Origin of the sequence: Klebsiella sp. CN_Kp100 (assembly GCF_040065315.1) — a bacterium.
In the GTDB taxonomy this organism is placed as follows: Bacteria; Pseudomonadota; Gammaproteobacteria; order Enterobacterales; family Enterobacteriaceae; genus Klebsiella; species Klebsiella oxytoca.
In genome coordinates, this window is record NZ_JBEAIJ010000035.1 from 57,672 (window position 1) to 115,342 (window position 57,671).

Consider the following 57,671-nt stretch of genomic DNA (forward strand, 5'->3'; position numbering starts at 1 on the left):
ATCATGAACTCGAAAGATCTGCGCGCTATCGCTCACGTCGAGCGGCTGACCCAGATGGGCGTTCATTCGCTGAAAATCGAAGGCCGCACGAAATCACATTACTATTGTGCCCGTACCGCTCAGGTCTACCGCAAGGCCATTGACGACGCCGCCGCAGGCAAACCGTTCGATACTTCCCTGCTGGATACCCTGGAAAACCTCGCGCATCGCGGCTATACCGAAGGTTTTCTGCGTCGCCATACGCACGATGACTACCAGAACTATGAGCACGGCTACTCTGTTTCCGAACGCCAGCAGTTCGTCGGCGAATTTACCGGCGAGCGCAACGGCCAGCTGGCGGCGGTGGCGGTGAAAAATAAATTCTCCGTCGGCGATAGCCTTGAGCTGATGACCCCGCAGGGCAACGTCAACTTTACTCTCGAACATATGGAAAACGGCAAAGGCGAGCGAGTGTCGGTAGCGCCGGGCGACGGGCACACAGTATGGTTGCCTGTCCCGGAAGATATGGTGCTGCAATATGCTCTGCTGATGCGCAACTTTACTGGTCAGACAACCCGAAACCCGCACAGTAACTAGTTAATTTGGGTTATTTTTTCACGATGTAAAGATATTAGAAACGGATCACATACCGTTTCGTTCAAAGCAGATATCATCCATTTCGCTGAAAAACATAACCCATAAATGCTAGCTGTACCAGGAACCACCTCCTTAGCCTGCGTAATCTCCCTTACGCGGGCTTATTTTTTATCTCTCCCCCCCCGCCTTCGCTTTCTTCATGCGGTACACTTTATGCATTACTGAGCAATAAAGGTCCCCTGATAATGTCCACGTTTCCAGCCAGCTTACTGATTCTGAATGGCAAAGGCGCCAATGAACCGCAGCTACGCGAGGCGGTTAAACTGTTACGCGACGAAGGAATCGATATTCACGTCCGCGTCACCTGGGAAAAAGGCGATGCCGTTCGCTTTGTCGATGAAGCTCTGCAGCTGAACGTCGAAACGGTGATTGCCGGCGGCGGTGATGGCACCATCAATGAGGTGGCGACGGCTCTGGTCGAGCGCGACGGTAAAATGGCGCTGGGGATTTTGCCGCTGGGCACGGCGAACGACTTCGCCACCAGCGTCGGCATCCCGCAGGATCTGGCCAGCGCGCTGAAGCTGGCCATCGTTGGCCGCGAAGTGGCGATAGATATTGCGCGAGTTAACGATAAGACCGGTTTTATTAATATGGCCACCGGCGGTTTCGGCACCCGCATTACGACCGAAACCCCGGAGAAACTCAAGGCCGCGCTCGGCGGCGTCTCGTATTTGATCCACGGTCTGATGCGCATGGATACGCTCAAGCCGGACCGCTGCGAAATCCGCGGCGAGAACTTTCACTGGCATGGCGATGCGCTGGTCATCGGCATCGGCAACGGGCGTCAGGCCGGCGGCGGCCAGCAGCTGTGCCCGGAAGCATTAATCAACGACGGCCTGCTGCATCTGCGCATTTTCACCGGCGAAGAGCTGATCCCCGCGCTGTTCAGCACCCTGGCAAATCCGCAAACCTCGCCGAATATCATCGACGGCGTCTCATCGTGGTTTGAGATAACCGCCCCTCATGAGATGACGTTTAACCTCGACGGCGAACCGCTGACCGGTAAAACCTTCCGCATGGAGCTTTTACCGGCCGCACTACGCTGCCGGCTTCCTCCCGACTGTCCGCTGCTACGTTGATCAGGTTTCGCAAAGCAAAGACGGCGCCCGGCTGGTATACAGCAGCCGGGTTCGTTGATTGAGCCGCTGAATATTAAGGTAAAACGGCACCTGCGGCTGCAGGAAAAACTTGGGCAGGATGTTGTTAATATGCTTCTCCTGCTCGGTTTCGCCGATGCTGGCAGAGACGGTTTCCGATCGCAGGAAGTAGTGCTGGCCGTCGCGGGTAAAGCTAAACCAGATGTTCTGGTTGATGGTAAACGATTCACCCTGCGGCGGCGTAATCTCTCCCCGGACAATCACCAGCCCACGGGTGCTATCAAATACATAGCGTAAAGAAATATCGCCCTGATAACCTGAGTTTAATAGCCGCATCTCACCGCTACACTGGAAATGATTGCGCTGCCAGTATTGCCAGGATTTTATCGTCATACCGCTTAATACTCCGATAAATACGATAGCGATTAACCATTTAATTTCACGCCGGCGCATTGACTACCTCCTTAATGTAATATTTGGTGAGGCATTGATTATCACGCCATTGACTAAATGGCTGACGACAGCGAATCACCGACACCCGCGCTTGCCCGGGATAAAGCGTCAAATAAATCCATGGATATTCTTCGCATTCAAATTTACTGCGCTTGATAAAATTGACATGACGAACATGGTCAACTACGTCATTATTGGCAAAGAAGTGACATTGTTGCGAAAATTTAGCAATTATGGGCGAATAACTTTGCAAATAAGATTCGAATTCTGTTTGCCACGCAACAAATCCACAAACCAGACAACTCAGCAGCGCCGCAAGCCCCCACAAAAGAGAGCGTCGCGGCCTTAACCGCTTTTTTTCGGGCAAACTCGCAGCTGCGACCTCCTTATGAACAGACTCGTCAACGGGCGCTTGTGGCTCCTCCGCCGTCGGTGCCTTCTCTACATCGCGCGGCTGAGATTCCGTAACCGTTAATGTTGCATCCAGCCTGACGCCTACCCTCGGCACCGTAATAATAATATCCTCGTCTACCCCCAGCTCCTTAAATGCCCGACGTAACAGGGAAATATTCTGGTAAAAACCGTTGCTGGTTACCTGGGCGCCATGCTTTATCCACACTTCCTCAAAAAAGGTTTCGCGGGCAACAGTATTGCCATCATGCTGAATAAGCAGTAATAAACAGCGGCTGGCCGGCATATTTAAGGAAACCGTTTTCGTCTCGTCAGCAATAAGTATTAGAGCGCTACGCTGAGGAAAAAAGGCAATTCTTCCATTAATCGTATATATTTTTTCCATCCTGTTCTCTGAGAATAGTAATCACGTGGATGAGCGGCAGGGGGTACCCTACTATAAATAGGGTAATCCGCCATGACGTTGATGACATCTTAAGATTATTCGCAGGCGAGTTTACTCTATTACTCAGCAGATCTGGAGGCGTAATACGCAGTTTTTCCTTGTTATTAGCAAGGTTTAAATGAATTTACAGAACGGAATATTTTGTACTTCGAATTGAAACTGGCTATTTATTTCAAAAAAAATAATAAATACAAGTTATAATTTGCAAAAGATGCATTCACACAACAGATACTTTCATTTTAGATCTAAATACCACATTTACATTAATAGACGATATTTATAACTATAACTACATATCGTTTCAAAGTTTTATCTATAAAATGGGCGCATTTCCCGCGTGACAAATGCGCCATAAAGCTTAGTATGCCGCCACCTCGCGCGCCATTTCGCGCGTATATTGCCGACTGGCGTTGACCAGCATCTTCGTATAGGCCGTCCGCGCCTCGCCGCTGACCAGCGCATCGACCGTCAGGGTTTCAAGGATCTTCCCGTACTGCATCACCGCCACGGTCTGGCATAAATGGGCAATAACCCCGAGATCGTGAGTAACCATCAGGTAAGTGAGCTTAGCCTCCTGCTGCAATTCTGCCAGCAGATTGAGGATCTCCGCCTGCACCGACACATCCAGCGCCGACGTCGGCTCATCCAGCAGCAGTACCTGAGGCTCAAGAATCAGCGCTCTGGCTATCGCCACGCGCTGCCGCTGCCCGCCGGAGAGCTGATGCGGATAGCGCTCGCGAAAGGCGCGGTTGAGGCCAACTTTGTCCAGCAGCGCATTGATCCGCCGGTCGCGGTCGTTGATACGATGGATCTGCAGCGGCTCTTCGAGGATATCGCCAATGGTGTGACGAGGATGCAGCGATCCATAGGGGTCCTGAAATACCATCTGCACCTGACGGCAGCGCCTGCGGCTGATTTCATGCCCTAAGCGCTGACCATCGATGGCCAGCTCCCCCTGCCAGTGGGTAAACAGCCCCGCCAGGCACTTGAGCACCGTCGTTTTACCGGAGCCGGACTCGCCTACCAGACCGTAGATCTCGCCGGGCTTAACGTGGAAACTGACGTCATACAGCACCTGGTTACGCTTCTCCCCCTCGCCAAACGCGAGGTTGAGATGTTGAACTTCAATCATCATCCGCTCCTTATTCCGTTAACCAGCTGGCCTGACGCTGCAGCACCGGCAGTATCGGGCGACGATGCTGCATATCCGGCAGCGAGTTAATCAATCCCTGAGTATAGGGATGACGGGCGTTATCGAGATCTTTAGCAGCGATGGACTCCACTACCCGTCCGGCGTACATCACCAGTACGCGGTCGCAGAAGCTGCGCACCAGGTTGATATCGTGGCTGATAAAAATCAGCCCCAGCCCGCGCGACTGAACCAGGTCATCCAGCAGGCCCAGCACCTGCAGGCGCACCGACACATCCAGCGCGGAGGTCGGCTCATCGGCAATGATCAGCTCCGGGTCGGTAATCAGCATCATGGCGATCATGATGCGCTGCCCCTGTCCGCCGGATATTTCATGCGGATAAAGCTGATAAACGCGCTCCGGCTGGCGAATACGCACCACCTCCAGCATCTCCAGCGCCCTGGCTTTCGCCTCATCTTTGCGCCCGGGATGATGAGTAAGCCAGGCCTCGGCGATTTGCTTACCCACGCAGACCACCGGATTAAGCGAATATTTCGGGTCCTGCATAATCATAGAGATACGTTTGCCGCGTACGCCGCGCATTTGCGCTTCGCTAAGATGCTGCAGATCGAGGTCGGCAAACTGCATCCGGCTGGCGCTGACGCGGGCCTTTTTCGGATGCAGCTGCAGCAGCGCGCGCCCAACGGTGGACTTACCCGAACCGGACTCGCCGACAATCGCCAGCTTTTCGCGCCCCAGCTGGAAGGAGACGCCGCGCACGGCATGGGTCACCGCGCTGCCGTTAACAAAGTCGACGCACAGATCGCGCACGTCGAGCAGCGGAGCATTATTCACTGCGGGGATCGAGGATGTCACGTAGGCCATCTCCTAAGAAGTTGAACGCTAAGCTGTTGATCAGAATCGCCAGCCCCGGAATTGTTACGACCCACCAGCACTCCATCATATAAGTGCGCCCGCTGGAGATCATCGCTCCCCACTCCGGCTCCGGCGGCTGCGCGCCGAGCCCGAGAAAGCCGAGACCGGCCGCGGTCAGAATGATCCCGGCCATATTCATGGTGATACGGATAATGACCGAGGGCAGACACAGCGGCACGATATGGCGCCAGAGGACGCGGGACGATGAAGCGCCCTGCAGACGCACGGCGGAGATAAAATCGGCCTGGCGCAGAGAGAGCGTTTCGGCGCGCGCCAGACGGGCTATCGGCGGCCAGGCGGTAAGCGTGATGGCGATAACCACATGCTCCAGCCCCGGCCCTAAGGCGGCGACAAACGCCAGCGCCAGAACCAGACTCGGGAAGGAGATGAAAATATCGGTGACGCGCATCAGCACCATATCGACTTTACCGCCGAAATAGCCGGCGCTGACGCCCAGCAGCAGCCCGAGCGGACCGACGGTCACCGAGACCAGCAGCACGATATAGAGCGTGATGCGCGAGCCGTACACCAGGCGACTAAAGATATCCCGGCCAAACTCATCGGTGCCGAACCAGTGCTGCGCATTCGGCGCGACCAGCGCGCTGTTCAGGTCCTGCACCAGCGGGTTATAAGGCGCAATCAGCGGCGCGAAAATCGCCACCACCAGCAGCAGAAAGATAATTCCTCCGCCGATGGCCGTTAGCGGGTTGCGCGCCATTTTGCCGATAAACCCGACGGCCCGCGCCGCCGCGCGTTGCAGCCGCTGACGGCCTTCGCCCGCACCGCCCGAAAGCGGCGAATCCAAAGAAACGGTCATGATTTTGTCCTCGGGTCAAAGAATTGATACAGCATGTCGGAGAGCAGGTTGAGCATCACGAAGATCACCCCCACCAGCAGCACGCAGCCCATCACCGCATTCATATCGCCCAGCAGCAGGCTACCGGTAAGATAGGAGCCGAAACCCGGCCATGAGAAGACGGTTTCAATCAGCACCGCGCCTTCCAGCAGCGCGCCGTAGGCCAGCGCCACCACCGTCAGCAGCTGCACGAGGATGTTACGAAACGCATGGTTCCAGATAACCTGACGCTCGGTTAGCCCTTTCACCCTCGCGGTAATAATGAACTCCTGCGACAGCTGGGCCAGCATAAAGCTGCGGGTCATACGGCTGATATAAGCCAGCGAGTGAAAACCCAGCAGCGAGGCGGGAAGAATCAGATGATTAATGGCGTTCCAGAACACCTGTCCGTTTCCTGCCAGCAGCGCATCAACGGTCATCAGGCCGGTACGGCGCGGCACAATGCCGTCCAGACCGAGGTCTACCCGCCCGGCGCCGCCCACCCAGCCGAGCCAGGCATAGAACACCAGCAGCCCCATCATTCCGACCCAGAAAATCGGCGTCGAGTAGCCCGCCAGGCTGATAATGCGTACCACATAATCGGAGAAGCTATTGCGCCGCGCCGCCGCCAGCACGCCCAGCGGAATTCCGAGACCCGCGCCGACGAGAATCGCCATCGTCGCCAGCTCCATGGTGGCCGGGAAGACGCGGATAATATCGTCCACCACCGGTTTCCCGGTCAGCAGCGCATTGCCCAGATCGCCGTGCAGCAGGTTGACGAAATAGATGCCAAACTGGGTGGTCAGCGATTTATCAAACCCCAGCTGCTGGTAAACCTGCTGATAGGTACTCTGATCAGCATCCGGACCGACGATCGCCAGCACCGGGTCGATAGGCATGACGCGGCCAATGGTAAAGGTCAGCAGCAGCAGGCCGAACAGCGTAATCACCACCTGCAACAGCCGTTTGGATAAGCGCCGGCCGCGTGAGCCGGGCGCAAGGATTGCGGTACTCATCCTTTCTCTCCTTCGCGGACTTTATAGACGTCACGCAGAAAAGTGGTGGCGGAGGGGTGCGGCTGATACTCTCGTACCTCGTTGCGCACCACCACGGAATCGACCATCTGCGAAAGCGGAATTAAAGCCGGAACCAGCTGGTCGTAGCGCGCCTGGATGGCCTGGTAGTCAGCCACCTGTTTTTGCGGATCGCGTTCCAGCAGGGCCTGGTCAATCATCGTATTGAGCTGCGGGTCGTAAAAACCGGTACGCCAGCCCTGAAAGTTGGTCAGACGCGCCTCATCGCTGTTATCCGGGTTATAGACCAGCGCGCGCAGGCTGGAGTGCGGATGCGGCTCCATTCCGCTGCCGCCGCGTCCCACCAGCAGGTCAAATTTACGCTCGCGCATCGCGCCGTAGATCTGGTTACCGGTGCCGGTGATGATTTTGGCGTTAATACCCGCCTGCATCAGCGTCGACTGCACGGCGATAGCGATGTTAAGAAATGGCTGATCGGAGAGGACCCGCAGCGTGGTATCAAAGCCGTTGGGATAACCCGCTTCCGCCAGCAGCTTTTTCGCCCGCGCCACGTCCAGCTTATAGCCAGGGTCAGGCAGCGTAGACGGCATGCCCGCCTTAATCGGTCGCTGATGCAGCACGCCGTAGCCCGGCATCAGCGCTTTATTGATACCCTGGTAATCAATCAGATAGCGCACCGCTTCGCGCACTTTCGGTTGGGCGAAGTGCGCCTCTTTCATGCTCATCGCCACGTAGTACATGGTGCCGCGCTGCACCGCATCGACGGTCAGCTGCGGGTCGCTGCGCAGGGCGTTAATATCGGAAACCGCCATATTGTTGGCAATATCGAGGTCGCCTTTTTCGATCATCAGACGCAGAGTTTGCGACTCCTGGAAATGGCGCAGCACCACGCGGCTCATTTTCGCCTCGCCGCGCCAGTAGTCAGGATTGCGCTTCATGCGCAGCACATCTTTTGCCTGCCAGGTTTCCAGCGTAAACGGCCCGGAACCGGCTTCATGGGTGGTCAGCCAGCGGTTACCCCAGTCGTTATCCTGCTGGTGGCTTTGCACCGTTTTACTGTCCAGCACCCCGAGGTTGCCCAGCGCCGCCAGCGAGTAAATCACCAGCTGCGGATCGTTATCTTTGGGTAACTCGATTTGCACCGTGAAGCGGTCCGGCGCGCTGACCTGGCTGTCGATATTTTTCTTACTGAAGCCATAGGATTTCCATACCGAGGCCTGAGCCAGGTTGAGGTGCAGGATGCGCCGCATTGACCACACCACGTCAGCGGCGGTCAGCGGGTTGCCGGAATGAAACTTAACGTCGTCGCGCAGATGAAAGGTCAGGGTTTTGCCGTCGGGGCTGATATCCCAGGATTTCGCCAGCGCGGGCTTAACGTTGGTGAGCTGTTCAGGGTCAAGCTCCACCAGCGAGTCGTAGAGGTTGACCACGATTCCCACCACTTCGTTACCGGTCATCGCCGCCGGGTCAAGGGTGAGCAGGTTATTCATATTCATGCCGATGATAAGCTGATCGGGCGGCGTTTTCGCCACCGCCGCCCCGCTTCCCATCGACACGGCGAGCGTGAATAAGCACGCTGCCAGTAGGGAGGTTTTTTTCATATCTCTGTTTGCCTGTACTGTAGGGTACATGTTGCCGGATGGCGGCATTTTCGCCTTATCCGGCCTACCGGGCCGCAGACCCGATAAGCGCAGCGCCATCGGGCATTTATTTTTTTGAATCAGTCGTGGCTAACGGTATTGGCTTCGATATACGCAAAATTAATGTCTTCGCCGAGGCCCGGACGTTGTGACAAATGCACAAATCCCTGGTCATCCATCGGGTCAACAATGCTATTGAGATAAGCCGCCGGTTCATCGTAGTCGAGGAACGGATGCAGCAGGCCGCGCTCGTACCAGCGGCAATTGCGGATCGCGCCGACCACCGCCAGGCTTGCCGCGCCGTTGCCGTGGACTTCGCAATCCATGCCGAAAGATTCCGCCAGCGCCGCGACCTTCATGGTCGGGGTAATACCGCCCACACCGTTAGCGCCGGCGCGCAGAATGTCGCAGGCTCCGGCTTTCACCCATTCGGCGCGCATGTGGTGCTTGCCGCCGAAGCTCTCCGGCCCGACGATGGGGATCGACAGGTTTTCCGCCAGCCATGCGTAGGAGGACATCGAATCCTCCTCCATCGGTTCTTCAAACCAGGCGAAATTGAGTTTTTCCAGCTCTTTGCCGATCCACAGCGCCTCGGCGCGGCTGTACCAGTGATAGCCGTCAATCATCAGGTCAATATCCGGCCCTACCGCTTCGCGCACCGCCGCGCAGGCTTTAATATCCATTTTGGGATTGGGCGCAAAAGAGATTGGCGGCATCCAGGTGTGCAGCTTGATGGCCTTGTAGCCGCGGGCGACCAGCTTTTCGGCAAAGGCGGCATACTCCTCCGGAGTCGACAGTCCACCCGGCAGATCGTCGCCGCACATCGTGCTGCCGTAAGCCGGGACGGTGTCGCGATAGCCGCCGAGCAGCTTGTAAACCGGCATCTTAAGGCTGCGGCCTATCAGGTCCCACAGCGCCTGTTCAATAAACGACAGCGCGCGCTCCGTTAGCTGATGTGCACTACCGCGCTGCCAGTGGTTAAGATCCTGCCAGATACGCTCGCGGTTAAACGGGTCCTGCCCCACCAGCACTTTGCGGAAAAAAGTATTCACCACGAACGGGCGCACGACTTCCGGAGGCGCAAACGAAAAACCCTGCGCCCCATCATCAGCGGTGATGGTCAGCATCGCCATTTTGGCCATGCTTTCAGCCCCCGGATGGGAGTGCCCGGCGCTGTCGGAAACTCGACGTGTGGGATACTGGAAAACGGTGACATTCACAGATTCAATTTTCATGCTCAATCCTTATCACGGCCAAATCCGATCGATAGAAGCAAATCGGCAAAGTGGTTTCACATTATTGAAAATACGTTTCAATATCTAATCTAAGCACAATTACGTAGCAGTGCCTCGGACAAACACCGCTAAGCAAGGCAATAAATTTGGGCATTGGCACAACAAGACGTGACTGTTTTCACAAAAGATGAGTGAAATGTGAGGCGGATCGGCATGGAGAAAAAAGGGCGTGAGCGCAGAAGAGAGAGTGACCGACCGTGTACATCCCGGGATTTTCTGCGCTCACGAAAGCGTGAGTTATGCGACCGCCTCTGGCTCGGCGGTGAGGGCTTCCAGCAGTTCAGGCAGCGCCCGGTAGCGGCCAGCGGCGGCCTGAAAACGCGCGTGCTGGCTATCTTCGGCAATCACTATCGTGGCAATCCCCGCCGCCCGGGCCGCGCTAAAGCCGTTGAAGCTGTCTTCGATCACCAGGCAACGGCTGGCGTCGAGATTAAGCTTATCCAACGTCGTCAGATAAACCGCCGGATGCGGCTTGCCCTGCGCTTCATCATCCGCGCTGCAAATCACATCAAAATAGTGCCAGAGCGAGAGCTTGTTCAGCACGGCGGCGATAACCTGCCGGGACGAGGAGGTCGCGAGCGCAATTTTATAACCGGCATGGCGAAAATAGCGTAACGCCTCATGCACCCCGCGCATCGGCTCGCCTTCGGCGGCGATCAGGCCGGTAATACGCTGCAATATCGCTGCTTCAAGCCGCTGCGGAACAAGCTCAAGCTGGCAATGGCGGCACCAGGTGCGGGCAATTTCGTCGAGGCGTTTGCCTTTGGTCAGCGTTTCGCACTCCTCGACGCTCGCCGTTGCCCCCCACTGCGCGAGGGCGTCGATTTGCGCCTGCCGCCACAGGCTTTCGGAATCAATAATCACGCCATCCATGTCAAAAATCACTGCCTGAATACTCATCATTCACCTCATTAAGGCTGGCATGCCTGGCATGCCAGCCGCATCACCTTAAGAGAACTCCACCTGCTCGCTGGCCGGCGCTTCCTTGTGGGAAAATCCCGGCTGCTCGACGCGGATAAACGCACAGAGGAAAAAGGCCGCCACGTACAGCGCGGTATAGGCGATCACCACTCCGATGGTGCTAAAGAACGGCAGCAATATCACCGCAATAGCCGGTGCGAGAAAGTTCGACATCCCCGCCGACAGGTTGTAGACCGAAATGGCCGCGCCTTTGTGCTTCGGCTCCAGCGCCGGGAAAACCGCCGCCAGCGGAACAAACGCGGCGACAAAGATCCCCAGGGCGATAGCCGGAAGCAGCGCCATCGCGAAGTTATGTCCGAAGTGCTGCGGAATGTAATAAAACGCCAGGCTGGAGACCGCCATACCGATGCAGCCGAACCAGCGCACCACCTTCATCCAGCCCAGTTTTTCGCCCAGAATGCCCCACAGCACATTAGAGAAAATGGTGGTAAAGAAGAAGACCGCCCACACCTGCAGCCATTCTGAGGTGGTGAAGCCCAGCTCATCGACGAACATCATCGGCATAATCACCGCAAAGCCGAACAGCGAGAGCGTATTGATAATTCGCACCATGCTCGACAGCAGAATATTGCGGTTGGTATAGAGCAGCGTCGCCGCGCGGCCCAGTTCGGCAAACTTCTCGCGGGTGGTCAGGTTCTGCATATGGTGCGGCGTTTTAATATGGCGCAGGGAAGCCAGCGCAATGATGCCGCCGGTGACGCAGAAAGCGAGCGCCAGCCACAATGTCCCCAGCTCGCCGATATGCGGGATGGTAAAGCTCGGAATATAGCTGCCGAATACGCCGATGCCGATGGAATAGACCGCCCAGAACCAGCCGATCGCCGAGCTGGCGTTATCGCTTTTCACGTTGTGGATAATGGCGACGATAAACGAGTAAAGGAACAGCGGATACGCGAAGCCGCGGATGCCGTAGAAAATTAAGATCAGCGCATAGTTGGCATGACCGAGACCGAAGACCAGGAACAGCACGTGGAACACGCACCATAGCACAAAGCCAATCATCATGGTCTTCAGCGGCGTGATGATTTCCGCCACCACGCCGGAGATCCATGCCGACAGCGCGGCGGCCAGGCCGTAGAGGGTGAAGGCGAACGATGCCTGCGCCGGGGAGAACCCGAGCTCTTTAATGTAGTGCGACAGGAATGCCAGTTCAAAACCGTCGCCGGTCATAAACACGGCAATGGCGATGTATCCCCAGAGCAGGTTCAGGGGTAAACCGAGCCACTGTTTATTATTGATGGACATAATGACCTCGTTTTTAGGGTACAGGAGGCCGCTCCGGTCAGATCGCCGGAGCGGTTATGGTGATAAAAATTAGTGCTGCCGATAGTTCAGATCGTTTAAATACAGGGCCTTAAACTGCGCATAGCGCCGCATCAGGGTTTGATGGCGTACCGGGTCCGCACGCCAGGTCTGCCAGATCTCCGGTTTTTCACATACCGCGGTAATTGGTTTGCCCGCCGCCAGACAGGCCAGCCGCGCCGCGCCCAGCGCGCCGCCGGTCTCTCCGCCTTTGTGGGTCACCACCGGCATATCGAGGATATCGGCCAACAGCTGCGCCCAGAACGGGCTGCGGGCGCCGCCGCCAACCAGCGAACATTGTTCGATCTGCGTACCGCTCTCTTTCAACACCTGCAGACCGTCGTTGATCCCAAAGCTCACCCCTTCCAGCACCGCATAGCCGAGCTGGGCGCGCAGGCTGGAGTGGGTCATGCCCCAGAACATGCCGCGCGCGTCAGGATCGTTGTGCGGCGTACGTTCGCCGGAGAGATAGGGTAAGAAGAACGGCGCATGGGCCTTCTCCTCTTCGCTAAGCTCGGCAATCTCCTCCAGCAGCGCCACTTCCGTGGTGCCGGTCAGGCGGCAGAACCACTGCAAACAGCTGGCGGCGCTGAGCATCACGCTCATCTGATGCCATAGATTCGGCAGAACGTGACAAAACGCATGGACCGCCGACTGCGGAGCCGGACGATAGGCGTCGGTTACCACAAACAGCACGCCGGAGGTACCGAGCGAAATAAACGCATCCCCTGGTGAAACCGCCCCGACGCCGATGGCGCTGACCGCGTTATCGCCACCGCCGCCGGCAACCGCTACCGAGGCGTTCAGCCCCCAGCGTTCAGCCACCTGCGGGTCAAGGGTCGCGGAAACCTCGCAGCCTTCGACCAGCGTCGGCATCTGGCTGCGCGACAGGCCGCATTTATCCAGCAGCGAGTCGGACCAGTCGCGCTTCGCCACGTCCAGCCACAGCGTCCCGGCGGCGTCGGACATATCGGAGACTTTCTTCCCGGTCATCCGGTAGCGCAGATAATCTTTCGGCAGCAGTACCGTGGCGGTGCGCTGAAAGTGTTCCGGCTCATGACGGCGTACCCACAGCAGCTTCGGTGCGGTAAAGCCGGGCATCGCCAGGTTTCCCGCCACCTGATGCAGCTCCGGCGCCATCTCCTCCAGCTCCGCACACTCCGCGGCGCAGCGGGTGTCGTTCCACAAGATTGCCGGGCGAATGACCTCCCCGCCGGCATCCAGCAGGACCGCGCCGTGCATCTGCCCGGAAAGGCCAATGGCCTTAATGGCTGGCCAGTGCTGGGCGCATTTTTCCCGCAGCGTGGTCATCAGATACTCTGTCGCCTCCCACCATGACTGCGGCGACTGTTCTGACCAGTGCGGGTGAGGCCGCTGAATGCTCAGCGGCGCGCTATGGCTGGCGATAACCTCATTGTTCTCATCAATGACCAGCGCTTTCACTTCCGATGTGCCAAGATCGATACCCAGATACATAGCCACCTCTTAGTTAATCAGCGTATAAACTGCCGCGACTTTTTCGCGCATCAGCGCGAGGAAATCGGCGTTTTCAGCGAGTTCGCCAAATAGCGCTTTATCGCGGGCATACAGCGCCAGCGGATCGCTGGCTTCGAACATCTGATGCACCGCCTGCGCGTCAAGAATGCCGTCCTGGTATTCATACGGCAGACTTCCCTTATGCCACTGTTCCATAAAGACGAAGAACAGCGCGGGCAGCATCGCGGTCGCTTCCGGGCGGGCGCCGCGCTGGTAGCACTCCTGCAGGGTTGGGGCGATCATCGCCGGAATTTTCGAGAAACCGTCGGCGGCAACGCGCTGGTTCGTGTCCTGGATATACGGGTTGGTAAAGCGCTTAAGCACCACGTCGCGATAGGTTGGTAAATCAATGCCGTTATCGCCAAGGCAGGGGATCACATCTTCCGTAACGTAGCGGTCGGCAATGGCGTAGATGAAATCCGTTAGCGTACTTTCATGAATATACTGCTGGCCGATTAACGTCCCCGCCCACGCAATGCAGCTATGCGACGAGTTCAGAATGCGAATTTTCGCCTCTTCATAAGGAATAACCGATGCAACCATCTCCACGCCAACCGCTTCCAGATTCGGGCGCTCATCGCGGAAATGGTTTTCCACCACCCACTGGATGAAGGTCTCACCCATCACCGGCGCGCTATCGTCAATGCCGGTTTGCGCTTTGACGCGCGCGGGCAGATCTGCCGCCGGACGCGGAGTGATACGGTCGACCATGGTGTTCGGGCAGGTCGTGTTGGCGGCCATCCAGTCAATCACCGCCTGCTTGCCGGTTAGCTGCAGGAACTCAACCATGCCGTCGTGGAAGCGCTCGCCATTATGGCGCACGTTATCGCAGTTCAGCAGAGTCAGCGGCCCGGCGTTGTCCGCCATACGCTTTTCCAGGATCCGCGCAATAGTGCCGTAAATCGTTTTGCACTCCCCTGCCAGATCGGCCTGCAAGTCGGGGTTGCTGGTTTCCAGCTTATGGCGGGTATTCAGGTAGTAGCCGCCTTCCGTCACGGTGAAGGCGATAACTTTGGTCTGCGGGTTTGCCCCTTCGTTAATCAGCGGCTTGAGCCCGGCCTGCCACGGCAGCAGTTTCTGAATTGAGGTGATCTCTTCATATTCACGTTCCCCTTCAGGGCTGACGGTTTCCAGCACGTAGCGCCCACCCTGCGCTGCCAGCGCCTGGACCACCTGCTCGGCGTCGTTGCGGATATTCCCCGCCGCAATGTGCCAGCGCTTATCTCCGGAAGCAATCAGACGATGCAGATACCACGCCTGATGGGCGCGATGAAAAGAACCCAGACCAATGTGAAGCCATGTGAATTGATTGTTCATGTTCTGCTCTCCTTGAGTTGATGGCGTCACTGTAAATGATCATTTGACCAAAATAAGAGCCACGGATCACAAAAGAACAATTACCCATTAAAATTACAATTGACCAGAAAAGAGCAAAAGCTTGCCAGTTTTACCAACCACGGCGAGAATGCGGTTATTCGCCGGGCGAAATTATCGCCGCGGCCAGAAACTTAGGGCAGGAAACCATGAGCAAAGAAGATGATATTCGGCTGGATCAAAAGGTCCGCGCCGCGTGGATGTACTACATTGCCGGGCAGAACCAGAGCGAGATCGCCAGCCAGCTTGGCACGTCGAGGCCGGTGGTACAGCGGCTGATCGCCGCCGCGAAAGAAGAAGGGATTGTGTCGATCGGGCTGCATCATCCGGTGGCCAACTGCCTCGATTATGCGCTGTTACTGCAGGAAAAGTACCGGCTTATCGAGTGCAATATCGTGCCCGCCTTTAGTGAAGAAAGCACCCTGGATAGCGTCTCCTTTGGTTGCTATCAGCTGATGGCCCGCTACCTGCAGGACGATAAAGAGAAAATCATCGGTCTGGGTTCCGGCCTGACCCTGAAAAAAGCGCTGCAGCGTATCGATTTCGACAGCCAGAATACCCGCTGCGTCGCGCTGATCAGCGCCATGGACGCCGACGGTCAGTGCAACTATTACGATGATGTCCCGCTGCTGCTGACCAGCAAAATTAAGGCGAAGTACTATCAGTGGCCCGCGCCGCGCTACGCGCAGACGCAGGAAGAGTACGACATGTGGTGTACCAGCCGGCTGTTCCGCAGCGTCTCCGCCGTCGCCCGCCAGGCGGACGTTATTTTTGTCGGCATTGGGCCATTAGGCACCCAAAGCCCTATTTTTAAAGACGGCTTTATCAATCAGGCCCAGATGGATGAAGTGACGGCGCAAGGCGGTATCGGCGAGATTATGGGGCGCTTTATCGATGCCGAAGGCGGAGTGGTGGATAGCGAAATCAACAGAATGATCACCAGCTACGATATCCGCCAGAATCAGTGTCCGCGCATCGCGGTGGCATGCGGCGAGTACAAACGCCCGGCGATTCTGGCGGCGCTTAAAGGCGGCTGGATCAACGGTCTGGTGACCGACGAGCACACCGCCCGCTGGCTGCTGACGCGCTAAGCTCAAACAGCCAGATAGCGACTCAGCTGCTGCTCATCAGTAGCGGCGGAATTTCAATCCGCTGCTGGCCGGCATCGCCGGAGTCGATAATCGTAAACACCGCTTCCAGCATCGCCGGCACGTCCTGCTGCACCATGTCGATATCGTGCCCCAGCAGATAGACAAACGGGTCCCAGTCGAAGCAGCCCATCGGCGGCTGCTCGCTGCCGGTGAGTCCTGCCTGCGACAGCCAACGTACGACCCCCTCCAGCGATATCGTTGAGTTGACAAATATTCCCTGCAACGGAACCTTCGCGGTGCCAAACCGCTCCTGCAGGCAGGCTTCGACTTTGCCTTTCGAATAGCCGGGAGCCAGAATGTTCGCCTGCGGCACGCTCAGCCCCTGCTCGCGATGCGCGTCGTGGAAGCCGCGTAAACGTTCGCTGGTGTTATGGTCGCTGCTGCGCCCGCCAATGAACGTCAGCGGCGCTATCTCTCCCCGGCGGCGAGCGCTATTCGCCAGGATCTTATGGGTCAGCGCTTTCGCGCCGCCGTAGTTATCCGAAATCACCGACGGTGCGATAGTCCCCGGTAGATCGAGATTGACCGTTGGCACGCCCGCCTGCTGGCATAGAGCGGAAATTTTATCCGGATTGGTCGCCCCGGTCGCCACCACCCAGTCAACCTGCCAGGAGAGCATCGCTTTCACCGCTTCGAGCTCCAGCTCGGGGCTTCGGCGCGTACAGGTGATAATCGGCAGCAGGCCCCGTTCGCGAGCCATCTCCTCAAAGCGTTCGGCGACCGAACCGAAATAGCGGTTATCGTATTTGGGGATAATCATGCCGATGACGCGCGATTTTTTGCTGCGCAGCATGCTGGCCTGGCGGTTAATCGCGTAGCCCTGCTCCTCGGCAATCCGCGTCACCTTTTCGGCAAGCTTTGCGCTGATGCGGCGCTTTTTCCAGTTGCCGTTGAGGATAGCGCTCACCGCGCTCGCCGAAACGCCGGAAAGTTCCGCCAGGTCGTAAATCGTGATTTTCTTCATTTTCCCAACTTGCGTCACAAAATCATTTCGCTGTTAATTTCCCCACTTGCTCAATCGATGAAGCTAGCGCAACATGAGCTTCATCGATTGAGCTTCCATTTTACTTTCCGAAGTATTAACGCATTCAGCATTAATATTCCAGAAAACCTGCAGAAATGACGCTCATATTCAATACCTTAACAAGTTTTCGTCTCTAACGTCGAACGCGATGCCCTCGCGCTCGACAGTGCCAACCAGACTCTGTAAAGGATTATAAAATGAACCACTCTGTCTCCTCTATGAATACTTCCCTTAGCGGTAAAGTCGCCGCCATTACCGGCGCGGCGTCCGGTATTGGCCTCGAATGCGCCAGAACCCTGCTGGGCGCCGGCGCAAAAGTGGTGCTTATCGACCGTGAAGGGGAAAAGCTCAATAAACTTGTTGCCGAACTCGGTGAAAACGCCTTCGCCCTGCAGGTTGACCTGATGCAGGCGGATCAGGTTGATAACCTTCTGCAGGGAATTTTGCAGCTCACCGGGCGTCTTGATATTTTCCACGCCAACGCCGGAGCTTATATCGGCGGACCGGTGGCCGAGGGCGATCCGGACGTCTGGGATCGCGTGCTGCATCTCAATACCAACGCCGCCTTCCGCTGCGTGCGTAGCGTCCTGCCGCATCTTATCGCGCAAAAGTCCGGGGACATTATCTTCACCAGCTCTATCGCGGGCGTGGTGCCGGTGATCTGGGAGCCTATCTATACCGCGTCGAAATTTGCTGTCCAGGCGTTTGTTCATACCACCCGTCGCCAGGTTTCACAGTACGGCGTGCGCGTCGGCGCCGTGCTGCCTGGCCCGGTAGTCACCGCCCTGCTGGACGACTGGCCGAAAGCCAAAATGGACGAAGCGCTGGCCAACGGCAGCCTGATGCAACCGATCGAAGTGGCCGAGTCGGTGCTGTTTATGGTGACGCGGTCGAAAAACGTCACCGTACGCGACATTGTGATCCTGCCGAACAGCGTGGATCTCTGACCGTTCAACCAGACTGTGTGAGAGGATATTATGCAACATATTATTGGCGTCGATGTTGGCTCAGGCAGCGTTCGCGCCGGCGTATTCGACCTGCGTGGCGAACTTCTCGCCCACGCAACCCGGGAAATTACCCTGTTTCGCAGCGCCGGAAGCGTGGTCGAACAGTCAAGCCGCGAGATCTGGCAGGCGGTGTGCTACTGCATTAAAACGGCGGTGGCCAGCGCCGGGGTCCCTCCATCGTCGATTGCCGGGATCGGCTTCGATGCCACCTGCTCGCTGGTAGTGATTGGCGATAACGACGCGCCGCTGGCGGTCGGGCCTTCGGAAGATGCGGACCGTAACATTATTGTCTGGATGGATCATCGCGCCACCGGCCAGGCGGAAAAGATTAACGCCACGGGCCACGCGGTGCTGCAGTACGTTGGCGGCAAAATCTCGCCGGAGATGGAAACGCCGAAACTTCTCTGGCTGAAGGAGCACCGCCCGCACATTTATCAGCAGGCGCGCCACTTCTTCGACCTCCCCGATTATCTCACCTGGCGCTCGACCGGCGATTTAGCCCGCTCGGTCTGTACTGTGACCTGTAAATGGACCTACCTGGCGCATGAACAACGCTGGGATGCCAGCTACTTCCGCCAGATTGGCCTCGAAGAGCTGGCGGATGAAGATTTTGTCCGCATCGGCCAGCGGATTGTCGATCCGGGAACCCCCTGCGGCGACGGCCTTTGCGCCACGGCGGCAGAGGAGATGGGGCTGCCGATCGGTACGCCGGTAGCGGTCGGTATGATTGACGCCCACGCGGGCGGCATCGGCACCGTCGGCGTGCTTAACGGCGCGGTTAACAATATGGCCTACGTCTTCGGTACCTCCTCCTGCACCATGACCACTACTCAGGAAGCGGTATTCGTGCCCGGCGTCTGGGGGCCGTATTACTCGGCGATGGTGCCAGGGTTCTGGCTGAGTGAAGGTGGTCAGAGCGCGGCCGGAGCGGCCATCGACCAGCTGTTGAGCTTCCATCCCGCCGCCGCAGAAGCTAAGTCGCTGGCCAAAGCGCGCGGCGTCCCGCTACCGGTTTATCTTGCCGATAGCGTGCTGGCGAAGGTAGATAATCCGTCAGCGGCGGTCAAACTTGCCGACGGCCTGCACGTGGTGCCCGAGTTTTTAGGTAACCGGGCGCCGCTGGCCGATCCGCAGGCGAAAGCGATTATCGCCGGGCTGGGGATGGAGCGGGATCTGGACAATCTGATGGCGCTCTACGTCGCCGGATTGTGCGGCATCGGCTACGGTCTGCGGCAGATTATTGACGCCCAGAAGGCGTGCGGCATCCGCAGCGAGAATATCGTCATCAGCGGCGGGGCCGGTCAGCATCCGCTGGTGCGCCAGCTGCTGGCAGACGCCTGCGGAGTGAACGTGGTGAGTACCGAATCCAGTGAACCGGTGCTGTTAGGTTCGGCGATTCTTGGCGCGGTGGCCGGTCATATCGCGCCTTCCCTGCCAGAAGCGATGAAGCAGTTTACCCGGGTGGATAAAACCTACCGCTGCGTAGAACAATTTAGCGCCGATCATCAGCGGCGCTATGAGGCGTATAAAATGCTACAGCACACGGCGCGGCTGATTCGCGAGTAAGCAGGAACCCGGAGGCGGCGCTTGACGCGCCTGTCCGGGCTACCGGCCCGCAGATAACTGTGAATCCGCACCCTGCTCTCGATGGGGCCTCCGGGCCGCAGACGGCGGTGAGCCGGTAGCCCGGTCAGGCGCAGCGCCGCCGGGGAAGGCAGACGACGCTGTTGCCTTTAAGGGTTAGATAGCCTGTTAAGCGATGGTGACTTTGCCGTCCAGATAAACATCCTGCACGGCATTAATCAGCTTCACGCCGTCGGCCATCGATTTTTTAAACGCCTTACGGCCCAGAATCAGCCCCATGCCGCCCGCGCGCTTATTGATAACCGCGGTGCGCACGGCGTCGGACAGATCGGTTTCCCCGCCCGCCGCGCCGCCGGAGTTAATCAGCCCGGCGCGGCCCATATAGCAGTTCGCCAGCTGGTAACGCACCAGGTCGATCGGATTATCGCTGGTGAGCTTGCTATAAACCCGGTCATCGGTATAGCCGAAGTTCACCGCTTTATAGCCGCCGTTGTTTTCCGCCATTTTCTGCTTCACGATATCCGCGCCGATGGTCGCCGCCAGGTGGTTGGCCTGACCGGTTAAGTCAGCGGAAACGTGGTAGTCGACGCCATCTTTCTTAAACGCCGAATTACGCAAATAGGCCCACAGCACGGTCACCAGGCCAAGCTCGTGCGCGCGCTCAAAAGCGGCGGAAATCTCTTCGATTTGCCGACGGGACTGTTCGGAACCGAAATAGATCGTCGCCCCGACCGCCACGGCCCCCATATTGAACGCCTGCTCGACGCTGGCATACAGCGTCTGGTCATATTCGGTCGGGTAGCTCAGCGTTTCGTTATGGTTCAGCTTGACCAGGAAGGGAATGCGGTGCGCATAGCGGCGCGACACCGAGGCCAGCACGCCATAGGTGGAGGCCACGCAGTTACAACCGGCCTCAATGGCCAGTTCGACGATATTTTTCGGATCAAAGTACAGCGGGTTGGCGGCAAAAGAGGCGCCAGCAGAATGCTCTACGCCCTGGTCGACCGGCAGGATCGACAGATAGCCGGTTCCCGCCAGGCGGCCGGTGTTATACAGGGTTTGCATATTACGCAGCACCGCCGGCGGACGGTTGTTATCAACCATCACCCGATCGACGTAATCCGCCCCCGGTAAATAGAGCTGGTCGGCTGGAATTGTCATACAGCGGTGCTGTAAAAGCGTGTCGGCATCTTTGCCAAGCAACTGCGTAATATCAGTCATAGCTATCTCCCGTAAGTGCCGGTCGAAACCGGCATGCATTTTCCCAACCCAATTATTTTGGGCAGGTTAAGCCTGGTACCGACTCAGCAGATTTTCCAGCCGGGAGCCTATTTTTTCAGCATAGTCTGCTGACCCGTTGTCTTGCCGTTTACCACCAGGCGTGAAAATGGTGTACCGGACCGATGCCGTGTCCCACTTCCAGCGAATCCGCCTGCGCCAGCGCCGCCGAGAGCCAGCCCTTAGCTTCCGCCACGGTTCGCCCCCAATCCTCGTAACGCGGACGCAGGGCCGCCAGCGCCGCCGATAGCGTACAGCCGGTACCGTGGGTATTTTTAGTCTGGACTCTCGGCGCGGTAAAACGCCGCTCCTCTTCGCGGGTAAACAGCCAGTCCGGGCTTTCCGCATCATCGAGATGGCCGCCTTTCATTAATACCGCTCCGCAGCCCATTCCCAGCAGCGCTCTGCCCTGCTCCAGCATCTCCTGTTCCGTTCTGGCATGCGGCGCATCCAGCAGCGCCGCCGCTTCCGGCAGGTTCGGAGTGATCAGCGAGACCTGCGGCAGCAGGCGCTGGCGCAGCGTTTCCACCGCCGACGCCGAGAGCAGCGGATCGCCGCTTTTCGCCAACATGACCGTATCCAGCACCACATTTTTAATCTGATAACGCGCCAGCCGTTCCGCCACCGCTTCAACGATATCAGTTTCCGCCAGCATCCCGATTTTGGTGGTATCGATGCGCACATCGCTGAAGACGGAATCGAGCTGCGCGGCGACAAAATCAGGCTCTATACGATAAACCGACTGGACGCCAAGGGTGTTTTGCGCCACCAGCGCGGTGATGACCGAGCAGCCGTATGCCCCCAGCGCCGAGAAGGTTTTGAGATCCGCCTGGATCCCCGCACCGCCGCTCGGGTCGGTGCCGGCGATGGTTAGCGCATTAATTCGTTTCACAGATCGCCTCCCGCATAGAGCGCATCGAGGAAGGCGGGAGTAAAGCTGCCGGGGCCGCCCTGCAGCGCCGCTTCCCCCCCCGCGAGCTTCATCAGACCGCAGGCCGCGGCCACGTTCTCCAGCCGATCGCCGGGCATCGCCGCAGCGGCGGCAACCACCGCCGACAGCGCGCAGCCGGTGCCGACCACCCGGGTCATCAGCGGATCGCCGCCGGTGACCATGCGAATGCGCTGGCCGTCGGTGACGTAATCAACCTCCCCGGTCACCGCGACCACGGTATTCAGCTGGCGGGCTAACGCCTGGGCTGCGGGCAGCGCTGCGGCGGCGGTATCGGTCGTATCGACGCCGCGCCCGCCGCCGCTCATTCCGGCCAGCGCCATGATTTCCGACGCATTACCGCGAACGGCGGCAGGCTGCAGCGCCAGCAGCTCCAGACAAAATTCTGTCCGTAAGGTCAGCGCGCCGACCGCTACCGGGTCCAGCGTCCAGGGTTTGCCCGCCTGCGTTGCGCTACGCGCCGCCGCGCGCATCGCCTCCGCACGCTCAACGGTCAGCGTGCCGACATTAATCAGCAGCGCATCGGCAATGGCGGCAAACTGGCTGGCTTCGCCCGGATCGATAACCATGGCCGGCGATGCGCCAATCGCTAACAGGACGTTGGCGGTAAAGGTCTGCACCACGTCGTTGGTCATGCAGTGAACAAGAGGAGAATGGCGGTGAAAAAGGTGCCGCAGATGGGCAATATGCGCGGGGTTCAGCAGGTCAGACATCGTTTGCTCCCGCCAGGCGATGAAGAAGCGACGACCCTGCGGTCTCTGACTTCCCTACGCTGGCATTATCCAGATCAGGTGGTACGGGTTTTTCTCAGCCTTCACAAGGAAGGGCACCCCGAGTCATTGAGAGATAAAAACGTTCTCAGCGGGCAGGTTACGGTAAGTCGCCGGACAACGCAAGCCGGTACGGCTCGGCAAGATTTGTTCCAACATGCATGGGGAAGGACTATCCCCGCTCGCGCGGGGAACTCTCTGTCTGAGATTTTCCAGGGCCTGGCGCGCCCGGTTTATCCCCGCTCGCGCGGGGAACTCTCTAAATGTATCCTATTGTTTTATATCAACTTTATTCGCACGGAATAATCTACTGACATTTCTGCAACAAATTAATTTTTTAAAGAGGCATAACCCTTTGATTTTAAAGGGTACAAAAACTATTTCGTTACCTCTCTCGCATTTCACCACAAGCCGTAGAGAGAGCAACGCCCGCTATAGATTCACTTCCCGCAGCGAACTCAGTAATAGTGCAAAACATTCCTCGATCAGCGGCGGCAGAGGCTGCGGTCCGCGCATCAGCGCCACGGTTCGCGTCAGCGCGGGCTGCTGAAGCTGCGCCACCTTTAACGCCGGATCCTGAAGGTGGGTAGTATAAAGCTCAGGCAGAATCGCCACCGCCAGCCGCGAGCGCACCAGGCCGTAAAGCGTCTCGATATAGTCAACCTGATAACGCGTATTCAGCGTGAGGCGATGGCTCTCGGCCAGCGCGCCGACCAGACGCTGAATATTGCCCTTTGAAAACACCGCGATATCGCGCCCCGCGAGCAGCTTCCACGGCAGATGCGGCTGCCCGGCCAGCGGATCGCCGCCGTGCAGCACCGCCACAAACGGATCTTCGCGCAGAGGATAAACCTGCAGCTCAGACGGTAACGAACTGTCTATTGCGCCAACGGCAAAATCTATCTTTCCCGACTGCAGCTCGCAGAACAGGGCGTCGTTGGTCTGATCGTGAAACTCCACCCTCAGGCGCGGAAACGCCTGGGCCAGCGTTTGCGGCAGCAGCGGAAACAGCAGCGAACTCACCGAAGGCACTAAGCCAATACGCACCGTTCCGTCGCCGCCGGCTTCGACTATCTGCTGCATATCCTGAAAAGCCAGCTGCGCCACGCTCAACACTCGCCGGGCGTGGGGCAAAATCGCCGCCCCCAGCTCGGTTAAGGTCACCGCCGAAGCGGTACGGTTGACCAGCTTGCCGCCGAGCACCGTCTCGATTTGCCGCAGCGCGCTGCTTAGCGCCGGCTGGCTGATAGCCAGCCGGTTAGCGGTGTCGGTGAAGTGACGCAGCTGGGCCAGGGTCACAAAGTACTGAATCTGCTTGAGAGAGAGCGCGGGCAGCCGCTGCCAGGGTTCGGTCATCATGTTTTCGTCAACGGTGAGCATGCAGAATAACCCGAAGTTATCGGGCGATAAATTTATTCATCTGGGCAAACGTTTGCTCTGCCCCTAGAGTATCCCCATTATCCTTGTGCCGGAGTTGTTATGTCCAGCAGTGCTGAAACCCGCCGCCGCGCCGTCCAGGCCGCGCGCGGAGAATCCCCGTTCGATTTATTATTAACCGACGCGCAGATTGTCGACATGGCCACCGGAGAAATCCGCGAGGCCGACGTCGGGATCGTCGGTGAAACGATCGCCAGCGTGCATCCGCGCGGCAGCCGCTCCGATGCCCTCGAACGCCGCTCGCTGGCGGGATGTTTCCTGTCGCCGGGGCTGATGGATACGCACGTTCACCTTGAAAGCTCTCACCTGCCGCCTGAACGCTATGCCGAAATCGTGCTGGCTCAGGGCACCACGGCAGTATTCTGGGACCCGCACGAGCTGGCCAACGTACTGGGCGTCGAAGGCGTGCGCTACGCCGTCGCTGCCAGCCGCCATCTGCCGCTGCAGGTGATGGTTGCGGCGCCTTCCAGCGTGCCGTCGACGCCGGGACTGGAGATGTCCGGCGCCGATTTCGCCGGCGCGGAGATGGAAACCATGCTGGCCTGGCCGGAAGTCTGCGGCGTTGCTGAAGTGATGGATATGCACGGCGTGCTGCACGGCAGCGAGCGGATGCAGGAGATCGTTCAGGCCGGGTTGAACAGCGGCAAGCTGATCGAAGGCCACGCGCGCGGTTTGAGCGGCGCGGATCTGCAAGCCTATCTTGCCGCCGGGGTCACCTCCGATCATGAGCTCACCTCGGCGGCCGATGCGCTGGAAAAACTGCGCGCCGGGCTGACTATCGAAATTCGCGGCTCGCACCCTTACCTGCTGCCGGATATCGTTAACGCGCTGAAAACGCTGCCGCATCTCTCCTCGCAAATCACCGTCTGCACCGACGATGTGCCGCCGGATATGCTGCTGGAAAAAGGCGGCATTATCGCCCTGCTCAACCTGCTGATTGAGCACGGACTGCCGGCTACCGACGTCCTGCGCTTCGCCACCTTAAACGCGGCGATCCGTCTGCAGCGTAACGATTTGGGGCTGATTGCTGCCGGACGCCGCGCCGATCTGGTAGTTTTCGATTCTTTATCCCGACTCAACGCGCAGGAAGTTTACGTCGCCGGTAAGCTGATTGCCCGCGATGGCGCCCTGCTTCAACCCATTCCGTCGGCGGCGGGCGTTACCCCGCCGCGCGATACCCTGCAGATGCCGCCGCTCAGCCCTGACGATTTTATCCTCCGCGTTGGCGCCATTCGCCACGGCGTCGCCCGTCTGCGGCATATTCGCGGCGCGCGCTTTACCCAGTGGGGAGAAGCTGAGGTGCAGGTCCGCGATGGCCGGGTGCAAATCCCGGAAGGATTTAGCCTGATTTGGGTTAAGCACCGCCACGGTCGTCACCAGGCGACGCCGCAAATTGCGCTGCTGGAAGGCTGGGGCGAACTGCGCGGCGCCATCGCCACCAGCTACTCCCACGATTCTCATAACCTGGTCGTGCTCGGACGCGATGCCGACGAGATGGCGCTGGCGGCGAACCGCCTGATCGAATCCGGCGGCGGCATGGCGCTGTCGCAGCAGGGAAAAATCCTTGCCCACGTGGCGATGCCGATCGCCGGGATGCTTTCTGACTTACCCGCCCCGGAGCTGGCCAGAGAGTTCCGCCAGCTTCGCGACCTGAGCGCGGAAGTCGCCGACTGGGAGCCGCCCTATCGCGTGTTTAAGGCTATTGAGGGTACCTGCCTTGCCTGTAACGCCGGGCCGCATTTAACAGATTTAGGTTTGACCGACGGCAGCACCCGCCAGATAGTCGAGCCGCTGATAGACTGCCGGGAAATCCCGGAACACACAGAACACAACAATAAACATCAGGGAGCCTGAGCATGGCCGACAATACCCTTAACTCATCCGCGCAGGGAAGCTGGCTGGAGCGCCGTTTTGCCTTGTATTCCCGCGGCAGCACGCTGCGCACCGAATGCCTCGCGGGCATCACCGGTTTTCTCGCCGCCGCCTATCTACTGGTGGTTATCCCCGGCCTGCTGGCGGTGGGCGGGATGGATAAAGGCGCGGCAACCACCGGCACGATTCTGGTGTTCGTCGGCGGCACGCTGCTGATGGCGTTTTATGCCAACCTGCCGTTTATCGTCGGGCCGGGCATCGGCGGTTCGGTGCTGGTCGGCGTCACGCTGGCGGGCAGCGAAGGCATTGGCTGGCAGATCGGGCTTGGTATCGCCTGCTGGTCGGGGATTCTGTTTTTCCTGCTGACCAAATTCGGCCTGCGTGAAGTGGTAACCCGTTCGGTGCCGCAGTCGATCAAGCTCGGTCTGACGGCGTCCATTGGGCTGTTCGTCGCGGTATTGGGCTTCCGTAACGCCGGACTGGTGCTGGCTAACGCCAAAACCAACGCCCTGATGCTCGGGGATTTCCTTTCGCCGGGGGCGCTGGTTGCGCTCTGCGGGCTGTTTCTGGCCATTGCCCTGCAGGCAAGAAAAATCCCCGGCTCGATTCTGTGGGCGATTCTCTTTGCAACCCTGGTCGGTATTCCGATGGGCGTTACCAGACTCCCGGGCAGTTTTATCGATATGCCGCATTCGCTGACGCCGGTGCTGGGGCAAATCGATATGCTGGGCGCGCTGAATATCGCCTTTCTGCCGTTCCTGTTCGTCTTTTTCGCCTCAGAGTTCTTTTCCACGATGGGCACCACTTTGGCCGTGGGCGGCGAAGCGGGTCTGCTGGATGAAGAAGGCAATATGCCGCATATCAATCGCCCGTTTATGGTCGACTCGATCGCTGCGGCTATAGGTCCCTGGCTGGGTATTCCGGCGGCGACCGCGCTGATTGAATCCTCGGCGGCAGCGGAAGCCGGCGGTAAAACCGGGTTAACCGCGCTATCGGCGGCGGTAATGTTTCTCCTGATGCTGCTGTTTACGCCGGTGGCGCTGATGATCCCGAAAGAGGCGACCGCACCTGCGCTGATCCTCATCGGCCTGAATATGTTCAGCGGCCTGCGCAAAGTGGATCTGGCAAACTTCACCGACGGCCTGCCGGTGCTGATGATGGTGATGATTACGCTGATTGCCAATAGCTTCGGTACCGGGATTGCCGGCGGGCTGCTGTTTTATGTCGTGATCAAAACCATCGCCGGCAAATGGCGGGAAATCCCCATCGGCCTGTGGATCCTTGCGATTCCGCTGGTCTACTACTTTGCCACGCTGGTGAAGCATTAAGCTTCGCGCCGATCGTTCTCCCGGAGGCGGCGCTGACGCGCCTTGTCCGGGCTACCTGTCCGCAGATTGCTGTGAACTCGTAGCCCGGTCAGCGCAGCGCCACCGGGGAAAAGCCACGCCGATGCTTCACCCCGACACCGTTCCCGGAGGCGGCGCTGGCGCGCCTTATCCGGGCTACCGGCCCGCAGAGAGCGCGCTGGAATTAACCGCTTCGCACGCCTCTTTCACCGCCTCATACAGCAGCCGTACCGCAGGCGAAAGCTGTTTGCGGTGCGGGCAAATCATATTCAGCGGCACCACGTCGCCCTGGTAGTGCGGCAGCAGCACCTGGAGTCGCCCTGCACGAATATCGTCGCCGACGTCGAGTTCAGATTTGTACGCAATCCCCTCACCGGCAATCGCCAGGCGGCGAATCACCTCCGCATCATCGCTCACGATAGTGCCGGAAACCTGCACGTGGTGTACTTTCCCTTCCCGGCTCAACGGCCAGCGGTCAAACGCCCTGCCGCGCAGCACGTAGGTGAGCGCATTATGTCGCGCCAGCTCTTCCAGCGTTTGCGGCTCGCCGTTTTCAGCTATCCAGCCGGGCGAAGCCACCAGCACTCGTCGGTTATCGGGCGCGACGGGCAGGGAGATAAACGAAGCATCGTCGTTATCGCCGTAGCGAAAGGCCACGTCCACCGGATCTTTAAACACGTCGGTCCGATGATCGGAAAACAGGATCCGCAGACGCAGCGCAGGATGACGCTGGCGAAAGCCGCGAAAAACGCGCAGAAGCAGGTTGCGCCCGAGATCGGACGGCACGGCAATTTGTAACGTACCGCGAACTTCGTCATCCGGCGTGCGGATTTTTTGCAGCCCGGCGTGCAGCGTATCGAGCATCTGCGTGGCGTAGGGCAGCCAGACCTCGCCTTCCGGCGTCAGGCGCAGGCTCCGCGTTGAACGGGCAAAAAGACGAATATTCAACGTCGTTTCCAGACGCTTGATCGCCGCACTAACCTGCGCCGGCTGCAGCCCGGCCTCTCGCGCCGCATCGCTGAAGCTGCTTAGCGCCGCAGCGCGGACAAACAGAGCCAGATCTTCCAGCCTTAACATAGACACTCCCGAACCCGGATTATTCTCAAAACTGGCGCAACCAGGCGAAAAACATCGTTGCCTCACCGTTTGCTTACACTTTTAACGAAACCAACGCTTGCCATTTCCTTGAGGTATCAGGAATCATACGAGGCTGCGATTGAGTGTCCAGGATAATAATGAGGAAACTATGCGTAAAACAAAAATGATGCTTCTGGGCGTACTGTTGGCATGCACCAGCGGAGCGTGGGCGGCGACCGGCGACGGCATTCAGAAATATGAGCTGGACGGAGTGACCGCAGACTTTAAACAATTCCACATCGGCGATACCGTTCCGCCGCTGTACCTGACGCCAGAATACAATATCAAACAGTGGCAGCAGCGCAATCTGCCGGCGCCGGATGCCGGCACGCGCTGGACCTACATGGGCGGGAGCTACGTCCTGATTACCGAAACCGAGGGGAAAATCCTCAAAATCTACGATGGCGAAATTTTCTATCATCGCTAAAAACGAAACGCCAGCGGACAAATTCTGCCGCTGGCATATCTTTTATCGTTGCTAAAGCGCTATTCGTTCAAGCGGTTTTGTTTGTGCATAAACTCCTCGACGGCAATATAGGCAGCGACCTGTTCGTAGAGCATTAAAATACTGAGTATCAGATCCCCGCCGCTGCGCAGTAAATCATCCGGCGCAGTGCGACTTTTATCATCCGATAAAAAAACTATTTGTTCATAAATTTCACAATATTCGCCATAAGCGCCAATCGGAAGGTCAGCCAGCGGGATATTTTCCTGACAATAACGCAGCGCGTCAGCGGCTTTCTCCGGCAGCGTGCGCGAATGCATAAAGATGACCAGAAGTTCCCGCAACTTAACGATTAGAGCAATATTATTCATCATGCACTCCGGAAATGTAGTACGGCGATATTTTCCTTCCATCGTTTTTATTGACGTATGACTGATGACTACCACATTCCGCCAAATAATAAAGCCAAATAAAATTCCTTTCGGCGAATTAAAATAGGTCACTGCTATGCTAATTAAGCTCGCACAAGCGCGGAGGGAAAACAATGTTAAGAGTATGTTTTGTTGATTAATCTCAACATCAGCAAATGTGAATAAAAATAAATAATATTTAACACCACTATTATTCGCGCAGTGATTATTTTAGCGAAAGAAAACGGCGTTCGGCGGAGGTAAAAAAACCGCACGGCGCTTTGCGCCGCACGGTTCAGGATAGGGAGTGGACTATACCGCGCGGAAGGCGATCTCACCGGGGATAACTTCCCCCTGCCAGTACAGCTGCGCCGCGACGCGGTCTGCCAGCTGACGATAAGTCTCGGTAAACTCGCTTTCCGGACGCGCCACTACCGTCGGGGTCCCTTTGTCGAGGTCTTCGCGCAGAGTGATGTGCAGCGGCAGCTGGCCCAGCAGCTGGGTGTGGTATTTCTCCGCCAGCTTTTGCGCGCCGCCGGTACCGAAGATAGGCTCGTGGTGCCCGCAGTTGCTGCAAATATGCATGCTCATGTTTTCCACGATACCCAGCACCGGTACCTCGACTTTTTCAAACATCACGATGCCTTTTTTGGCGTCGATCAGGGCAATATCCTGCGGCGTGGTCACCACTACCGCGCCGGTAACCGGGATATTTTGCGCCAGCGTCAGCTGAATATCACCGGTACCCGGCGGCATATCCAGCACCAGATAATCGAGATCCGGCCACAGGGTTTCCTGCAGCATCTGCATCAGCGCCTTGCTGGCCATCGGCCCGCGCCACACCATAGCGTTATCGTCGGTCACCAGATAACCGATAGAGTTGGTGGCAAGACCGAACTTCATAATCGGCGCCATATGGGTCCCATCTGGCGAGGTCGGACGCTGATCTTCCGCGCCGAGCATGGTCGGAATCGACGGGCCGTAAATATCGGCATCCAGAATGCCGACTTTCGCCCCTTCCGCCGCCAGCGCCAGCGCCAGGTTGACCGCGGTCGATGATTTACCCACCCCGCCCTTACCGGAGCTGATAGCGATAATATTTTTCACGCCGTTGATACCGGGATGATTTTTTACCCGCTGAAGCGTGGCGATGCTGTGCGTCAGCTTCCAGTCGATAGCTTTGGCACCGGTAATGCGCAGCAGCTCGGCGCTGCACTGCTCCTTCAGAGCTTCAAAGGCGCTATTCCAGACGAACGGCATCTGAATTTCAATATGCACGGTTTCGTCCAGCCAGGCGACGTGATGCAGCGCCTTCAGCGTAGTGAGGTTATGTTTCAGGGTTGGGTGCTGGAAATTAGCCAGGGTCCCGGCGACCATCGCGCGTAGACGTTCGGGGGATTTGGCCTGGGATTGCGAACTCATCCCGACTCCTTTGTTATTGTGAGTTGAATCTTGTGCGTTAAGTTTACCTTAAAGGGAATAATTCCCCCACCATAAGCTTTGGGCTTACCAAATTATTGCCTTTGCGGTAACATCAAACCCCCTTTTTACAATAGAAGATGTAATGCCCACTATGACTCAAGTCGCGAAGAAAATACTGGTAACGTGCGCACTGCCGTACGCAAACGGCTCAATCCACCTCGGCCACATGCTGGAGCACATCCAGGCTGATGTCTGGGTCCGTTACCAGCGAATGCGCGGCCACGAAGTCAACTTCATCTGCGCCGACGACGCCCACGGAACCCCGATCATGCTGAAAGCGCAGCAGCTCGGTATCACCCCGGAACAGATGATTGGCGAAATGAGTCAGGAGCATCAGACCGATTTTGCTGGCTTCGACATCAGCTACGACAACTATCACTCCACGCACAGCGACGAAAACCGCGAGCTGTCGGAGCTTATCTATACGCGTCTGAAAGAGAACGGTTTTATCAAAAACCGCACCATCTCCCAGCTCTACGATCCGGAAAAAGGCATGTTCCTGCCGGACCGTTTTGTGAAAGGCACCTGTCCGAAGTGTAAATCACCGGATCAATACGGCGATAACTGCGAAGTATGCGGCGCGACCTACAGCCCAACCGAGCTTATTGAACCGAAATCGGTCGTCTCCGGCGCGACGCCTGTGATGCGCGAGTCCGAACACTTCTTCTTCGACCTGCCGTCGTTCAGCGAAATGCTGCAGGCGTGGACCCGCAGCGGCGCGCTGCAGGAGCAGGTAGCGAATAAAATGCAGGAGTGGTTTGAGTCCGGCCTGCAGCAGTGGGATATTTCCCGCGATGCGCCGTACTTCGGCTTTGAAATCCCGAACGCGCCGGGTAAATATTTCTACGTCTGGCTGGACGCGCCGATCGGCTACATGGGTTCCTTTAAGAACCTGTGCGACAAGCGCGGCGACGCCCCCAGCTTCGATGAGTACTGGAAGAAAGACTCCACCGCCGAGCTGTATCATTTTATCGGTAAAGACATCGTTTACTTCCACAGCCTGTTCTGGCCGGCCATGCTGGAGGGCAGCAACTTCCGCAAACCAACCAATCTGTTCGTTCACGGCTACGTGACGGTCAACGGCGCGAAGATGTCCAAGTCGCGCGGAACCTTTATTAAGGCCAGCACCTGGCTGAACCACTTTGACGCCGACAGCCTGCGCTACTACTACACCGCCAAGCTCTCTTCGCGTATCGATGATATCGATCTGAACCTGGAAGATTTCGTGCAGCGCGTTAATGCCGATATCGTCAACAAAGTGGTGAACCTCGCCTCGCGCAACGCCGGTTTTATCAATAAGCGTTTCGACGGCATGCTGTCCGCCGAGCTGGCCGATCCGGCGCTGTACAAAACCTTCACCGATGCCGCAGCAAGCATTGGCGAAGCGTGGGATAGCCGCGAGTTCGGTAAAGCCATCCGTGAAATCATGGCGCTGGCCGACGTGGCGAACCGCTACGTTGACGAGCAGGCGCCGTGGGTGGTTGCCAAACAGGAAGGCCGCGATGCCGATCTGCAGGCCATCTGCACCATGGGCCTGAATATGTTCCGCGTGCTGATGACCTGGCTCAAGCCGGTTCTGCCGCAGCTGGCCGCCCGCGCCGAAGCGTTCCTCAACAGCGAACTGAGCTGGGAGGCCATTCAGCAGCCGCTGCTCGGTCACAAGGTTAACGCCTTTAAAGCGCTGTATAACCGCATCGAAATGAAGCAGGTGGAAGCGCTGGTCGAAGCGTCGAAAGAAGAAGTGAAAGCGCTGTCAGCGCCGGTCACCGGACCGCTGGCGGACGATCCGATTCAGGACACCATCACCTTTGACGATTTCGCCAAAGTCGATATGCGCATCGCGCTGATTGAAAACGCCGAGTTCGTGGACGGTTCCGACAAGCTACTGCGCCTGACGCTGGATCTCGGCGGCGAGAAGCGCAACGTCTTCTCCGGCATCCGCTCCGCCTACCCGGATCCGCAGGCGCTGATTGGCCGCCTGACGGTTATGGTCGCCAACCTGGCGCCGCGTAAAATGCGCTTCGGCATCTCGGAAGGCATGGTGATGGCCGCAGGCCCTGGCGGGAAAGATATCTTCCTGTTAAGCCCGGACAGCGGCGCCCAGCCAGGCCAGCAGGTCAAGTAATACCGCATACAGCGCTGCTCCGGCAGCGCTTTTTATTATAAATTCTGAAAATCCTCTTGCTGCCTTTTCATCGCTGCCGACACGCCTCATACTGCCCCACTGTTCAACAGTATCCAACAGTCTAATGATTTGCGGAAAAGGAATTCCCATGCGCTCAACCGCGAGATTGAAGCCCTTATTTGTTGCCCTCTTTTTATGCGCCAGTCTGGCAAGCTGCGATAAAAATGAAGATAAAACGTTTGTGCAGAAGATTGCTGAAAGTGATGCCCCGGAACAACACCAGACCTTCACGAACAATCTTAACGGCGTTGATGTAAAAATCACCTATTACTATAAAGGCGATGTCGTCCTGCGCCAGACGGCAGAAAACACCCTGCCCTATGATGTTCTTGCCGCCAAAAATAAAGAACATGCCAGAATGATCATCGAGCAAATTGCCGGGGCTTATCGGGAAACTGAGGGTGTCAGCGATGTTATTGAGTATTTTGACGATCGCGCCAGCGAACATATGACGATTGATTTCAGCAAAGCAAAAATCAGCGAGCTGTGTAAACTGCCGGGAATAAACATCACTGATTGTTCGGGAAAATATCTCTCGATGGCGCGATCTGAACGCCTCATTCTCAAGGATGGATTCAAAGCGGTTGAGTAGCGGATGAGTCCGCGCACGTCTTATCCTGCAGTAGGCTATCAAAGGTTTTCTCTGGCATAACGCGCGGCTCCGGCAGCGCTTTTTCATTTTATAAATTCTGAAAATCGCATTCTTGTCGCCCCTCCCCTCTGCGTTCCAGGGCAATAGCTGTTAGCATCAGCACCGAACTGGATAAAAATACAGGGAATGTTATGACAACCGCTCAAAATCAGAACTATGGAATGCAAAACGCTGCCGTAGGGGATCACCGCCCGTGGCTTGCCGATGATGCGTCCATTGCGCTTACCGATCAGATTAACCACTTTAGCCGTTGCCGCCGCGATCGGCCTCGTCCCCCCGGCCATGCACGTTCTGAAGATCAGCTCTGGCAAGATATCGCCGCGAGTAAAAAGGCTTACAACACCTTAGCGGCATACGCATCCTGCCCACCAGACTGGCAGTTCGCTTTTGCTGAACTTGCGCTGCGTCTCAAGGCGAGTCGACGCGAAGGCAGCCTGCTTTCCGAAGCAGCGTTACTCTGGCATATAGGCCACTTTGAGCCAGATTTAATGGATAGCTTCGTTGCCCGCCACGGCCTGGAAACGACGGTGGAAATTGTTTGTTGCTCCCTGCAACTGTGGAAAAAATATAGCGATACCGCATGCAAATATATCCTCACGCGGGATATTCCTCTTGATGAGGAAAACGCTCTCCCCAACTGGCACCCACGCCTGTGCGGCTATCTTTCCACGGCTCCAGAAGAAGAGTGGCAACGCTGCGCAAACAAACTGATTGCCGCTATTCCAACACTCTCTCCCGTTATGCAGCCTTTAATTGCACTGCTACTGCCGGAGCGTACGGATATCGCCAACGACATGGCGCTGCGTTTCGTCGGGCAAAATATCCCGGCCATGGGAAGATTAAAGTCAGTGGTTACGGACGACAACGCAATAGCGGCATTGCGCCACTATCCGTTCCTCCCGGCAAATAACTTTGGCTATATCAGCTTCGCGGCAACGCAGATGGCCGACCGGGGCATAAAGGGAATGAGCCGCACCCTCGACGTCCTGAAGGAAGAATATGCGGCGGAACTCTGCGAGATACTTCCGCAGCTCCACGTTGCCGACTATCTCGGTAAATGGCTTTGGAAAGTTAACCATCCCGATGCGTTGAAGCTGTTGATCTTAAGCGCTGGCGACAAAAACAAGCGTCTGGAATTCCTCAGCAAAGCCAGCCAGAGGCATCCCCACGCCGCTATCGCGGCTTATGCAGAACTGCTGAAGGAACAAGAAAACCCCATCTGGCGTCAGACGCTAACGACGCTTATCGCCGCCGCGCCAGAACGAGCAGAACAGGTCTTACCCTGGATAAGCGAGCAGGCAGTCGAAGTACTCGCCAGCTGTCGTCAGCAAGAGACGCAGATGACATGCGCCAGTTCCGACTCGCTGCCCCAGGTGCTGGTCACGCCGCCGTGGCTGGCGAAAACAACTAAAGCCGCCGTCCCCGCGTTTGATCTGCCCACGCTTGCCGTATCCGCGGTTGTCGCCCCTACCCGAAAAATGCTCGAGAGTAACGGTGAATATCGGCAGATAGCCCAACGACAGGCAACACGGCAAACGATGTTTATCGATTTACCGTCGCTGGAAAAAAGAAGCTGGGAGCCCATGCTCCTGCCACAAACGCCAGAGCAGCAAATCCTGTGGCGTTTAGGCTTTGAGAACTGGCGAAAAACGGGAGAAAAGCAATATGAAAAATTGCCCATCCCACAAAGCGCCGTCGATGCGCTACTGCGTGACGATTTTCCGACGCTTAAAGCCGAGCGAGCAAAATATTGCGGGGACAGGCGTACCTCCTGGAACCTGGCAGAACTTTGTTATCTCCCCGGTGAACAGGCTATCTCGCTGCTGAATCAGATCATTAACGAAACGGACTATTATGGTGAATCTGAGATTCTGACGATATTCGGCCCTGCCGCCGTCCCGGCTTTTTTGACCTGCCTGAACCGAGACCCTCGGCGACTATGGCACTTCACTGCCTCCTGCGGCACCAGCGAACTGGCGCTGCCGATGGCGCGGTTATTGCGTAAAAAAACGCAGCACGCCGAAAGCCGCGACTGGCTGTTAAAATACCCCGAACATGCCGCCGCCGGGCTGCTTCCTATTGCGTTGGGCAAAACAAAAAAAGATCGCGAAGACGCCCGGCTGGGGCTCCGCCTGTTGGCAGAAAACGGCAGGCGGGCGCTGATTGAAGAAGTGGCGCAGCGCTATCATCAACCCGCAGTCTCGGCGGCATTAACCGCGCTGCTGAATGATATTACACAGATTAAATACCCCTCGACTACAGCTCCGTTACCGGGATTCTGGCAGCCCACGCTGTGGCGCAGACCGCAGCTCAAAACCAACGGCCTACCGCTGGGGGACGATGCCCTGTGCCATCTGGGCACCCTGCTCAGCTTCCCGCGTGAAGTCGCTATCCATGGCGGCCTGATGCAGGTAAAAGAGGCCTGTACCCCGGAAACGCTGGCCGCCTTCGCCTGGGATCTGTACGAGGCCTGGGAAGCCGCTGGCGCCCCGTCAAAAGAGAACTGGGGCTTTACCGCGCTGGGTATTCTCGGCGATGACAATACCGCTCGGGACTTAACGCGATTCATCCGCGCCTGGCCTGGAGAATCCCGACATAAACGCGCCATTACAGGGCTCGACATTCTGGCTGAAATCGGCAGCGATATCGCCCTGATGCAGCTGAACGGCATCGCGCAGAAAATAAAATTTAAGGCGCTTCAGGAAGCCGCGCGGGAAAAAATCAAACAGATTGCCGACAAGCGCGAACTGACCATTGCCGAGCTGGAAGACCGCCTCGCCCCGGATTTAGGTCTGGATGACAGGGGTACCCTCACCCTCGACTTCGGCCCCCGCCGCTTTACAGTCAGCTTCGATGAAGCTCTGAAACCCTTTGTGCGCGATGAAAGCGGCCGACGCCTGAAAGATTTGCCGAAGCCCGGCAAAAGCGACGATGAACCGCGTGCTGCGGAGGCCGTCAGTCGTTACAGACAGTTGAAAAAAGATGTCCGTACCATCGCATCCCAGCAAATTCAGCGTCTGGAAACCGCCATGTGCCTGCGCCGCCGCTGGACCGCCGAACAGTTCCGCCTGTTCCTCGTCGACCATCCGCTGGTGCGCCATCTCACCCGCCGCCTGATCTGGGGAGTCTATAGCCAGGAAAACGTCCTGCTGGCCTGCTTCCGCGTCGCCGAAGATAACAGCTACAGCGATGCAGAAGATAACCTGTTCAGCCTGCCTGAAGGGCAAATCGGCCTTCCGCACGTGCTGGAAATCTCCGCGGAAGACGCCGCCGCCTTCGGCCAGCTGTATGCCGACTATGAACTACTGCCGCCGTTCCGCCAGCTCGATCGCAACCACTATCGCCTGACTGAAAGCGAAAACCGGGCCACAGAATTAACGCGCTGGCGCGGACGCCAGTGCCAGGCCGGGCGCATCGTCGGACTGGAGCGCAAAGGCTGGCAGCGAATAGAAGATGGCGGCAGCATCTGCGGCATGTTCAAACCCGCCGCCAGCGGCGACATGGTGCTGGAAGTGGAACCTTTTTCGCTGCTGTATGGAGAAACCACCTACGACGAACTCATCCCGTTCGAGACAGTGAAAATCGTTACCAAAGGCGATATTGACTACGGCAAACCGACCTTTGCTTTCGCAACGCTCGACGCCATAGCCGCCAGCGAACTGATTAACGATATCGAATCGCTATTCGATTAAAAGGACTTAGCCATGAAAACGTTTATTTATCAGGATGAAAAATCACACAAGTTCTGGGCGGTTGAGCAGCAGGATAACGAGCTGCATCTGAGCTGGGGGAAGGTGGGTACCAGCGGCCAGAAGCAGATTAAAACCTTTGCCGACGCGGCAGCGGCCAGTAAGGCCGGGCTGAAGCTGATCAATGAAAAAAACCGCAAAGGCTACGTTGAGCAAGGCGAAACCACGCCGTCTGCGGCAGCCAGCCTGCCGGAGGAACCGGCATCTACCCCAGCTGCGCCGCCGCCCGCATGCGCTACCGTGCCTGCAGACATAGCTCGTCCGTGGCTGGCGGACGATGCCGAACTGGCTTTGTCAGATGAGCTGCTGCAAGATGTGCTCCCTTCACGCCGCTTTCCCGGTCAACCGATCGCCGCGCCCGCAGATAGCGAACTGATGAATCTCGGCAAAGAGATCCACCAGCAGTCCGGGAAAGCCGTGACCTTTGACTATGCCGACTGTTCCGCCTACTGGCAGCAAACCATCAACGAAGCCCTTAGCGATGGCCCGCTCTCCCCTGCTGCGCTGGCGGTGCAGCTCGCCCTCGCCACGCGTCGCGGCTGGCGCAGCAGCGACAATGCCGACCTGATGGACGAAATTGTTTACGTCTACGGACTGGAATACGCCGTCGAGACGTTTATTGCCCTGCAGCACATTGCTTTTGATTACAATTACCAGACCCTGCAGGTGACCTTCCTTTCAGAACCCACCAGCGCGCGCGGGCCCGGGATGCTCGACGTGCGCCTGCGCGCGCATCTGGCTCAGGCCGATGAACCGCTCTGGCAGCGCTGCGTGAATAAACTGATCGCCGCGCTGGCGGATATGCCCATCGGGCAGCAGCCGCTGGTGGCGCTATTGCTGCCCGATCGCCCGGATATCGTCCACGAAATCGCCCGCCGGGTGCTGGCGCATAAAACTATCAGAACGGCGGAATGGCTGAAGGTGGTGGTTCGCGACCCGCAGCTCGTCAAAGCGCTGGAGCCTTATCGGGCGGAGAACCTGTTTAACGACTACTACCACGGCAGCGTCTGGAACGCGACGGTGATGCGCGAACAGGGCGTTGCCGGCATCGCCCGCTTCGCACCCTACGTTCATGACGATCTGTGCGGTAAGCTGGTCAGCCAAATTAACCATCCGCAGGCGCTGAGCCAGCTAATCCTCGCAAGCGAGCAGGGTAAGCGTTGTCACGAACGGATGACCCAGGCCAGCGCGCGCTTCCCGCACGCCGCGCTGGCGGCGCTGGCTGAACTGCTGACGCAGAAAGAAGAGAAACGCTGGCGCATTATGCTGATGACCCTGCTCAGCGGGCAGCCGGGGCTGGTCGGAGAAATTGTGCCGTGGATCTCTGCACAGGCCGCGACGCTACTGGAAGCCTGCCAGCAGCAGTTAAGCCAGCAGGCCGAGTGCGCCCGCGACGATATGCTCCCGCCGGTGCTGGTGACCCCCCCCTGGGCGGCGAAAAAGAAAAAATCCCCCATTGCACAGCTGAATCTGCCGCCGCTCCCATTAGAGCCGGTCTGTATGCTGACGGAAGAGGCAAGCAAACAGCTTCTCGAGCAGCGTAGCTGGTATGCCCGCCAGCTCGATAATGGCAAAGAAAAAGATGAAAAGGAGCTCCTGTCCTGCTTAGGTTTCCACAGCTGGAACCGGAGCCAAAATCGCTATGAAGATGTCTCCGATGCCGCTATCGATGCCTGGCAACGACAGGATTATCCGGCGCTGATTGCGGAATTTAAGAATGCCCATACCTATCGCCAGGAAGAGTGGAAGCTGTACATGCTCGCCGCCCTGCCCGCCGGACGGGCGCTACAGGCCTGGAACGCGCTCAGCCAGGAGCCCCACACCGGCGCAGACTTTGTGATGGCGCACCTGCGTCTCGCCGGTTTGCCGGGCTTTATCCACTCCTTCTCACGCTATCCGCAGGAAAACCTGTCGGTTGCGATCTGGTTTGCCGCCAGCGAACTGGCCCCCATCATCGCCCGCGCTTTTAACAAGCTTAAATCGCTGCGTGAAGGCGCGCGCGAATGGCTGCTGGCCTATCCTGAACATGCGATTACCGGCCTGCTGCCCGCCGCCCTCGGCAAAGCGGGCGAAGCGCAGGACAGCGCGCGCCTGGCGATACGTATGCTGGTGGATAACGGCCATCAGCCGCTGCTTGAAGAGGTCGCCCGGCGCTACAATCAGCCGGCGGTAACGGAGGCCGTTAGCGCCCTGCTCGCCCTCGATCCGCTGGATAACCATCCGACCAAAATTCCGCCGCTGCCCGCATTTTACCAGCCTGCGCTGTGGACGCGTCCGCTGCTGCGGGAAAATGGCCTGGCTCTGCCGGATGGCCCCTTAAAAGCGCTCGGCGAAATGCTGCGCTTCCCGTCAGAGGAGGGGATTTATCCCGGCCTGCAGCAGGTTAAAGATCTCTGTACTGCCGAATCACTTGCCGCCTTTGCCTGGGATCTGTTCAGCGCCTGGCAAACCGCCGGAGCGCCATCGAAAGAGAGCTGGGCGTTTACCGCGCTCGGGATTTTCGGCAACGATGATACCGCCCGGGCCCTGACGCCGCTGATCCGCGCCTGGCCCGGCGAATCTCAGCATAAGCGCGCCACCGCCGGATTAGATATTCTCGCCGCCATCGGCACGGATATCGCCCTGATGCAGCTTAACGGCATCGCCCAGAAGCTAAAATTCAAAGCCCTGCAGGAACGCGCCAGAGAGAAAATCGGCGATATCGCTGAAAGCCGCGGGCTGACCGTGGAAGAACTGGAAGACCGCCTGGCGCCCGATCTGGGTCTGAATGAGGATGGTAAGCTCACCCTCGATTTTGGCCCACGGCGCTTTATCGTGAGCTTTGATGAAGCGCTCAAGCCGTACGTCCGGGATGAAAACGGCAGCCGTCTGAAAGATCTGCCGAAGCCGAATAAAAGCGACGATAACACGCTCGCCGCCGAGGCTGTCAATCGCTACAAGGCCCTGAAAAAAGATGCCCGCACGATTGCCGCCCAGCAAATCGCGCGGATGGAGTCGGCCATGTGCCAGCGCCGCCGCTGGACGCCGGAGAACTTCCGCCTGTTCCTGGTCAACCATCCGCTGGTACGCCATCTCACCCGTCGCCTGGTATGGGGCGTATACGGTGAGGACAACCGCCTGCAGGCCTGTTTCCGCGTGGCGGAAGACAACAGCTACAGCAATGCCGATGACGATCTCTTTCCTCTGCCGGACGGCGACATTCGTATCGGCCTTCCGCATCTGCTGGAAATGACGCCGCAGGATGCCGCCGCTTTTGGTCAGCTATTTGCCGATTACGAACTGCTGCCGCCGTTCCGTCAGCTCGACCGCAACTGCTACACACTAACACCTGCCGAGCTTGCAGCCACTGAGCTGACCCGCTGGGCCGGACGCAAGTGCCCGAGCGGCCGGGTCATCGGGCTGGCCAACAAAGGCTGGCTGCGCGGCGAGCCGCAGGACGCTGGCTGGATCGGCTGGATGCTAAAACCGCTGGGACAGCGGGCGCTGGTAATGGAAATCGACGAAGGCTTCGCCGTGGGCATGCTGCCGGATGAACTCAGCACCGAGCAGCTATTAAGCAAAGTCTGGCTGTACGCCGGAAATGCCCGGCAGTACGGCTGGGGCGGCAACGCTCCGCAGCAGGCCCGATTTTCGGAGCTGGATAAAGTCGCCCTCAGCGAACTGATCAACGATATTGAAGGGCTATTTGAATAAAAGCAGGGAGCTAAGGTGAAAATATTTATTTATCAGGATGATAAATCACACAAGTTCTGGTCTGTGGAACAGCAGGAAAACGAACTGCACCTGCGCTGGGGCAAGGTCGGCAGCAACGGGCAAAGCCAGATTAAGGTTTTCGCTGATGGCGCCGCCGCAGCCAACGCGCAGCAAAAACTGATTAATGAGAAGGTGAAGAAGGGCTATCTGCCGCAGGAAACGGAAGCGGCAATGACTGAAGCGAATTCATCCCCTACTCTTTCGTCACTTTGGCTCGCTGACGATGCGGCTCTCACCCTGCCGGAGGAGATCGCCTGGGAGGCGTTAAGCCACCGCGATCGCCCCGGCGCGCCGGTAACAATGCCGGAACCGCCGCGGTTAGCGGAGAAACTGCGATCCCAGGCACGACAGATTGACGTCATAGATAGCCAGGATTGTCGTGCAGAGTGGAAGATAGATATCGCTCAGGCGCTGGCGGCGGATCTGAGCGGCGATATCACCCTGTCGCCGCAGAGGATGGCCGTTCTGCTCCTGCCAACCATTCGTCCCTTAACTATAAGAGCCCCTGCTTTCGCCAAAGAGCACGCCAGCCTGCTGGATGAGATCGTGCTAACCTGGGGCCTGGAGTATGCGACGGAGGTGGTGGTTGCCTGTCTGCATCTTTATCATGAGGCAGAGAAACGGAACAATTATTCTACGTTTCACGTTAAGTACACTCACCGAAACAAGAATCTCTGGTTTAGCGACTGCGAATTTGAACTTCGCCTGCGCAAGCATCTTTCGCTTGCCGATAAACGAACATGGCAAAACTGCGCGGATAAACTGATCGCAGCGATTGCCGATACGCCAGCGGATCGCCAGCCGCTTATCGCGCTGCTATTGCCAGAGCGGCCGGACATTGCCAACAACATGGCGCTGCGTCTGGGCCGGATGAAGCATGTACCGGACCGGGAATGGCTGAAACTGACGGTGACGGATGCGCAAGCGCTGGCGGCAATCGAAAAATGTCGATGGCTAAGGATATTTAAGGAAGACCGACGCTGGGCCGCCACGCTGCTGCTCGATCGGGGAGTTGCGGGCCTGCGGCGCCTCGCCCCTTATGCCGGGCAGGACGGCTGCGCTGACGTTCTGGCTCAGGTCAACCATCCGCTGGCCATCAAGCTACTGCTGGCGAAGGCGAACCGTGCTCATCAGCAAATGAGGCTAATGCAGGCCTGTAAACAGTGGCCCGCCGCCGCCATCGCCGCGCTGGCGGAAAACATTGCCGGGCAAGCCAATCCGCTCTGGCGCACGCAGCTGCTCCACCTGCTGCATCAACATCCGCAGCTTGCTGAACCCGTAGCGACGCAAATCAGCGAACCGGCACGCGCCATACTGGGGGAGCTTCGTCAAGAAAATGCCTGTTTTGCTGATAACGATGAACTGCCGCCGATTCTGGTTTCACCGCCGTGGGCGAGTAAACAGAAAAAAAATCGCCAGCCGGTTCTGGCGTTGCCTGCGCTGCCTCTGGCGGCAAAGATGACTCCGTTTATTCCCGTGTCAAACAATATCTGGGTTTACAACCATGATGAAGTCATGCAGAAAACGGCGCAAATCAGCGAGGCCACTCCTGAACAGGCGTTAAAACTTCTGGGCGGCCGATGCAGCGACGAAACCCTTCAGGCCTGGCAGCGAGGCGATTATGCCGCGCTGGGCGCCCCGCGGTTTGACTGGAATCTTTCGCTACTCCCGGGGCTGAAACGACAAACCGGCCTGGCATTATGGAATACGCTGACTCACGCGCCGCATGTCGGCACAGCGTATCCGATGGCGCATTTTGGCATTGATGGCATACCGGGATTGGTTAACAGCGTCGCCCGCCAGCCGAAAGAGGCGCTGCCGGTGACGCTGCATTTTGCCGCCACCGAACTGGCGCCGCTTATCGCCCGCGCCTACTGCAAGCTCAAAACCGGGCGCGATATCGCCCGCAGCTGGCTGCTAAAATACCCGGAACATGCCATTACCGGCCTTCTGCCCGACGCGCTGGGTAAGCCCGGCAACGCTCAGGGGTACGCTCGTCAGGCGCTACAGCTGCTGGTGGAAAATGGACATGGCGATCTTATTCAACAGGTGGCGCTGCGCTGGCAACAGCCGGAAGTGATAACCGCGCTTGACGCACTGCTCAACGGCGACCAGTTAAATACTTATCCCGCCAGACGCACGCCGCTGCCGACGTTTTACCAGCCCGCATTCTGGACACGACCGCAGCTAAAGCTAAGCGGAAAAATGCTATCCGATGAAGCGCTGCATCACCTCGGAACTATGCTGCGCTTCCCCTCGGTCCACGAAATTTATCCTGGTCTGAAGCAGGTTAAAGACGCCTGTACGCCGCAATCGCTCGCCGCCTTCACCTGGGATCTCTACAGCGCCTGGATAAAAGCCGATTGTCCAAAACAGGAAGAGTGGGCGTTTATCGCCTTAGGTATTTTGGGCAATGATGATACCGCCCGGAATTTAACGTCGCTCATTCGCAAGTGGCCGGGTAAATCACTCTACTCCCGCGCGGCTGCTGGAGTCGATCTGCTGGCCCGTATCGGCAGCGATATCGCCCTGATGCAGATCCGCGCCATTGCACAAAAGACCCCCTCTCCGGCATTGCAGGATCATGCTTACGCCGTGCTGGACAAAATCGCAGCCCAGCGCCAGCTCACACCTGCTGAACTCGAAGACAGGAGTGCCCCTACGCTAGGGCTAAATGCCAGGGGAACGTTGCTGCTGGATTTTGGTCCACGACAGTTCAGCATCAGTTTGGATGATACCTGGCAGCTCGTAGTCCGTAATATGGCCGGTGAGCATGTAAGCACGCTCCCGGAGGTGGGGAAAAAAGACGATCCGGCGCTGGCGGCTGAAGCTATCCAACAGTTTAAAATCCTGAAAGAAGACGCACGAACGGCAATTCCCCAGCAGATTCGCCGTCTGGAAACGGCGATGTGCCAGCGCCGCCGCTGGACTCCCGCCAATTTTCGGCGTTATCTGGTCGAACACCCGCTACTGCGTCACCTGAGCCAGCGTCTGATATGGGGCGTCTATAGCCAACAAAACCAGCTGCTGCACGGGTTTCGAATAGCGGAAGACGGCAGCTACAGCGATATCAATGACCAGACCTTTGTTCTGCCATCGGGCGATTTGCTGATAGGTATCCCGCATATTATGGAGATATCCGTAGAGGACGCCGCCGCTTTTGCGCAAATACTGGACGATTACGCGCTGCTCTCCCCTTTCCGCCAGCTTAGCAGAACTCGCAGCGCGCTGACGCCGGAAGAACGCAACGCTACGCGGCTATATCGCTGGGATAAGCAAACGTGCGCCAGTGGACGCGTGATGGGGCTGACGGCGAAAGGCTGGCTGCGCGGTGCTCCAGGGTATGAGAACAAAATTAACTATCTGCTCAAACCGCTGGGCGAGTGGACGCTGGTGCTGGATCTCAACGAAGGTTTCAAAGCGGGAATGCCGCACGACACCCTAAGCGCACAGCAGACGTTCATCACCGCCTGGCTATGGCACGGTCAGGGACGAGATTACGGTAAGGATTGGCGTCAAGAGAATCCCTTCTCCGTCGTCGATGAGGTCACCGCCTGCGAACTGATCAACGATATTAATTCGCTATTTGAATAGAACAAGGAACGTTTATGCACAACGCACTAACCCCACCCTGGCTGGCGGATGACGCGCAGCTGGAGCTGACCTTTAAAAAAGGTAAGACGCCGTTAAGCCATCGCCGCTGGCCGGGCGAGCCGGTGCCGCTGGTCAAAGTGGAACGACTTCAACGGCTGGCGAACGATATTGCCTCCCGCAGTCAGCCCCTCGCCTGGGAGGCTGAACAATGTACTGCTGAGTGGCAACAGGCGATTGCGCAGGCGATGCGCTGCGTGGGCGAGGCCAGCGCGGCAATGCCCGCCCGCGCGCTGGCGGTGCTGACTCGTCTGGCTGAAGAGGATAGCCCGGCGCTTTTGGATGAAATCGTCCAGCTGCACGGCGTCAAGTACGCGACCGAGGTGGTGATTGCCCGGCAGAATATCGCGGCGGGCCATAGTAAATACCCGCCGCGCAAATGGGTGTTCAGTCATCCGCAGAAAGAGAACGTTTACGGCCTCCACTCTGAAACCTATAGCGAGTTCGATCTACGTCTGCGCAAACATCTGTCGCTGGCGGAAGAGGTCGTCTGGCAACGCTGCGCCGAAAAGCTTATTGCCGGCCTGGTCGAAACGCCATTTTATCGCCAGCCGTTTATCGCCCTGCTGCTGCCGGAAAGGCCGGATATCGCCAATCAAATAGCCGGACGTTGCATTGACAACTCCTGGCGGTCGTCAAAAGAGTGGCTTAAAGCCGTCGCCACCGACCCCGCCGTGCTGGCGAAGCTTGAGGAAACCTGGTCGAGTGATATTTTTACCGATCGCCAGGACAGCGATGGCTATTTTGCAAACCGCTACGGCTATGCCGCTTGCGCCGCGCTTTTGCGTGAACAGGGGCTGGCGGCAGTCGCCAGGCTGGCGATTTACGCGCATAAAGACGACTGCGGTAGCCTGCTGGCGCAAATCAACCATCCGCAGGTTATTCGCCTGCTGCTGCTGGTGGCGGATAAAAACAAGCCCAGCCAGCTGCGCGTGGCAAAATATGCCAGACAATTTCCCGCCTCGACGCTGGCGGCGCTGGCAGAGCTGCTGGCGCTACCGGAGCCGCCCGCGCGTCCGGGCTATCCGCATATTGAAGCGAAAAAGCTCCCGCAGCAGCAGAAAAAACGCGCAGAGGGCTGGCGAATGCTGCTCCGGACGCTGCTGAATACGCATCCGCCGCTGGCCGAACAGGTTAGTCCCTGGCTAAGCGCGCAGGCGCGGGAACTTCTGGCGACGTTCCGACAGGCGCTGCCCGCAGGCGTCACGGTGGCCGTCGATAACCCCGGCCTGCCGGAAATTCTGCTCTCGCCGCCGTGGCGCAGTAAAAAGAAAAAAGCCGCCGCGCCGCGTTTTGCGCTATCGCCGCTGAAGCTTGCGCCGCAGGAGTACTGGCAGCCTGGAGAGCGGGAGGCGCTGGCCGCCGGCAAACCGGCCTGCTTCTTTAACGACCTGCCGCTGCATGAGCGCATTAGCCGCAAAGGTGAGGTGGTATTAGAGGAACTGGGCTTTCAGGATATGGATTATCTCTTTCATCAGTATACTTTGAATGGACAGCAAGGGCATTTAGGGTCGCCGTGGCACAGCGCATACAGGACTAAAACAGGCTGGGATAAAGCCGCTATCAGAGCGCTGCACAGCGGTGATAACGAAGCGCTTCTCAAAGCCTGGCGAGACTATCTCGAAGAAAGCTATCACCCCAACGAGTGCTGGAATCTTTATCTGCTTATGCAGCTCCCCCGCAAGCAGGCGGTAACCCTCTGGCAGCGCATTAATGAAGAAAATTTCAAATTTGTCGGCGCTGAATACCTGTTGAGCATCCTCGGGACTGACACCCTGTCCGGCCTGCTGCTGGCGCTCCGGCATCGGCCAAAAGAGATCTTTCCGCTGCTGATGCATCTCGGCGCAACGGAGCTGGCGCTGCCGGTGGCCCGCGTCTGGCGGCGCTTTCAGGCGCAGAGCCATCTCGCCCGCCAGTGGCTACTGCAATGGCCGGAACACGCCGCCGCCGCGTTAATTCCGCTGGCGTTCGATAAAGCGGGCGATAGCCGCGAAGCGGCCATTAACGCCCTGCGTCTGCTGTATCAGGAAGGCCATCACGCGCTACTGCAAACGGTGGTGCAACGCTGGCACGAACCGAGGCTATGGCCAGCGCTGGAGCAGCTGCTGACGCAAGATCCTCTGGATAATTATCCGGCCCGCACGCCGAAAGCGCCGGATTTCTGGCAGCCCGCGCTCTGGCGCAGGCCGCGGCTTCTCAGCAACGATCAGCCGCTGACCGACGATGCGCTGGAAATTCTCGGCGATATGCTGCGCTTCGCCCAGGGCGGCCACTTTTACTGCGGACTGGATTTAGTCAAAGCCGCCTGTCAGCCCCAATCGCTGGCCGCTTTCGCCTGGGATCTCTTCAAAGCCTGGCAGAATGCCGGTACGCCCGGCAAAGAGAACTGGGCTTTTCAGACGCTGGGGATCTTTGGCGATGAAAGCACGGTGCGTGATTTAACCCAGCTTATTCTCGCCTGGCCGCAGGAAGGGAAATCTGCCCGCGCCGCCAGCGGCCTGCATCTTCTGACCCGCATCGGCAGCGATATGTCGCTGCTGCAGCTGGACCATATTTCGCAACGGGCAAAATCCCGCCCGCTGCGCGAGAGCGCGGAACGTTGTCTGCAAGAGATTGCCGAAGCGCGCGATTTGAGCGAAGAGCAGCTGCAGGATCGGCTTACGCCGACGCTGGGGCTGGATAACCCCGGTGCGCTGACCTTTGATTTCGGTACCCGCAGCTTTAGCGTGCGCTTTGATGAAAATCTGCAGCCGGTAATTTATGACCAGCAGGGAGCGCGGCAAAAGAGCCTCCCGCGCCTGCGCGCCGAAGATGACCAGACAAAAGCCGCGGAAGCGCTGCTCCGGCTGAAAGGATTGAAAAAAGATGCCGCTCGCGTGGCGAAACGCCTGCTACCGCATCTGGAAAACGCCCTGCGGCTGGCGCGGCGCTGGACGCGCGCGGAGTTTCAGTCGCTGTTCGTCGACCACCCGCTGACCCACAATGTGACCCGCCGCCTGGTATGGGGAGTATACGCCGCTAATGAGCCTCGTCGCCTGCTCGCCGCTTTTCGCATCGCGGCCGAGGGAGAGTTCTGCGACGGCCAGGATGAGCCCATCACGCTGCCGGAAGATGCACTATTCGGCATCGTTCATCCGCTGGAAATGGACGACCTGACGCGGGCGGCGTTTGAACAACTCTTTGCCGATTACCAGCTATTGCCGCCGTTCCGTCAGCTGACCCGCCATACTCTCCTGCTGCTGCCGGAAGAAACTTCAGTCAGCAAGCTAACGCGCTGGCAGGGAAGGTCGACGACCTGCGGGCAGCTGCTGGGCATCCGCGGCCGGGGCTGGTGGCAAGGTAGCGAAAGCTATTTCTGTTACGATGTTGCTCAGCATCGGCTGATACTGGAAATCACGCCGGGATTTGTTCACTACAGCATAGACGCTAAAGCTCCTCAGCAGTTTGGCGCGATAACGCTCTATTACGGCGAACAACCCGTTGCGTTTTCCCGGCTCGATCCTCAGGATCTCAGCGAAGCGCTAAGCACAATAGAGATTATTTCCCGCTAGTGCGACAAACGAGGTGAGTCAATTAGCAACAATATTCGACTCACCGCATGAGTCGAATATTGGCTTTTTAGCCCCACGAACCTAATGTGCCTTTTTAACTACAAGATACGCAGGAAGATGTTGCGTTAAACATAATCCGATATATCAAGCTCAGAAATAAAGCACCTCACGCAATCTGCTGCGCATAAATAAGGTCTAACGATTACCGCTGTCTCTTTAAGGAAGAAACGATGATACAACAGGAAAAACATCTTCAGCGCCCCCCAGCCGCCATGCTCTACGCCGATGAACTCGCGCGGCTGCAACAGAATGACCCTTTCCCCTGCCCGCCCGGCTGGCAGTTAAGCCTGCCTGCGGCGCGCGCGTTTATCCTCGGCGATAGCGCTCGCGACATCAGCCGTAAAGTGGTTATCAGCCCCGCCGCCGTCGAGCGGATGCTGGTCACGCTGGCGACCGGACGCGGCCTGATGTTGGTCGGTGAGCCGGGCACGGCAAAATCGCTGCTCTCAGAGCTGCTGGCCACCGCCGTCTGTGGCGATGCCGGGCTCACCATTCAGGGCGGCGCGTCGATTACCGAAGATCAAATCAAGTACGCCTGGAACTATGCGCTGTTGATCAACCAGGGACCCTCGACCCAGGCGCTGGTGCCCGCCCCGCTGTATCAAGGCATGCGCGACGGGAAAATCGTCCGCTTCGAAGAGATAACCCGCACGCCGCTGGAGGTTCAGGACTGCCTGCTGGGGATGCTTTCCGACCGGGTAATGGCGATCCCGGAGCTGAGCGGTGAGGATAGCCTGCTCTATGCCCGCGCCGGGTTTAATATCATTGCGACCGCCAATACCCGCGATCGCGGGGTCAACGAAATGAGCGCGGCGCTTAAACGTCGCTTCGACTTCGAAACCGTCTTTCCAATCATGGATTTTCAGCAGGAGCTGGAGCTGGTGGCTAACGCGTCGGCACGCCTGCTGGCGCATAGCGGCATTCCGCATAAAGTGCCCGATGCCGTACTGGAACTGCTGGTCCAGACCTTCCGCGATCTGCGCGCCGAGGGCGGAAAGAAAACCTCAATGGATACTCTCAACGCGATTATGTCCACCGCCGAAGCGGTGAACGTCGCCCACGCCGTCGGCGTACGTGCCTGGTTTCTGGCCGCTCGCGCCGGAGAGCCCGCCGACCTGGTAGACTGCATCGCCGGTACAATCGTCAAAGATAACGAGGACGACCGCGCCCGCCTGCGCCGCTATTTTGAGCAGCGCGTCGGTACGCATAAAGAAGCCCACTGGCAGGCCTATTATCAGGCCCGCCACCGCCTGCCGTGAGGGAACACGCATGCCAGAGCAGCCGTTAATTATCGGCGTTCGACACCACAGCCCGGCCTGCGCCAGGCTGGTAAAAGAACGCATCGAACAAACGCGTCCGCGCTACGTTCTGATTGAAGGTCCGGTGGACTTTAATCAGCGCCTGGATGAGCTGTTTTTACCCCATCAATTGCCCATCGCCATCTACAGCTACTGCCAGTCTCAGGAGGGCGGCGCGGCGGGACGCGGTGCCTGGACGCCGTTTGCCGAATTCTCCCCCGAGTGGCAGGCGCTGCTGAGCGCCCGGGCGACGGGCGCGCATATTCGCTTTATCGATTTACCGGTCTGGGCGCAAAGAGAGGATGACAGCGATGCCTCTGACGCTCGCCGCGCCGATGACCAGCAGCGCCTGTTTGCCGCCAGCGGAATGGAGAATACCGACGCGCTGTGGGACCATCTGTTCGAAGATGAAACCCAGCGCGCCGGACTGGAGCAGGCGCTGGAAACCTACTTTATCCAGCTGCGCGGCGATAGCAGCGGCGGAGAAAACAGCCGGCAGCGGGAAGCCTGGATGGCCCGCTGGGTGGCATGGGCCATGCAGCAAAATGACGGCCCGGTCGTGGTGGTCTGCGGCGGCTGGCACGCCCCGGCGCTGGCTACCCTGTGGCGGAATTGCCGGGCGCCAGCGCAGGAACCTGAATCCCCGCCGCCACCGACGCCCGACGCCGTCACCGGCTGCTACCTCACCCCCTATAGCGAAAAACGGCTGGACGTTCTGGCGGGCTATCTTTCCGGGATGCCGGCGCCGGTCTGGCAAAATTGGTGCTGGCAGTTGGGCCTGCGTCAGGCCGGGGAACGGCTGCTGAAAACTATCCTCGCCCGCCTGCGCCAGCATCGCCTTCCCGCCTCAACGGCCGATTTCGCTGCCGCCCACCTGCGCGCAATGGCGCTGGCGCAGATACGCGGCCATACCCAGCCGCTGCGCTGCGACTGGCTTGACGCGCTGGCGGGCTCGTTAATCAAAGAAGCGCTCAATGCCCCGCTACCGTGGAGCTATCGCGGCGTGATTCATCCGCAAACCGATCCGATTCTGCTGACCATCGTGGATGCGCTGGCGGGAGCCGGTTTCGGCAAGCTCGCTCAGGGAACGCCGCTGCCGCCGCTGCCGCAGGACGTCGATCGCGAGCTGGCGCGCGTCGGGATCGCCGTACCGGCAAACCTGAACATCAATCGCTATACGCCCGAGGGATTAGCAAAAAGTCAGATCTTACACCGGTTGGCCATCCTCGACATTCCCGGTTTCCAGCAGCAAACGGGCAGCGCGGTGACGCTTTCCGGCGATGGCGAAGAGCGCTGGCGACTGTTTCCAACCCTGGAGCAGCACGCGGTCCTGATCGAGACCTCCCGCTACGGCGCTTCCCTGGCGGAGGCCGCGCGCCAGCGGCTGGAAGCGGCTATTCTGGCCTCCGGGGGGATCAAAAGCCTGGCCGCCAGCCTGAATCAGGCCGCGCTGGCGGGTCTCTCCACCTTCAGCCAGCAGATGCTGGAACAGCTGGCGCAGCTGATTGCCGAAGAGAGCCAGTTTGCCGAAATGGGGCCAGCGCTGGAGGTGCTTTACGCCCTCTGGCAGCAAGATGAGAGCAGCGGTATGCAAAACGCCGCGGTGCTGGAAATCACGCTTTGCGCGGCGCTTGACCGGACGCTGTGGCTTTGCGAATCCAGCGGCGTTGCCGACGAGCAGCAGTTTCACGCCCATCTGCATAGCTGGCGCACCCTGTGCCACATCCTGCGCGATCTCCACAGCGGCAGCGTTTTACCGGGAGTTTCGCTCAGCGCCGCCCTGGCGCTGCTTGAACGGCGAATTCACGCCGCAGATGCCGCACCGCTCGACCGCGGCGCGGCGCTCGGCGCGCTGATTCGCCTTGAGCATCCCGCGGCGACCGCTGAAGCAGCGCTGACCCTGCTGACGCAGCTCTCTCCGCAGCGTCTGGGAGAGGCGGTCCACGGTATGCTGGCGCTGGCGCGCCATCAGCTCGCCTGTCAGCCCGCTTTTATCGCGGGATTCAGCGCGCTGCTCGCCCGGCTGGCGGACGATGAGTTTATTCTCGCGCTGCCGGATCTGCGGGCGGCGATGGCGTGGCTGCCGCCTCGGGAACGCGGCGAGCTGGCCCGCCAGGTGCTCGATCACTATCACATGTCCATGCTACCGACCTCTGCGCTACAGGCGCCGGTTGCCTGCTCGCCGGAGCAGTTAATCTATCATCAGCAGCTGGAACAGCAGGCGCTGGCCGCGCTACGCCATTGGGGAGTACGCTAATGAACAGGTTATCCGATATTCTGACAACCCAGGAGCTCCAGCGCTGGCGGCTGATTCTGGGCGAGGCCGCCGAAAACAGCCTCGGCGGCCTCGATGAGCATGCCCGTCAGGTAGACCATGCGCTGGAGTGGCTCTACGGCCGCGATCCGGAGCGACTACGGCGAGGCGAGCGCCAGGGTGGACTGGAGGATTCCAGCCTGACGACGCCGGAATGGATCAACGCTATCCACTCGCTTTTTCCGCAGCCGGTTATCGAGCGGCTGGAGAGCGATGCGGTACTGCGCTACGGCATCGATGAGGTGGTGACCAATCTGGAAGTGCTTGAACGTATCGAGCCTTCCGAAAGCCTGCTGCGAGCGGTACTGCATACTAAACATCTGATGAATCCAGACGTGCTGAACACCGCCCGCAAGCTGGTGCGCCAGGTGGTAGAGCAAATTATGGCCCGGCTGGCGACAGAGGTGCGCCAGGCTTTTTCCGGCGCGCGCAATCGGCGCCGCCCCTCGCGTATCCCGCTGGCGCGCAACTTCGACTTCAAGAATACCCTGCGCGCCAACCTCAAGCACTGGGACCCGCAGCGCAGCAAGCTGTACATTGAATCGCCTAAGTTTATCAGCCGTATTAAACGCCACAGCGAAAAATGGCAGCTGATTTTGCTGGTCGATCAGAGCGGTTCGATGGTGGATTCCGTTATCCATTCGGCGGTTATGGCGGCCTGCTTATGGCAGCTGCCCGGCATTCGTACGCACCTCGTGGCGTTTGATACCAGCGTGGTGGATCTCACGGACGACGTTGCCGACCCGGTAGAGCTGCTGATGAAAGTTCAGCTCGGCGGCGGGACCAATATCGCCCAGGCTGTTGAATATGCGCGACAGCTGATTGAACAACCGCAAAAAAGCGTCATCGTGCTGGTGAGCGACTTTTTCGAAGGCGGGGCGAACTCGCTACTGATTAATCAGGTCAAGCTGAGCGTGCAAAGCGGCGCTAAAGTCCTCGGGCTGGCGGCGTTAGACAGTTCGGCATCCCCCTGTTATGACCACGATATGGCCCAGGCGCTGGTTAACGTCGGGGCGCAAATCGCCGCCATGACGCCCGGCGAGCTGGCCTCCTGGCTGGCGGAGAATTTACAATCATGATGCCTTTACGCCCCGAATTACTGGAACTCACCCCGCAGGCGCTCATGGCGCTAAGCAACGCCGGATTCGTAAAACGCAGCCAGAAAGAGCTGGATAACGGCAATATCCCCGAACTTGCGCAGGATGAAGACGGCACCCTGACCGCCGTATTTCACGACGGCACCCGCACCCGGCTGGCAAAAGGCCAGGCGCTCAAAGAATCCAGCTGTACCTGCGGCGCCAGCGGCATGTGTCGTCATCGCGTGATGCTGATCCTCAGCTACCAGCGCGCCAATACCGGTGATGAGCGTCCCGAAGGGGAACCGGAGAGCGGCGAACGCTGGCATCCGGGACTGTGGCAAGCGGAGCTGGCCGCTCTCCCCGAGTCCGTTCTGAAGCGGGCGCAGCAGCTGGCGGATAAAGGCGTCGCGGTGGAGCTATTCTGCCGACCTAACGAAACGCCTTCGGCAAAGCTGCCGATGAGCGATGTGCGTTTTTATTCCCGCAGCAGCATCCGTTTTGCCCGCTGCGACTGCGTCGACGGCTCGCTGTGCGAACACGTGGCGCTGGCGGTTCAGGCTTTTACCGATGCCGAAGCCCAGCAGCCTGGCTTTACGCACCTGGTCTGGCAAACGCGCAGCCGCAAGGCCGCCGCCCGCGGAGGGCCTTTTGATACCCCTGACGGCGAGGCCTGTCGACAAAGCCTCCGCCAGCTCAGCCAACTGCTGTGGCAAAGCGGCGTCAGCCAGCCGCCTATTGGCTTCGAGGCTGCGTTCACCCGGGCGCAGCGCGCGGCGCAGACGGTAAACTGGCGCTGGGTCGTCGGCGCACTTGCTCAGCTTCGCGAAGGCGTCGAGGCCCTTCAGCAGCGCGCCAGCCATTACCATCCTGAACAGCTTCTCAGCCAGCTGGCAGGACTTAACGCCCGCCTTGAGAGCGCCGACAGAATGGCGCAGCTTGCCGATGCCGACCAGACGCCGCCCCTGCCGTGGCGCACCGTGGTGGGCCAGGGTATCGCCGGCGAAGCGCGGCTCGATCATTTGCGACTTATCTCCCTGGGAATGCGCAGCTGGCAGGATAATCACCGCTACGGTTTACGCATCTGGTTTAGCGACCCGGATACCGGCAGCATTATGCATCTGTCGCGCAGCTGGCCGCTGGCGGAACGGGCGCAAAGCCCGCTGTGGCAGCGCCGCCTGTTTAGCTTCCAGGCCGGCGCGCTGGCGGGCGGGCAGATGATTACTCAATCAGCGAGCCGCAACGCCAGCGGCGAACTGCTGCTGAGCGCGCGCCACCGCCTGAGCAGCAACGTTCCGCTCAGTGAAGAGGCCTGGCTTTTGCTCAGCGCGCCGCTGCGCCAGCCGGGGGTTGCGGCGCTGCGTGAGTATCTGCGCCAGCGCCCTCCGGCGTGGGTGCGTCCGCTTAATCAGGTGGATAATCTGTTTATTTTGCCGGTGGATGCCTGTCTTGCCGTCGGATGGGACGCCGCCCGGCAAACGCTGGATGCGCAGGTTCTCAGCGGCGAAGGGCAAGACAACGTTTTGCTGCTGTCCCTTCCCGCCGCCGCCAGCGCGCCCTATGCCGTTGAGCGAATGGCGGCGCTGCTCAGCCAGGAGGACGATCCGGTAGTGATGGTGTCCGGGATGGTCACCTTTAGCCGCGGGCAGCTTAGCCTGGAACCGCTGGTAATGATGACCCGCACCCGCGGCTGGGCGCTGAACGCGGAACCGCTTCCCGTTGGGCCACTGCCTGCCGGCGATATCCTGCCGCCGCGGTCGCTGGCCCTGACGCTGTTGCAGCGCACCCGGGCGCTGCTGATCCAGATTATGCACAACGGCCTGCGCTATCAGCAAAAGGGCCTTTTTCGCGAAGCGATGACGCTGAGCGACGATTTAACCAACGGCGGATTTAATCATCTCGCGCGCCTGCTCCACCAGTTGGCCGAGCGCGAAACGGCGACTTCCGAGGATACGCTCAGCGCTATCGCCCAACTCTGTATACAATTAGAGATGATGATTGATTAACAAGGAATGATAATGAAATTTAACCGCAGGATTACCGCCGCTCTGGGCGCAACGTTAATGATGGCCGCGCTCGTCGGCTGCGATAACAACAAAGATGAGGTCAAGACGTTTCACAACACGATGAACGGCGTAGACCTGACCTACACCTATCACTACAAAGACGATGTCGTTACCCGCCAGGACGCGGAGAATACTATTCCCTATACATCACTCGGGGTGAGTAACGAAGAGCAGGCGCGCAAGATCATCGATCCTATCGGCGTGGCCTACAGCAAAATCAAAGGCGTCACCCACAGCGTCGACTATAAAGAAAGCGCCGCGCAGGAACACCTCTCCATCGACTTTAATCAGGCTAAAATCAGCGAGCTGTGTCAATTACCCGGGGCCAGCTTTACCGACTGTTCGCAAAAGTTTATTTCGCTGAGCGAGTCGGAAAAAATGTTGAAATCACAGGGTTTTAAAGAAGTGAAATAACCCAGACTGGCGCGGAGAACTCCCGGCTTACGCTACGCTTAGCAGGGCTACCCCGGTCAGGCTACAGGGCCGTACATTCGGGGAGCCCGGCTCTGGCGTTAACGCCGCAAGCCGGGGAGGCATATCAGGATTTCGCGTGTTCGCGCTCGGTCAGCCCGCGCAGGAAGTAGCGCAGAAACTGGTCGCCGCATTCGCGGAAGTTTTTATGCACCGGGGCGCGCATCATGGCGGTGATTTCCGGCATCGAGACGCGGAATTTCTGCTGAGTGAGGATAGCGAGAATGTCATCCGTCTTCAGGGAAAAGGCAATACGCAGTTTTTTCAGCACGATATTATTATTCACCCGGCGTTCTACCGCCAGCGGCGGCGCCGACGCATCTTTACCGCGTTTGTCGTAAATCAGGCCGTTGAGAAAATTCGACAGCACGACATCCGGGCAGCGCACAAACCCCTCTTCGTCTTCTTTTTTCAGCCAGGGTACCAGCTGTTCGGCGCTGACCGGCGCATCCGCTAGCGCAAAAATACGTACCAGGCCGCTGTTATTGGTTTTCAGGGTGTAGCGCAGGCTACGGAGAATATCGTTACTGATCATATTGCCTTCATGATGAAAAATTCTGCCGCACAGTTTATCACGATTCCGCCGTTTTACAGACCAATCGCCTCTTTCAGGCTTTTCAGATAGCGGCGGCTCACCGGCACCGTTTGCCCGGCACGCATCAGCAACTCCGCCTGGCCGTTTTCCTCAAAGCGGATCTCCTTGAGATGGGACATGTTCACCAGGTACTGGCGATGGCAGCGCAGCAGCGGCGTTCGGCTCTCAAGGGTGCGTAAGGTGAGCTCGGTAAAACCCTCCTTTCCTTCGCGATCGGTCACGTAAATCCCGCTCATCCGGCTGCTGACGAAGGCCACGTCTTCCATCTGCAGTAGCCAGATGCGGCTGTGGCCGGTGCAGGGAATATACTTTAGCGCCTGCTGGGTATCGTCGAGGGCGGTCATATCCTGCAGGCTGCGCTCCTGGCGCAGTCGAGCCAGCGTTTTTTCCAGCCTGGCGGACTCTATTGGCTTCAGCAAATAATCAAACGCGTGCTCTTCAAAGGCTTTCACCGCGTACTCGTCAAATGCGGTGAGAAAGACGATATAGGGCCGATGCTCCGGGTCAAGCATGCCAACCATCTCAAGACCGCTGATACGCGGCATCTGGATATCCAGAAACAGCACGTCCGGGTGCAGCTTGTGTACTGCGCCAATCGCCTCTACGGCATTTCCGCATTCGCCCACAATCTCGATATCCGGCTGGGTCTCCAGCAAAATACGCAGGTTTTCACGCGCCAGCGGCTCATCGTCGACAATTAATACTTTTAACATGCGTTTTCCTCCAGAGGCAGTCTCAGCGTGACGCGGGTAAAACATTCCGGCTCGCAGGTGACGGTGATCCCGCAATCGGCGCCGAAGCGCGCCCGCAGACGGCGATCAACCAGATTCATGCCCAGTCCGCTGGCGCTGGGTTTGTCCTGATATAACCCGGCGTTATCTTCAATATCCAGCTGCAGCCAGCGCTGGTACTGGCTGGCGCGAATGGTGATTTCCCCCACCCCAAGGTGCTGCGAAGTCCCGTGCTTAATGGCGTTTTCGACTATCGGCTGTAGGGTAAAAGCCGGCAGTTGATGCTGGGCCAGCGCTTCCGGCACCAGCATGTGGATCTGTAGGTTGGCCTGAAAGCGCGCTTTCTCAATCTGCAAATAGGCGTTTACATGCTCGATCTCATCCGCCAGGGTCACGATCTCCGCTGGCCGTTTCAGGTTTTTGCGGAAAAAGGTCGACAGATACTGCACCAGTTGCCCCGCCTGGTCGCTATCGCGGCGAATCACCGCTTTCAGGGTATTCAGCGCGTTGAACAGGAAGTGC

The 57,671-nt window shown here is 58.4% G+C and carries 41 protein-coding genes, 1 pseudogene and 1 riboswitch (2 of these 43 cut by a window edge); of the genes and pseudogenes, 19 read left to right on the plus strand and 23 right to left on the minus strand.

Annotated elements, in window-relative coordinates:
* Together yegQ and yegS are read left to right on the plus strand one after the other, a co-directional pair.
* On the plus strand, window positions 1–576 hold the 3' end of the coding sequence (gene yegQ, locus ABLV12_RS12820) for a tRNA 5-hydroxyuridine modification protein YegQ (protein ID WP_004114016.1). Its footprint begins 786 nt before the window's first position; 576 of the gene's 1,362 nt are visible here — the last part of the coding sequence; its start codon lies beyond the left edge, outside the window; the stop codon is at window positions 574–576.
* Between the two features lie 245 nt (window positions 577–821).
* Window positions 822–1,715, plus strand: coding sequence for a lipid kinase YegS (gene yegS, locus ABLV12_RS12825; protein ID WP_004103756.1), 894 nt, complete (start codon window positions 822–824; stop codon window positions 1,713–1,715).
* Here the strand turns inward: yegS and ABLV12_RS12830 are convergent, their stop codons facing one another.
* The 12 genes from ABLV12_RS12830 to dalD form a co-directional block, all read right to left on the minus strand.
* On the minus strand, window positions 1,716–2,186 hold the full coding sequence (locus ABLV12_RS12830) for a hypothetical protein (protein WP_289178483.1): 471 nt from the start codon (window positions 2,184–2,186) through the stop codon (window positions 1,716–1,718).
* Complete coding sequence (locus ABLV12_RS12835) at window positions 2,173–2,982, minus strand: winged helix-turn-helix domain-containing protein (protein ID WP_154022235.1); 810 nt, start codon at window positions 2,980–2,982, stop codon at window positions 2,173–2,175. The genes ABLV12_RS12830 and ABLV12_RS12835 overlap by 14 nt, the downstream gene beginning before the upstream one ends.
* 418 nt (window positions 2,983–3,400) lie before the next feature.
* Window positions 3,401–4,174, minus strand: coding sequence for an ABC transporter ATP-binding protein (locus tag ABLV12_RS12840; RefSeq protein WP_335270580.1), 774 nt, complete (start codon window positions 4,172–4,174; stop codon window positions 3,401–3,403).
* A 10-nt stretch (window positions 4,175–4,184) separates the two neighbouring features.
* Window positions 4,185–5,048, minus strand: a complete 864-nt coding sequence (locus tag ABLV12_RS12845) for an ABC transporter ATP-binding protein (protein ID WP_004103764.1) — start codon at window positions 5,046–5,048, stop codon at window positions 4,185–4,187.
* Complete coding sequence (locus ABLV12_RS12850) at window positions 5,020–5,925, minus strand: ABC transporter permease (RefSeq protein ID WP_004103766.1); 906 nt, start codon at window positions 5,923–5,925, stop codon at window positions 5,020–5,022. The genes ABLV12_RS12845 and ABLV12_RS12850 overlap by 29 nt, the downstream gene beginning before the upstream one ends.
* Complete coding sequence (locus ABLV12_RS12855) at window positions 5,922–6,959, minus strand: ABC transporter permease (protein WP_224258031.1); 1,038 nt, start codon at window positions 6,957–6,959, stop codon at window positions 5,922–5,924. The genes ABLV12_RS12850 and ABLV12_RS12855 overlap by 4 nt, the downstream gene beginning before the upstream one ends.
* Entirely contained in the window at window positions 6,956–8,578 is a 1,623-nt protein-coding gene (locus ABLV12_RS12860; RefSeq protein ID WP_004103779.1) for an ABC transporter substrate-binding protein, read from the minus strand. Before ABLV12_RS12860 ends, ABLV12_RS12855 begins: the two co-directional genes overlap by 4 nt.
* Before the next feature lie 119 nt (window positions 8,579–8,697).
* Window positions 8,698–9,852: a mandelate racemase family protein gene (locus ABLV12_RS12865; protein ID WP_032728516.1), complete on the minus strand. Its 1,155-nt coding sequence runs from the start codon at window positions 9,850–9,852 to the stop codon at window positions 8,698–8,700.
* 297 nt (window positions 9,853–10,149) lie between these two features.
* Window positions 10,150–10,812 (minus strand): hexitol phosphatase HxpB, encoded by a 663-nt coding sequence (hxpB, locus tag ABLV12_RS12870; protein WP_032728518.1) that lies wholly within the window; start codon window positions 10,810–10,812, stop codon window positions 10,150–10,152.
* A gap of 48 nt (window positions 10,813–10,860) precedes the next feature.
* Window positions 10,861–12,138, minus strand: a complete 1,278-nt coding sequence (gene dalT / locus ABLV12_RS12875; protein WP_004103784.1) for a D-arabinitol transporter — start codon at window positions 12,136–12,138, stop codon at window positions 10,861–10,863.
* Between the two features lie 69 nt (window positions 12,139–12,207).
* Window positions 12,208–13,671, minus strand: a complete 1,464-nt coding sequence (xylB, locus tag ABLV12_RS12880) for a xylulokinase (RefSeq protein ID WP_064383251.1) — start codon at window positions 13,669–13,671, stop codon at window positions 12,208–12,210.
* Window positions 13,672–13,680: 9 nt separating this feature from the next.
* Window positions 13,681–15,048, minus strand: coding sequence for a D-arabinitol 4-dehydrogenase (dalD, locus tag ABLV12_RS12885; protein WP_049128618.1), 1,368 nt, complete (start codon window positions 15,046–15,048; stop codon window positions 13,681–13,683).
* Between the two features lie 206 nt (window positions 15,049–15,254).
* Between dalD and ABLV12_RS12890 the strand changes: the two genes are divergently transcribed.
* Window positions 15,255–16,196, plus strand: coding sequence for a sugar-binding domain-containing protein (locus tag ABLV12_RS12890; protein WP_004103788.1), 942 nt, complete (start codon window positions 15,255–15,257; stop codon window positions 16,194–16,196).
* 22 nt (window positions 16,197–16,218) lie between these two features.
* On the opposite strand, the gene ABLV12_RS12895 is transcribed toward ABLV12_RS12890, so the two are convergent.
* Complete coding sequence (locus tag ABLV12_RS12895; RefSeq protein ID WP_047720875.1) at window positions 16,219–17,220, minus strand: LacI family DNA-binding transcriptional regulator; 1,002 nt, start codon at window positions 17,218–17,220, stop codon at window positions 16,219–16,221.
* A gap of 257 nt (window positions 17,221–17,477) precedes the next feature.
* Here ABLV12_RS12895 and ABLV12_RS12900 point away from each other — a divergent pair, with 257 nt between their 5' ends.
* A complete protein-coding gene (locus ABLV12_RS12900; RefSeq protein WP_004114038.1) occupies window positions 17,478–18,227 on the plus strand; it encodes an SDR family oxidoreductase in 750 nt (249 codons plus the stop codon).
* A 30-nt stretch (window positions 18,228–18,257) separates the two neighbouring features.
* Complete coding sequence (locus ABLV12_RS12905) at window positions 18,258–19,853, plus strand: FGGY-family carbohydrate kinase (protein WP_064396268.1); 1,596 nt, start codon at window positions 18,258–18,260, stop codon at window positions 19,851–19,853.
* Window positions 19,854–20,039: 186 nt separating this feature from the next.
* Here the strand turns inward: ABLV12_RS12905 and fbaB are convergent, their stop codons facing one another.
* The 4 genes from fbaB to ABLV12_RS12925 form a co-directional block, all read right to left on the minus strand.
* Window positions 20,040–21,092: a class I fructose-bisphosphate aldolase gene (gene fbaB, locus ABLV12_RS12910; RefSeq protein WP_004103793.1), complete on the minus strand. Its 1,053-nt coding sequence runs from the start codon at window positions 21,090–21,092 to the stop codon at window positions 20,040–20,042.
* A gap of 148 nt (window positions 21,093–21,240) precedes the next feature.
* Window positions 21,241–22,041: a bifunctional hydroxymethylpyrimidine kinase/phosphomethylpyrimidine kinase gene (thiD, locus tag ABLV12_RS12915; RefSeq protein WP_016809241.1), complete on the minus strand. Its 801-nt coding sequence runs from the start codon at window positions 22,039–22,041 to the stop codon at window positions 21,241–21,243.
* A complete protein-coding gene (gene thiM / locus ABLV12_RS12920) occupies window positions 22,038–22,811 on the minus strand; it encodes a hydroxyethylthiazole kinase (protein ID WP_160887067.1) in 774 nt (257 codons plus the stop codon). Before thiM ends, thiD begins: the two co-directional genes overlap by 4 nt.
* Before the next feature lie 34 nt (window positions 22,812–22,845).
* Window positions 22,846–22,942: riboswitch (TPP riboswitch) on the minus strand.
* 358 nt (window positions 22,943–23,300) lie between these two features.
* The gene (locus tag ABLV12_RS12925) at window positions 23,301–24,227 is read right to left on the minus strand and encodes a LysR family transcriptional regulator (protein WP_160887085.1); all 927 of its coding nucleotides are present in this window, start codon (window positions 24,225–24,227) and stop codon (window positions 23,301–23,303) included.
* A 120-nt stretch (window positions 24,228–24,347) separates the two neighbouring features.
* On the opposite strand from ABLV12_RS12925, the gene ABLV12_RS12930 reads away from it, so the two are divergent.
* Window positions 24,348–26,159, plus strand: a complete 1,812-nt coding sequence (locus ABLV12_RS12930) for an adenine deaminase C-terminal domain-containing protein (RefSeq protein ID WP_224358545.1) — start codon at window positions 24,348–24,350, stop codon at window positions 26,157–26,159.
* Window positions 26,160–26,161: 2 nt separating this feature from the next.
* Window positions 26,162–27,505: an NCS2 family permease gene (locus ABLV12_RS12935; RefSeq protein WP_004103803.1), complete on the plus strand. Its 1,344-nt coding sequence runs from the start codon at window positions 26,162–26,164 to the stop codon at window positions 27,503–27,505.
* A 174-nt stretch (window positions 27,506–27,679) separates the two neighbouring features.
* Here ABLV12_RS12935 and ABLV12_RS12940 read toward each other — a convergent pair whose 3' ends face one another.
* Window positions 27,680–28,600 (minus strand): LysR substrate-binding domain-containing protein, encoded by a 921-nt coding sequence (locus ABLV12_RS12940; RefSeq protein ID WP_348867086.1) that lies wholly within the window; start codon window positions 28,598–28,600, stop codon window positions 27,680–27,682.
* 169 nt (window positions 28,601–28,769) lie between these two features.
* On the opposite strand from ABLV12_RS12940, the gene ABLV12_RS12945 reads away from it, so the two are divergent.
* On the plus strand, window positions 28,770–29,087 hold the full coding sequence (locus ABLV12_RS12945; protein WP_004103807.1) for an RcnB family protein: 318 nt from the start codon (window positions 28,770–28,772) through the stop codon (window positions 29,085–29,087).
* 59 nt (window positions 29,088–29,146) lie between these two features.
* Here ABLV12_RS12945 and ABLV12_RS12950 read toward each other — a convergent pair whose 3' ends face one another.
* Both ABLV12_RS12950 and apbC read right to left on the minus strand, forming a co-directional pair.
* Window positions 29,147–29,476 (minus strand): hypothetical protein, encoded by a 330-nt coding sequence (locus ABLV12_RS12950; RefSeq protein ID WP_004103809.1) that lies wholly within the window; start codon window positions 29,474–29,476, stop codon window positions 29,147–29,149.
* Window positions 29,477–29,827: 351 nt separating this feature from the next.
* Window positions 29,828–30,937, minus strand: a complete 1,110-nt coding sequence (gene apbC / locus ABLV12_RS12955) for an iron-sulfur cluster carrier protein ApbC (protein WP_064396276.1) — start codon at window positions 30,935–30,937, stop codon at window positions 29,828–29,830.
* Window positions 30,938–31,088: 151 nt separating this feature from the next.
* Between apbC and metG the strand changes: the two genes are divergently transcribed.
* The 11 genes and pseudogenes from metG (at window position 31,089) to ABLV12_RS13010 (ending at window position 55,766) form a co-directional block, all read left to right on the plus strand.
* On the plus strand, window positions 31,089–33,122 hold the full coding sequence (metG, locus tag ABLV12_RS12960; RefSeq protein WP_348867087.1) for a methionine--tRNA ligase: 2,034 nt from the start codon (window positions 31,089–31,091) through the stop codon (window positions 33,120–33,122).
* A 148-nt stretch (window positions 33,123–33,270) separates the two neighbouring features.
* On the plus strand, window positions 33,271–33,774 hold the full coding sequence (locus ABLV12_RS12965; protein WP_053092355.1) for a DUF1307 domain-containing protein: 504 nt from the start codon (window positions 33,271–33,273) through the stop codon (window positions 33,772–33,774).
* A gap of 191 nt (window positions 33,775–33,965) precedes the next feature.
* Window positions 33,966–37,526, plus strand: coding sequence for a DUF4132 domain-containing protein (locus tag ABLV12_RS12970; RefSeq protein ID WP_348867088.1), 3,561 nt, complete (start codon window positions 33,966–33,968; stop codon window positions 37,524–37,526).
* A 12-nt stretch (window positions 37,527–37,538) separates the two neighbouring features.
* Window positions 37,539–41,276 carry a WGR and DUF4132 domain-containing protein gene (locus tag ABLV12_RS12975; RefSeq protein ID WP_348867089.1) on the plus strand — a complete coding sequence of 1,246 codons (3,738 nt, stop codon included), beginning with the start codon at window positions 37,539–37,541 and terminating at the stop codon, window positions 41,274–41,276.
* 15 nt (window positions 41,277–41,291) lie between these two features.
* Window positions 41,292–44,930, plus strand: coding sequence for a WGR and DUF4132 domain-containing protein (locus ABLV12_RS12980; protein ID WP_348867090.1), 3,639 nt, complete (start codon window positions 41,292–41,294; stop codon window positions 44,928–44,930).
* A gap of 14 nt (window positions 44,931–44,944) precedes the next feature.
* Window positions 44,945–48,538 carry a DUF4132 domain-containing protein gene (locus ABLV12_RS12985; RefSeq protein ID WP_348867091.1) on the plus strand — a complete coding sequence of 1,198 codons (3,594 nt, stop codon included), beginning with the start codon at window positions 44,945–44,947 and terminating at the stop codon, window positions 48,536–48,538.
* A gap of 230 nt (window positions 48,539–48,768) precedes the next feature.
* Complete coding sequence (locus ABLV12_RS12990) at window positions 48,769–49,857, plus strand: MoxR family ATPase (RefSeq protein WP_348867092.1); 1,089 nt, start codon at window positions 48,769–48,771, stop codon at window positions 49,855–49,857.
* 10 nt (window positions 49,858–49,867) lie between these two features.
* On the plus strand, window positions 49,868–52,153 hold the full coding sequence (locus ABLV12_RS12995; RefSeq protein ID WP_224313740.1) for a DUF5682 family protein: 2,286 nt from the start codon (window positions 49,868–49,870) through the stop codon (window positions 52,151–52,153).
* The gene (locus ABLV12_RS13000) at window positions 52,153–53,289 is read left to right on the plus strand and encodes a VWA domain-containing protein (RefSeq protein ID WP_160887053.1); all 1,137 of its coding nucleotides are present in this window, start codon (window positions 52,153–52,155) and stop codon (window positions 53,287–53,289) included. Before ABLV12_RS12995 ends, ABLV12_RS13000 begins: the two co-directional genes overlap by 1 nt.
* Window positions 53,286–55,205, plus strand: a pseudogene (locus ABLV12_RS13005) (SWIM zinc finger family protein); the annotation flags it as partial. The gene ABLV12_RS13000 and the pseudogene ABLV12_RS13005, both read left to right, overlap by 4 nt.
* A 99-nt stretch (window positions 55,206–55,304) precedes the next feature.
* The gene (locus ABLV12_RS13010; RefSeq protein ID WP_004103825.1) at window positions 55,305–55,766 is read left to right on the plus strand and encodes a YehR family lipoprotein; all 462 of its coding nucleotides are present in this window, start codon (window positions 55,305–55,307) and stop codon (window positions 55,764–55,766) included.
* A gap of 124 nt (window positions 55,767–55,890) precedes the next feature.
* Here ABLV12_RS13010 and ABLV12_RS13015 read toward each other — a convergent pair whose 3' ends face one another.
* The 3 genes in view from ABLV12_RS13015 to ABLV12_RS13025 are tightly spaced (at most 53 nt apart) and all read right to left on the minus strand, a layout consistent with a single transcriptional unit that may run on beyond the window.
* Complete coding sequence (locus ABLV12_RS13015; RefSeq protein ID WP_348867093.1) at window positions 55,891–56,358, minus strand: DUF1456 family protein; 468 nt, start codon at window positions 56,356–56,358, stop codon at window positions 55,891–55,893.
* 53 nt (window positions 56,359–56,411) lie between these two features.
* Window positions 56,412–57,131: a two-component system response regulator BtsR gene (gene btsR / locus ABLV12_RS13020; RefSeq protein ID WP_004103829.1), complete on the minus strand. Its 720-nt coding sequence runs from the start codon at window positions 57,129–57,131 to the stop codon at window positions 56,412–56,414.
* Window positions 57,125–57,671 carry the 3' end of a sensor histidine kinase gene (locus ABLV12_RS13025; protein ID WP_004103831.1) on the minus strand. The gene runs 1,142 nt beyond the window's last position, so 547 of the gene's 1,689 nt are visible here — the last part of the coding sequence; its start codon lies off the right edge, out of view — the gene reads right to left on this strand; it ends in the stop codon at window positions 57,125–57,127. The genes btsR and ABLV12_RS13025 overlap by 7 nt, the downstream gene beginning before the upstream one ends.

Coding starts and splice junctions, on each gene's coding strand:
- yegS (WP_004103756.1), top strand. CDS start 822: ATGTCCACGTTTCCAGCCAGCTTACTGATTCTGAATGGCAAAGGCGCC.
- ABLV12_RS12830 (WP_289178483.1), bottom strand. CDS start 2,186: ATGCGCCGGCGTGAAATTAAATGGTTAATCGCTATCGTATTTATCGGA.
- ABLV12_RS12835 (WP_154022235.1), bottom strand. CDS start 2,982: ATGGAAAAAATATATACGATTAATGGAAGAATTGCCTTTTTTCCTCAG.
- ABLV12_RS12840 (WP_335270580.1), bottom strand. CDS start 4,174: ATGATTGAAGTTCAACATCTCAACCTCGCGTTTGGCGAGGGGGAGAAG.
- ABLV12_RS12850 (WP_004103766.1), bottom strand. CDS start 5,925: ATGACCGTTTCTTTGGATTCGCCGCTTTCGGGCGGTGCGGGCGAAGGC.
- ABLV12_RS12855 (WP_224258031.1), bottom strand. CDS start 6,959: ATGAGTACCGCAATCCTTGCGCCCGGCTCACGCGGCCGGCGCTTATCC.
- ABLV12_RS12860 (WP_004103779.1), bottom strand. CDS start 8,578: ATGAAAAAAACCTCCCTACTGGCAGCGTGCTTATTCACGCTCGCCGTG.
- ABLV12_RS12865 (WP_032728516.1), bottom strand. CDS start 9,852: ATGAAAATTGAATCTGTGAATGTCACCGTTTTCCAGTATCCCACACGT.
- hxpB (WP_032728518.1), bottom strand. CDS start 10,812: ATGAGTATTCAGGCAGTGATTTTTGACATGGATGGCGTGATTATTGAT.
- dalT (WP_004103784.1), bottom strand. CDS start 12,138: ATGTCCATCAATAATAAACAGTGGCTCGGTTTACCCCTGAACCTGCTC.
- xylB (WP_064383251.1), bottom strand. CDS start 13,671: ATGTATCTGGGTATCGATCTTGGCACATCGGAAGTGAAAGCGCTGGTC.
- dalD (WP_049128618.1), bottom strand. CDS start 15,048: ATGAACAATCAATTCACATGGCTTCACATTGGTCTGGGTTCTTTTCAT.
- ABLV12_RS12890 (WP_004103788.1), top strand. CDS start 15,255: ATGAGCAAAGAAGATGATATTCGGCTGGATCAAAAGGTCCGCGCCGCG.
- ABLV12_RS12895 (WP_047720875.1), bottom strand. CDS start 17,220: ATGAAGAAAATCACGATTTACGACCTGGCGGAACTTTCCGGCGTTTCG.
- ABLV12_RS12900 (WP_004114038.1), top strand. CDS start 17,478: ATGAACCACTCTGTCTCCTCTATGAATACTTCCCTTAGCGGTAAAGTC.
- ABLV12_RS12905 (WP_064396268.1), top strand. CDS start 18,258: ATGCAACATATTATTGGCGTCGATGTTGGCTCAGGCAGCGTTCGCGCC.
- fbaB (WP_004103793.1), bottom strand. CDS start 21,092: ATGACTGATATTACGCAGTTGCTTGGCAAAGATGCCGACACGCTTTTA.
- thiM (WP_160887067.1), bottom strand. CDS start 22,811: ATGTCTGACCTGCTGAACCCCGCGCATATTGCCCATCTGCGGCACCTT.
- ABLV12_RS12925 (WP_160887085.1), bottom strand. CDS start 24,227: ATGATGACCGAACCCTGGCAGCGGCTGCCCGCGCTCTCTCTCAAGCAG.
- ABLV12_RS12930 (WP_224358545.1), top strand. CDS start 24,348: ATGTCCAGCAGTGCTGAAACCCGCCGCCGCGCCGTCCAGGCCGCGCGC.
- ABLV12_RS12935 (WP_004103803.1), top strand. CDS start 26,162: ATGGCCGACAATACCCTTAACTCATCCGCGCAGGGAAGCTGGCTGGAG.
- ABLV12_RS12940 (WP_348867086.1), bottom strand. CDS start 28,600: ATGTTAAGGCTGGAAGATCTGGCTCTGTTTGTCCGCGCTGCGGCGCTA.
- ABLV12_RS12945 (WP_004103807.1), top strand. CDS start 28,770: ATGCGTAAAACAAAAATGATGCTTCTGGGCGTACTGTTGGCATGCACC.
- ABLV12_RS12950 (WP_004103809.1), bottom strand. CDS start 29,476: ATGAATAATATTGCTCTAATCGTTAAGTTGCGGGAACTTCTGGTCATC.
- apbC (WP_064396276.1), bottom strand. CDS start 30,937: ATGAGTTCGCAATCCCAGGCCAAATCCCCCGAACGTCTACGCGCGATG.
- metG (WP_348867087.1), top strand. CDS start 31,089: ATGACTCAAGTCGCGAAGAAAATACTGGTAACGTGCGCACTGCCGTAC.
- ABLV12_RS12965 (WP_053092355.1), top strand. CDS start 33,271: ATGCGCTCAACCGCGAGATTGAAGCCCTTATTTGTTGCCCTCTTTTTA.
- ABLV12_RS12970 (WP_348867088.1), top strand. CDS start 33,966: ATGACAACCGCTCAAAATCAGAACTATGGAATGCAAAACGCTGCCGTA.
- ABLV12_RS12975 (WP_348867089.1), top strand. CDS start 37,539: ATGAAAACGTTTATTTATCAGGATGAAAAATCACACAAGTTCTGGGCG.
- ABLV12_RS12985 (WP_348867091.1), top strand. CDS start 44,945: ATGCACAACGCACTAACCCCACCCTGGCTGGCGGATGACGCGCAGCTG.
- ABLV12_RS12990 (WP_348867092.1), top strand. CDS start 48,769: ATGATACAACAGGAAAAACATCTTCAGCGCCCCCCAGCCGCCATGCTC.
- ABLV12_RS12995 (WP_224313740.1), top strand. CDS start 49,868: ATGCCAGAGCAGCCGTTAATTATCGGCGTTCGACACCACAGCCCGGCC.
- ABLV12_RS13000 (WP_160887053.1), top strand. CDS start 52,153: ATGAACAGGTTATCCGATATTCTGACAACCCAGGAGCTCCAGCGCTGG.
- ABLV12_RS13010 (WP_004103825.1), top strand. CDS start 55,305: ATGAAATTTAACCGCAGGATTACCGCCGCTCTGGGCGCAACGTTAATG.
- ABLV12_RS13015 (WP_348867093.1), bottom strand. CDS start 56,358: ATGATCAGTAACGATATTCTCCGTAGCCTGCGCTACACCCTGAAAACC.
- btsR (WP_004103829.1), bottom strand. CDS start 57,131: ATGTTAAAAGTATTAATTGTCGACGATGAGCCGCTGGCGCGTGAAAAC.